The organism is Acinetobacter sp. YH12251, from assembly GCF_013417465.1.
Classification (GTDB): domain Bacteria; phylum Pseudomonadota; class Gammaproteobacteria; order Pseudomonadales; family Moraxellaceae; genus Acinetobacter; species Acinetobacter amyesii.
This window is the reverse complement of record NZ_VPDZ01000019.1, coordinates 1-51,147: the sequence shown is the minus strand read 5'-3', so window position 1 is coordinate 51,147 and position 51,147 is coordinate 1. Positions and strand designations below refer to the sequence as shown.

Below are 51,147 nucleotides of genomic sequence, written 5' to 3'. Positions count from 1 at the left end.
CAACAACTCAACGCTTCGCATTTCGTTCGTTTCCGTCTATCTCGTCGGTATGGGGTGCATTCTAGAGCATTTCAGAATCATTGCAACCCCCAATTCACTATATTTTTCACGTATGTATTTTTTATAAGCGTTTTTGCTAAAAAAATTGCACTTTTACCTATTTTTTAAGCATTTTTTATAAATATTTAGCAAATAGTCGATATTTAATTAAGTAAATTTCTTATATCTAGCAAATCTTTTTCAGCGCTTTTAAGTCTAATAAAAGTGACTTTGATTGCTTATTAATCATTAGTCTACTTTTCTGCCTCAAAGCACATCATTTTTTCTGTCATCACACCGATTCAAGCTTTATAGACTTTTTTTGCGTGCATTTTTATATTTCCCAGCATTCTTTTAACGTTCATATGCTAAATGTTGCATGACTTCCAAGATGACTTGTTGCTTTCCACGGAAATCTTCAGCAGAAAATAGCAGCTTTGCACGTCGAGGGAGTTGTTCTCGTACCAATGCAAATAGTTGGTACTGTGCTGCGATATCCAAATCATGTAATTGTTGCTGCGCCTCACAAAATAATGCTCGCTTATGCTGTGTGGTTTGGTAGTCAAATAAATATCTCAAGATTCGATCGATCTGTTCATCATGATTATCGGTATTGTAATACGCCATGTTGTTGCTCTTTTTTGATTTTTGACCATTGTTCCATAAGGCCTGTTTTTGCAAAAATCATTTTAATTACATGCTTAGTCATTTTTGCTGATAAAAATACAGCCTATTTATTTGAATAATCACTATTAACGATCACAGTCATAAAAAGCCACTATTTTTGGGCTTTAGACGCATAGAGCGCAGGCTGCATTTCACGTACACTCTTTTTATTTTTTAGGTGCAGGATGCCAACACAGTTTTTTCCACGCTTATTCTTACTATTAAGCGGATTAGGATTATTAGCTTTTGGTGTCGTACTCTCTATACATTCAAATTTAGGGACATCCCCTATTTCTTCGGTGCCCTACAGCTTTAGCTATATCTTTCCACTCACCGTCGGCACATTAACAATATTAATGCACATCATCATGATTCTGCTGCAAATGCTGATCTTAAAATCACGCTTTCAGTGGATACAGTGGTTGCAATTACCTGTGGGAATTTTATTTGGTGCATTTATTGACGGTTTAATGTGGCTGACCCAAGGCTGGAGCATAGAAAGTTACCCACTTCAACTCCTGGCTTGCTTGGCAAGTTGCCTGATCACTGCTTTAGGTGTGAGTTTAGTGGTCAAAGCCAGTCTAGTCCTCTTGGCCGCAGAAGGCCTCTATCAAGCTATTGCTGTTCGTTATCGCCTTGATTTTGGCAACTGTAAGACCTATGGCGACATTCTCTTGGTCAGTATTACAGTTATCAGCAGTTGGCTGGTCTTACATCAAGTCATCGGAGTCCGTGAAGGCACCATTATTACCGCACTTTTAGTCGGGACTTTAGTCAAGCGGATTTTACCTAAATTAAGCTTCATTCAATTTGACCCTAAGCCCTAAAATAAAACTCAATGAACATCTATCTGAGTAAAGACATTTTAAAGCTCGATTGAATCGGGCTTTTTTTCTGGCACAATTAAAGTCTTTAATACAGAAATGAATGTGATTTTTGAAAGGAATAGCTCAATTTTACAAATAAAAAAGGGAAAGATCTCTCCCAAAATCTTTCCCTTAGAATTGAATCTTTAGTCGATCCATCGTGTAGTTATTATAGTTATTTGTTAACTCACTAAAAAAAGAGTCCCTTGGGGAAGAGACTTATAAAAAGTGGAGTTATGATTATGTACCCTCTAGATGGTATATATATCTCTCTAGATGAATAAATCTTATACATAAAATTCAAGAAATGCAACACATTTGGCAAAATTTAAGTGTTGTTTTTATAAGGTTTTTTTTGAATTTGCTTATTTATATTATTAATATATTAATTGGTAAAAAAAAGCAGGCCGAAGCCTGCTTTTAATTCAATAACTTAACTAAAAATTCAAGAATTTATTAGTCGGTAAAAGTTACTTTTGCGATCGCTTTTTTGCTCGCTTGGATGATCAAAGTTTTGTTTTCTGACACAGCATAACCTGCATCAACCACTTCCCAATCCACTTTCACCGCGCCACGACCAATTGCATCTTTTGCTTGAGCTGCATTTTTAGTCAAGCCCGCTTCACGCAAAATAGAAGTAATGAAAATCTCACCACCAAATGCGCCACGAGAAATCGTCACTTCTGGTGTACCTTCTGGAAGTTCACCTTCAGTAATCAAGTTACCTGCGCCTTTGTGCGCATTTGCTGCAGCTTCTGCTCCATGGAAACGCTCAACCAATTCAAGTGCAAGAATTTTCTTCACTTCTTGTGGGTTACGACCTTCAGCCACTTCTTTAAGCAACTGTTGAATTTCTTCAATCGATTTAAAGCTCAATAAGTCAAAGTAACGTTCGATCAAATCATCCGGCATTGAAAGCACTTTTTGGTACATCGCACCCGGTGCATCAAATACAGCAATATAGTTACCCAAAGATTTAGACATTTTATTTACGCCGTCTAAACCTTCAAGAATCGGCACAGTAATGCACACTTGAGATTCTTGGTCATAACGGCTTTGTAATGTACGACCCATCAGCAAGTTAAAGGTTTGGTCTGTACCCCCCAACTCTACATCCGCTTCTAGCGCAACTGAGTCATAACCTTGCACCAATGGATATAAAAATTCGTGAATCGCAATCGGTTGATGGCTGTTATAACGTTTAGTGAAGTCATCACGTTCCAACATACGTGCCACAGTTTGCTGTGAAGCTAACTGAATCAAGTCAGCAGCAGTTTTTTGACCAAACCACTCTGAGTTGAACACAACTTTAGTTTTCGCAGGGTCAAGAATCTTAAATACTTGTTCTTGATACGTTTTAGCATTTTCTAAAACTTTTTCACGAGACAACGGTGGACGTGTAGCGCTCTTACCCGTTGGGTCACCGATCATGGCTGTATAGTCACCAATCAGGAAGTAAACTTCATGACCTAAATCTTGGAAAACTTTTAATTTATTAATCAGAACCGTATGACCTAAATGTAAATCAGGTGCAGTCGGGTCAAAACCCGCTTTAATTTTTAATGGGCGATTCTGCTTTAATTTCTTAAGAAGATCTTCTTCAGAAATAATCTCATGTGTGCCTCGTTGGATGAGGGCAAGTTGTTCTTCAGCCGGCAGGAAATTTGACATCACAAAATCCAAATAGATCAGTTATACAATTTGTGCGATATACTAACACTTTTTCAGCACATTGCAGGCTTAAGAATCATCATGACAGCGATCTACATTGGGGTAATGACCGGCACGAGCATGGATGGTGTCGATATTGTTGCTGCTTCTTTTGATCCTTTAGAGATTCATGCGACGCTCACACTTCCCTTTGACCCAGACCTTCGTGATGAACTGATGGCCCTCACCTTGCCTGATGATAACGAAATTGATCGCATGGGTAAGGCAGACGTTGCTTTAGCTCAAATGATCGGTCATGGCATCAATGAGTTGATCGAGAAGAATGAGCTAGATCGTAGTCAAATCAAGGCGATTGGCTCACATGGTCAAACCATCCGCCACCGTCCTGAACATGGTTTTACCCTGCAAATTGGCGACCCCAATATTATTACCGAACTCACTAAAATCCCTGTGATTTCAGACTTCCGCCGCCGTGATATGGCTGCAGGTGGTCAAGGCGCACCTTTAGTTCCTGCGTTTCATCAAGCGCTTTTCCAACATGACACCATTCACCGTGTGATTTTGAACTTGGGCGGAATTGCCAATGTTAGCATGTTGCCTGCAGGTCAACCTGAAGCCGTGTATGGCTTTGATACAGGTCCAGCTAACATTTTAATGGATGCTTGGTGCGAACGTTATACTGGTCAGCCCTATGATGAAAATGGGAACTGGGCAGCTTATGGTCAACCTATTCGCAGTCTGCTCGACCGCTTACAAGCACATGAGTTTTTCTCTAAAGAACCACCTAAAAGCACAGGTCGTGAAGACTTCAATCTTGAATGGTTAGATGAACAGATTCTCGATTGGCGTGGAGATCTCGAATATGACGAACTTGAAGATACGCCAGAAAACATTCAAGCAACCTTAATGAAACTCACCACACGTGCCATTAAAAAAGCCATTTACCGTTCTGATATGGATACTGGTGAAGTCTATGTATGCGGTGGTGGTGCATACAATTCGCACCTATTAGAGCAACTGCGCTGGCGTTTACGTAAACATGAATGGACGGTACAAAGTACCGCAGATTTAGGCTTAAGCCCAACATGGGTGGAAGCCACAGCCTTTGCTTGGTTGGCGATGCGCTTTGTCAATCAGCTTAGTGCAAATTTACCAAGTGTGACTGGTGCTGCTGGCTATCGTATCTTAGGTACAATCACTGCGGTTTAAGAGTCAAAAACATATAAAAAAGGTCTGCAATTGCAGACCTTTTTTTATATAGACAAGCTTTTATATATATTGACTACTATATAAAAAGCATAGCTCAAACTTAATTCATCATTGCCTTGGCATGCTCATTACGAAATGCCCGTAAAATCTGCTGTCCCGCCCGACCTGTTGGACTTAAACCCAGTCGATTTTGCTCTTGTCGAATTGCTTGACGGGTTTTATCTCCAATTAATCCATCCACTTTACCGATATCATAGCCGCGGTTAAGTAAAAATTGTTGAATCTCTCGTCGTTCCGCACGTGAAGTCCCAGGATCATCGGTTGGCCATGTCGTACTAAAGCCACCCTTGCCTTGCAAGCGATCGGATAAATGCGCAATCGCTAATGCATAACTCTCTGCTGCATTGTAGCTATAGATTGCATCGAAATTTTTAAACACCAAGAACACAGGCCCACTTGCCCCAGCCGGTGCCATTAAACCTGCTTGGCTCGATCCAGAAAGGTTACCTTGTATTAACGGTGTACCATCGGCACGCTGCAAACCACGATTCATCCAGCTATCTAATGACTTTTTATTACGGCGACTTTCACCACTGATCGACATTCCTTCGGGAATTTTTACTTCAAAGCCCCACGGCTGACCAGTTTGCCAACCACGCTTTTTCAGGAAGTTGGCTGTAGATGCCAACGCATCCGTGGTACTCGACACTAAATCACGGCGGCCATCACCATCAAAATCCACGGCCAGTTCTTCATAGGTACTCGGCATAAATTGGGTATGACCAAATGCACCTGCCCACGAACCTTTCAATTGTGATTCATTTAAATCACCACGCTGCAAAATCCGCATGGCTGCAAAAAACTCGCCACGGAAATAGCTTTGGCGGCGGCCTTCACAACTTAAAGTGCCCAATGACTGTAATAAAGGATAACTACCCGCAATATCACCAAAATTACTCTCCACACCCCAAACCGCGACCACGGTTTCAGCAGGCACACCATAAGCCGCTGCGACACGGTTTAATACATCACGATGCTGCGCCAATTTCTGCTGACCCAGTTGTACACGCTCTTCATCCACCAGACCTGACAAATAGTCCCAAATCGGTGTTGAAAACTCAGGCTGATAGTTGAGCTTTTCAATCACAGAATAATCAGGTGTTAAATTTTGCGTATAGCGATCATAAGTTGACGCACTCACACCAGCATTCATTGCTTGCGAGCGCAAATTGGCTAAACAACCTTGAAAGTTATTTTGTGATGAAATGCTGCTTGTTGCAGGCATGCTCGACGAATTGACAGACTGCCCATTAATAATCAACTCGGCATTTGCCTGAGTTATTGCCAATAAAGCAGTCCCGAAAACAAATCCTAAGTGATGCTTCATACCCTAGATCTTTTTTGAATTTAAATTGTTGCTTTAACAATAGCAGCTCAAAGCAAAAGTTAAAGGTTCAAAACGTAAATTTAAATTCATATTTTCTACTTATTTAAATTCAGTTTTAAAATTTGAATTTAAAAGTAGTTACCCACAACCCAACTTTAAATTCATTAGAAACCAAACACCGGTTTAAATTTAAATTCAAAACTTTTAAATTTAAAGATAAATTAGGTGCATAAAAAATTATCCACAAATGCAAAATGGGATAAAAATTCATTTTTATTATTAATAATCAAAATATTATAGGTTTTAAAATATACTCCCTATAGATCCAATAAGTCTGAGCAACTTTTAAATTCAAATTTTAAATTTAAACACGGCGAAATGAATTCATTTTTCAAATTTGAATTCATAAACTTTGAATTCATTGTTTTTGGCATAGGATTTTTTGAATTCAAATTCATAGTTTGAATTTAAAAACACAATTTGAATTCAAAACGCATTGGTTATTTTTGATTTTGATTCACACACATCACAGGCTATTGATACACAAAAAATAATACGAAGATTAACGCAGAATATTTATAAACGAACGAACACTTTATGATCAATAGTTTCTTATCGTTTCAGCGATAAACGGTGTGATTTTGCAAAGAGGCGCAATGATGCCCGAACTACAGCAATAAAAAAAGCGGCCATGTGCATGACCGCTTTTTTATCATTCAAACACAGGTTTAAATGGTCATATCTTCGCTAAGTGCCAGTGGATTCGGCAAAATTTTCGCCAAAGCACGGCATAAAGCTGTTAATTCAGCAGTATCGTTCGGCATTAAAGTGATGTGACCGATTTTGCGGCCTTCACGCTCTGTTTTGTTATACAGATGCAAATGCGCGCCATTCAGTGCCAATACATCTTCAGACTTCGGATGTTGGCCAATGATGTTTACCATGACCGTTGGACGAACAACTTCAGTCGAACCTAAAGGTAACCCCGCTACAGCACGAATATGGTTTTCAAACTGTGAACACACTGCACCTTCAATCGACCAATGCCCCGAGTTATGCACACGTGGCGCCATCTCATTGGCATATAAGCCTTTATCTGTCACAAACAGCTCTAGCGTCAAAACACCGACATAATTCAAATGATTGAGCAGGCGAGTAATGTAATCTTGCGCAACTGGTTGTAAGTCTGCACTGTTTGGTGCAGGCACAATCGAATGCGACAAAATGCCGTTGTGGTGGTGGTTTTCCGCCAATGGCCATGTTTTCACATCACCATCTTGACCACGCACCGCAATGATTGAGACTTCACGTGAGAAGGTTACAAAGCTTTCCGCAATCAATTCACCAGCAGGGCCCAGTTCAGCCCATGCTTGATCCATTTGCTCAGCGCTACGTAGCACAAATTGACCTTTACCGTCATAACCGCCACGCGATGTTTTCAGTACGATGGGTAACCCCAACTCAGCAACAGCAGCTTGTAAACCCTCGAAAGATGTCACGGCCTTATAAGGTGCAACTGGGATAGCCAATTCATCAAACAAGGCTTTTTCAGACAAACGATGCTGTGCAATCGCTAAAGCTTGGCGCGGTGGGTGCAATGCTTTGTTCTTGGTCAACACATCAACATCTGCTAACGGAGTATTTTCAAACTCTAAGCTGAAAACATCTGCGCTCTGAATGAAATCTTGCAAACCATTTTCAGCTTGAGTCGAAATCACTGGACCCAGCGCTGCAGAAGGGCACTCAGTACTCGCTTCAAAGAAGGTGCATTGAATGTTTAAAGGCAATGCCGCTTGCGCCATCATGCGACCCAACTGGCCACCACCAAAAATACCAATGGTTTTATCCATGAGAAATGCCCCTTAATTAAGCTTGACCCGGAATATTTTTACTCGCCACTTTATCGGTTTGCGCAGCGCGGAAATCTGCAACATTTTTTGCTATTTCAGGACGCGTTAAACCTAAAATTTGTGCCGCCATGATCGCTGCATTGGTTGCACCCGCTGGGCCAATCGCCAAAGTACCAACTGCAATACCTGCCGGCATTTGTACAATTGAAAGTAGTGAATCTACACCATTTAAAATCGATGATTTTACCGGTACACCAAGTACAGGTAGGTCAGTCTTGGCTGCACACATACCTGGTAAATGCGCTGCACCGCCAGCACCGGCAATAATCACTTGAATACCACGATCACGTGCGGTTTCAGCATATTCGAATAATCGATCTGGAGTTCGGTGTGCAGATACAACTTCCGCTTCAAATGGGACGCCAAGCTGTTTCAGCATATTGGCAGTGTTTTCTAGCGTTGCCCAATCCGATTGAGAACCCATGATAATTCCAACGAGAGGAGTGTCTTGTGAAGCGGCCGCATTCATTGCAATGTTTCCAGAGATTAAAGTAAGAGAGAGTAAATCTCGACTAGAGCCAAGCTTTAATAAGAGCCCCATATTATAGACTGAAAATTCATCTCAATAAAATTTAACGGTTGTCTTTAAAAGAAAACTCCATAATATTTTGATGAAAATATTTTTATTTTTTTCAATTTTATAAAAACTTTTATTAAATCAATATTTATAACAACACTTTAAATATGAAACAGATGTTTATCCTACTTACTCTAGCCCTAAGCTCTCAAAGTTTTGCCCAACTCGTTCAACTCAATACGAACCAATTTGTGAAAGAATTTAACCTTTTACAGCAACAAAAAGACTATAACGGCCAAATTAAGAGTAATGGCTACATCCACGAAAAATTTTTAGTCACCGGAAAATCGATCATTGATGAACGTGAGTCGTTCAAGATGACAGGCTATTACAAAGCAGATGATGGCTGCGATAAAATGTATTCAACTTCAGAATATCGTGTGTATTGCGATGACCAAAGCTATGGTTTTGCTCTCATGAACTTTGAAGCAGACGGTCAAATGACTGTACTGAACAGTGAGAGTGATTATGCCTTTGACTATGAAGATCCCACTCCACGAGACCGTGAGTTTAGTAAAGTCCTCAAAAATACCTGTAAACACGGCTCACTTAAATGATCAGCCCCATGCGGTATTGAATCAATTAAGCACTGCGAAATACAAAATAGACACATCCCAAAAGGCATAAACCTGCCCACAAATAGTCCAACTTAAAGGGTTGTTTAAAAAGGAAAATCATAAATGGAACAAAGACCAAGAGCGTCACGACTTCTTGTGTGATTTTCATTTGGCCCAATGACCACCCATGTTTGGCCAACAGTCGCGTTGCTGGAATCATAAAACTGTATTCGAGTAACGCGATCGCCCATCCAAATAAAATCGCTTGCCAAAGCGGTGCATCATGTAAAAACTTCAAATGCCCATACCAGGCCAAAGTCATAAAACAGTTGGAAATAATCAATAAAAACAGGGCAAGTGACATAAGCAATCAAGATCGCAAAAATTTGCGCATATTGTACGTTTTTCATCACGATTTCGCGCCTATTTTCCGTGTTTTTATCCTCAAGAAAATTGCGCACATTTGATCAGTTGCTAGCTCAATCTTTTTGCACGATCTCATACAAAAAAATCTATCTTTTCGCTAAGACCCTTGCTATGGTTGCTCTCAAATGAAATTAACCTTTTCAACCAAATCTATAATGACAACACCACAATAACAAAGTGATGTGTCGATAAAAGCAGTGGAGTTAGAACGAATGCATCTGCATATCTTGGGTATTTGTGGCACCTTTATGGGTTCATTGGCGCTCTTGGCTCGTGATTTAGGACATAAGGTGACGGGTTCAGACCAAAACGTTTACCCACCAATGTCTACCCAATTGGAAAATGCAGGCATTACCTTAATGCAAGGCTATGACCGTAGCCACCTTCAACCACACCCAGATCTCGTGATTGTCGGCAATGCCATGAAACGTGGCATTGATGCAGTGGAATACATGCTGAACGAAGGCCTGCCTTATATTTCTGGCCCACAGTTCCTTGCAGACCACGTGCTACAAGGTAAACATGTCTTAGGTGTTGCAGGCACACATGGTAAAACCACAACCACAACCATGTTGGCATGGGTGCTCGATCAAGCGGGTTTAAACCCGGGTTTCTTGATTGGCGGCGTACCCTTAGGCTTTAGTGAAAGCGCACGTTTAGGCGGTGGTCAATATTTCTGTGTAGAAGCCGATGAATATGATTCGGCATTCTTCGACAAACGTTCTAAGTTTGTGCATTACCATCCTAAAACAGCGATTTTAAATAACCTTGAATTTGACCATGCCGATATCTTCGAAGACTTGGCTGCGATTCAAAAGCAATTCCATCATCTAGTGCGTACTATTCCAAGTGAAGGCCGTATCATTGCGCCCATTACAGAAACCAATATTGATGAAGTCTTAGAAATGGGCTGCTGGACACCTGTGGTGCGTACATCTTTAGATGCCAATGACAAATCTGAATTGTATGCAGAACAGTTATCTGCTGATGGCTCACATTTCAATGTTTTACAACACGGTGAAGTGAAGGGCTCAGTCAAATGGAACATGACCGGCCAACATAGTGTAGCCAATGCTTTGGCGACGATTGCCGCAGCAGAGCATGTTGGTGTGTCGATTGAAACAGCTTGTGAAGCATTATCTAATTTTGGTGGTGTGAAACGTCGTATGGAACTTCTGGGTACAGTTCGTGGTATTGAGGTTTATGATGACTTTGCTCATCACCCCACTGCCATTGATACCACACTGGAAGGTGCACGTAAGCGTCTCGGTGAGCGTAAATTGTGGGCAGTAATTGAACCGCGTTCGAACACTATGCGTATGGGTAGCCATAAAGATGGGCTTGCACATTCTGCACGCTTAGCAGATGAAGTGATTTGGTATCAACCTGAAGGTTTGGATTGGGATTTACAACCTGTGATTGAAGCTGCTGCGAATAAAGCTGTGGTGGCTCGTTCACTGGATGAGATCATTCAAACCATCGTAAGCGAGGCAGGCGAGGGCGATGCTGTTGTGATTATGTCGAATGGCGGTTTTGGTGGTTTACATCAGAAGTTGATCAGTGCATTAAAAGCCTAAACCCACTAGATAAAATAAAAAAAGCCCGCTGCGCGGGCTTTTTTTTTATTCACACTCAGCTTAAAAATAATGCTGATAGCCTCGATTTTTATAGCCTAAATCCAGCTTAATCGGCTGTTCAACATTCTCTAATCTTAACAATGTCGTTAAAAACGCCTGAATTTGTTCTAGATTGAGCACGTCGGGTTGAAAGCTTGAATGTCCAAAGCGCTGAAACAAACTAGCAATTTCACTATGTCGGTTGACATATTTCATCGACCATTTTGAAAAATCGATTTGATCAATATTTTGATCAGGATAACGCACAATATCCCGATGGCGAGTATCTTTCGCAATATGCTGAAAAAGCTGTTCGAGAGCCGCTTGCTCACCTTGCAAGCATTGGAAGAACCGGCCTTCGGCATAGTACAGCACGCCAAAAATACGCTGTTCGGTATTGAAGCTGCGGGCTCTCACCAAAATATCACTTAAATCTTGTATTAAATCAAATTGTTGTTCTACACGTGTACTGGCATAACAGAGTTGTATCATTGTGTTTATTCTTAAAGTATTTGCACGATTTTAACGTAGAAATTTCTACAGGATGAGTAAATATTTGTATATTTTTTAATCAAATGTGCTTTTTAACTTACAACAGAAAACCAAGATCACGTATACCGATATCACCTTCATTTTTTTAAACTTATACATATTAAAACAATGAAATTATTTCCATTTGAAGATGAATAAAGAGGCCGACCATGCTTAAAAATTTACTCATTTTTTTATCGATCACTTGTGTATATTTTGCTGCTTTGATCATACTGAATAATTTTGGCGTTTCAGATTTTTTTAATGTCGTTATTTGCTCATTTATTTTAGGAATAACACTGCGTACTGCGATTCCTCACTATCTCATTTATTTACTAATGATGATGACTATTGGCAGTATTTATTTTGTACTGAATGACTTTGCATTATTAAATATCATGTGTTTAAGCTTATTTTTAGGGATATCAAGCTGCTCGATCTTATTGCAGTTTTGGCCAAATCTTTTCAAAGCACCTTCAACGCTGTTAAAATTAAAGCTCAATTAAATACAACTTAGCTTTTAAATTTTTTAAAAAATTCATAATGATAGAAAAGCCCGCATGGCGGGCTTTTTTAGGCTTGAACATCGGCAAGGGTTTTATCTCTACGAAACATCACATCAACATAAGAACAAGTTGGAATAATCTTTAAGCGTTTATCACGAGCGAATTCCACCAAATGATCCAATAACACTCGAGCCATACCTTGCCCACGCAATGAATCATCTACCCACGTGTGATTTGCCACAATGGTATGTTCATCACGCCATAGATAACTCATTTCTGCGAGCCGTTCACCCTCAGCATTTAACTGAAAAAATTCACCTTTTTGACCGTTATCTTGATGTTGTATAGTCACTGTTTTTTCTTCCTTTTTATGAAAAAATACACCGTGTAACAAACGAGAAAGTGATTGGTACAGAACTTAAACGACCTATATTCAACTGTAGGTGATAATAAACTTGTACACCTTTCACATTAATTAAAAAACAATTAAATCACAATTGCCGGATATTTTTATTATGGACCTTTATCTCGTCGCCATTTTTGTATTGCTGATTATTGCAACATGTTTGGTTGTATCGCTGTATAAATCACGATATTAATTCAATTTCACAGCTAGATTTCAAATAAAAACAGCCTGATCGCTATACCATCAGGCTGTTTTTATTTATCCAAATGATTAATCTACATCACGCTATACAATTTAGCGTAGAACATCACGAATCGATTCATCTTTATCAAATACGGATTTTGCAAAAGGGCAGAGTGGAATAATTTTCACGTTCTTTTCCCGAGCAAAATTCACTGCTGCATCGAGGAGATGTCGTCCAACACCTTGGCCTCGCAAGCTATCACTGACATCGGTATGATCAATAATAAATTTATCATCGCCTGCCCATGAGTAAGTCATCTCTGCCAAACGCTCTCCATCTTGCTCAACAAAGAAAGCTCCTTTTTTTTGATCATCATCTTGTTGTACAAACATCTTAAATTTCCTCCATTTTTTTATAAATTGGCATGTAATGCAGGTCAACTCTGTTGTTTTTGTATTAATTTAAACCGCATGTACAGGGCTTAAATCGGTTCCTGCTTGTGTATAGAGCATAGTAAAATATGCCACTTTTTTTATTTGAAGACACTCATGTCTGCCTCTCCCTCCGAAACGGCTTCTTCTGGCTCTTGGACGGCTGTGATTGCTTTGGCTTTCGCAGCATTTATTTTTAATACCACTGAATTTGTACCTGTCGCGTTGCTCAGCGATATTGGCAAAACCTTTAGCTTAGCCGCGACCGATGTCGGCATCATGATTACGCTCTATGCATGGGTGGTTGCGCCGATTTCATTGCCGATCATGTTATTGACCAAAAATATTGAACGTCGATCACTCCTGATTTGCTTATTTATGGTGTTTATTATCAGCCATGTTCTGTCGTATTTCGCATGGAGCTTTAATACTTTATTGCTCAGTCGAATTGGCATTGCTTTCTCGCATGCACTTTTTTGGTCAATTACTGCGTCGCTGGCAGTTCGTGTTGCACCGAAAGGCAAAGAGTTTCAAGCCTTGGGGCTTTTGGCCACAGGCACAGCTTTGGCGATGGTTCTCGGTATTCCGTTTGGGCGTATGGTCGGAGAAGCCTATGGTTGGCGAAATACCTTTGCTCTGATTGGCATTGGCGCCAGTATCGTTTGCCTGATTTTAGCCAAAACGCTGCCAATACTGCCGAGTTTGAACTCAGGTTCGCTGAGCAGCCTAAAACAGTTTATTCGTCGTCCAAGCTTAATGATGGTCTTTGCATTAACCATTATCGTCATTAGCGCGCAATTTACCGCATATAGCTATATCGAACCGTTTTCGCTCAACATTGCTGCATTCAGCTCCATGCAAACCACCACGTTGTTATTAATCTTTGGTGCAGCAGGCTTTCTAGGTTCTTATCTCTTTGGAAAATTTGGTGGGAAATATCCCAAAGTTGCGATTCCTTTAAGTACAGCCACACTGACTTTATCCATGCTGCTGTTGCTTCCTGTTTCTTTGAGTTTTGCAGGTGTGAGTGCGGTGTGCTTATTGTGGGGCATGAGTATCATTGGATTTAGTCTCGCATTACAGTCAAAGACACTACATCTCGCATCCGACGCCACCGATGTCGCCATGGCTATCTATTCAGGACTTTATAATGTCGGCATTGGCGGTGGCGCACTCTTGGGCGGCATGGTCAGTGTACATTTCGGTTTGAGTTATATTGGCTTGATCGGAGGAATCATCGCGGTGATCGGCACACTTTTAGCCTTAGCGTTGGTACACCGTGGTGATTTTAATCCTCCCGTGACACATTAAATGAATTCGCAAATTGTCGATTGCACTTTGTCCTAAAAACTGTCATGCTTTGCCGCATATTTGGACAGTGTCCAAAACAAAATTTGAACAAGGGGAGTAGCCTCCTCCAAACGTAAACCTTGTTTTACGTGTCAGAATATCGTCATTACACTTTGCAAAAAGTCGGTATCTGAGCATCGCTGCTGAAAATCATTACAGTACGATGTAGGCAAGACCTTGATCATGTTGTCTCAGGCGTTTTATTTCGTCTGGCAACTGGTCGAGGTTTTTTTATGGCTGGTTGTTAGATGTGGAGAATACACATGGAAACGATTGGCTCTTTATGGCTATATCTGGCATTTTTCGGTTTAGTCACCATCATGCTACTCATCGACTTTTTAGGCTTTAAAAATAACAAAGGCCAAGAAATCAAAGTCAAAACCGCTGCCTATTGGAGTATTGCATGGGTCTCTGTGGCTACCTTATTCGGTGGTGCATTGTGGCTCTACTTACAGCAAACCGCTGGTGTCGCTGTTGCAAACACCAAAGTCATGGAATATTTCGCTGGTTATCTGCTCGAAAAATCACTCGCAATTGATAACGTTTTTGTCTGGCTCATGATCTTTGCTGCCTTTGCCATTCCACCGGCTTTGCAACGTAAACTGTTGCTCTACGGTGTCCTTGGTGCAATTGTACTGCGTACCATCTTTATTTTTATTGGGGCATGGTTCGTTCAAGAATTCTCTTGGGTACTGTACATCTTCGGCGCATTCCTAGTGTATACCGGCTTTAAATTCCTTAAAGGCCAAGACGAAGAAGATAAAGATATCGAAGATATGGCGATTTTGAAGTGGCTACGTAAACACATGCGTATTACTCCTCAAATACATGAAGATAAATTCTTCGTTCGTCAAAATGGTGTCTTGTGGGCAACGCCGCTCTTTTTAGTGTTGATCTTGGTTGAAGCATCGGACGTAATTTTTGCGGTTGACTCAATCCCAGCAATCTTTGCAGTTACCTCTGACCCATTCATTGTACTGACTGCAAACTTAATGGCGATTTTAGGTCTACGTGCTATGTTCTTCCTCTTATCCGGTGCTGCATCGAAAATGCATTACTTACCATATGGTCTGGGCATTATCCTGGTATTTATTGGCGCTAAGATGCTGTTGCTCGATGTGTTCCACATGCCAATTTGGATTTCACTCGGCTTTATTGTGGTGACCTTAACCATCACCGCGTGGTTATCGATCCGACACAGCAAGAAGTACCATGAAACCATGCTTTAAAACACTTAGATGATTAAAAGCCTTCTTTCGAGAAGGCTTTTTTTATTCTGTAGCAAAGCCATGAGCTAAGCTTCAGGCGTCATCAAGAGTTTGAGTTTCGGCCAGCGGTGTAAAAATTGTTTTTGCTGCACACGCTGCAAAAAAGTCGCCTGACTGACTAAACGTGGGTTCCAGCGGACATTTAATTCAAATAAATCATCTAAGCCCAAAGGAGCAATCAGCTGTATTTGTTGTTGATCATCCAATTTAACAGCGATGGCAGTAGCAGTTTCTGGCCACAACGATAGGGCATGCTCAATCGACTTGAGCGCCTGTATCGGCTCACCATTTTCCAAGCGATACCACTGGTGTACTGTCGCTTGGTTGGTAACATCCCAATGAATGTGAGGAAAATTCAACTGCATCTGTTTTTGGATCTTGTGACCCTGTGTTCCATCATCATGTTCCGCATAATAAATCACATCGACTTCTGTGCCTTCCAGTACATAGAGTTGTTGATGTCGCTGTGACCAAATCAAATTACGAACCACGCCTGCGGCCAAATAAGCCTGTGTATCTATGGCATACAGGGCATGTAAAATCTGCATGATGCCTTGATGCTGAAGCAGGTTATGCTTTAATTGGTCTGAATAGCTCATGTTCACTAAAGGGTTCATTATCGTTTTTTAAAGGGCGCTCTTGAGATCAATATAGCAAGCGTTGCGACTCATGGTCTTTATTCATTCATCGATGTAATGTATACAGCTCAATGCTTTTGTATTATTCAAATCAAATACAATGAACAAAAAAACAGAATCACTTATAAACAGGTGTTCTATTTTTTAGAACACATTTTCACAATTACTCTAACGGTATTTTGAACCAAATTGGGCTACAATCAACCGAAAAAATTCTAAACTGCAGGTATGTCATGTCTTCTGTTATCGCATCTACAGCGATCCGTGGTCGCTTTCTAGATATTCAGAATACAGTTGCCCAAGCACGTGAAATTCACGACCAAGTGCGCTATTTCGAAGATGGTTTGCTAATTACGCAAGCCGGAAAAATTCAATGGTTCGGTCCATGGTCTGAGGGCCAACACCATCTCCCAGATCAGGTTGAAGTACAGCATTATCCTGATCAATTGATTGTTCCGGGTTTCATCGATACTCATATTCATTATCCACAAACGGAAATGATGGGGGCTTATGGTGAACAGCTACTGGAATGGCTTGATACTTATACCTTCCCAACCGAAATCCAATTTGAAGATCCGGCTTATGCAGAGCAAATTGCACAGTTCTTTGTAAACGAGTTACTCAAAAACGGAACCACAACAGCTCTTGTTTTTTGTACCGTTCATCCACAATCGGTCGATGCTTTATTTAAAGCTGCAGAACAGCATCAGATGCGCTTAATTGCCGGTAAGGTCATGATGGATCGACATGCCCCTGAAGTATTATGTGACACAGCTGAGAGTGGCTACAACGACTCCAAAGCACTCATCGAAAAGTGGCATGGTAAGGGCCGTAACCTGTATGCCATCACGCCTCGCTTTGCCCCAACCTCAACGCCTGAACAATTGGCACAGGCAGGGGAGCTAAAAGCAGAGTATCCTGATGTTTATGTGCATACGCATTTGAGTGAAAATAAAAATGAAATTGCATGGGTCAAATCATTATTCCCTGAGCAAAACGGCTATTTAGACGTTTATCATCATTATGGTCTGACCGGATCACGTTCCGTGTTTGCGCACTGCGTGCATTTGGAAGATGCCGAATGGGAGTGTATGCATCAGACCAACTCTGCCATTGCGTTTTGTCCAACCTCGAACTTGTTCCTAGGCAGTGGTTTATTTCCATTAAAGAAAACATGGGAAAAACAGGTGAAAGTCGGCTTAGGCACAGACATTGGCGCAGGCACCTCATTTAACCAACTGCAAACCATCAATGAAGCCTACAAAGTTCAACAACTTCAAGGCGATAAACTATCCGCATTTGAAGCGCTGTACCATGCCACTTTAGGTGGAGCAAAAGCCTTAGATCTAGAGGACAAACTTGGAAACTTTGATTTGGGCAAAGAAGCAGATTTTGTGGTGCTCGATTTAAATGCCACGGCTTTACAAGCCCTACGTCAACAACGTGCCAAAAATCTGGAAGATGCTTTATTTGCTCTGATGCTGATGGGTGATGATCGTAATATCCATGCCACCTATGTGTTTGGACAATGTGCTTATGTCAAAGCATAAAATGGATCGACCGAGAGGAAAAACAGCGTTGAAAATTGGACTGATTGCCGTCGCTTGTCTGTGCTTACTCAAGCGTGACAGCACTTCCAAGAAAAACTGATTACATTTTCAACGGCAAAAAAGATGCATCTGCGAGCCAGATGTATTAAAATTGGTTCATCTTTAGAGGTGTTGCAAGTCAACACCTTTTTTATTTTTTGATTTGCTTTTTTAGGTATCTACCCATGTCTGTTCAAATGAGCGTACTGATTTCCACTGAAGAAATTCAAGCTAAAGTGAAAGAGCTTGGCGCAAAAATTGATGCACACTATGCTAACAGCGACAAAGAGTTGGTGTTAATCGGTCTTTTACGCGGTTCTGTTATTTTTATGGCTGACCTTTGCCGCGCAATTTCAAAACCGCATGAACTCGACTTCATGACCGTTTCAAGTTATGGCGGTGGGACCGTATCTACTCGTGATGTAAAAATCTTAAAAGACTTAGACGGCGACATTAAAGATAAAGATGTCTTGGTGGTTGAAGATATTATCGATTCAGGAAATACCTTAAGCAAAGTTTTAGAAATTTTACAGACGCGCAATCCAAATTCAATCGAGCTTTGTACTTTGGTTAGCAAGCCTTCACGTCGTGAGATTGAACTCGAAGTGAAATTTTTAGGTTTTGAAGTCGAAGATAAATTTATCGTAGGTTATGGTCTGGACTATGATCAAAAATATCGTCACATTCCATTTATTGGCGAAATTGGTCTCTAAGCAAGATCAGATACTTAAGAGTGGCCTAAGGCCACTTTTTTTTTACTTTTCTGGCTATTTCAGAACAAAAAAACAACAGTTTTTTGCATGTTTAGGCTGTAGCTCAGCTTAGTTTTGATTAAAGATAAAGATTGAACATGTCGTAAAAAACAAATACATGATAACAAAAGGAGAGTTACTATGTGGTCACTCATTGTTGCGATTATTGTTGGTTTTATTGCTGGTTTAATTGCACGTGCGATCCATCCTGGAGATGACAAAGCCGGTTTCATCATGACCACCATTCTCGGGATAGCAGGTTCCTTACTTGCAACCTATGGCGGACGTTTATTAGGTCTGTATGGAGAAAATTCTGCTGCAGGATTTATCGCTTCCGTCATTGGTGCGATCATCGTGTTGTTTATCTATAACCTTGTAACGAAAAAAACCCGCGTCTAATTTTTATAGCACCATTAAAATACCCGCCTGTAGACGGGTATTTTTTTATTTATATTTTATTCATGACGTACAGCTGAAATTATTTGATCTCTTTTAACATCGATTCTAATTCAGCAGCAGGGTAAGCACCAGTTAAGATCGAACCGTTGGCAAAGACGATTCCCGGTGTACCACCTAGTTTTAAGCTTTTAGCTAATATTAAATTTCGCTCAATCGGGTTTGCACAGCTTTTCGCTGACTTCGGTTGAATTCCCTTATTGATTAAATTATTCCAGGCCATAGCAGGGTTTGACTCACAAAAAATCTGCTTCGATGGCGCCAACGACTGTGGTTTTATCGCTGTGACAAAAGTATAAATGGTCACATCATTGAGTTTTGCCAGTTCTACTTCAAGCTTCTTACAATATGGGCAATTTGGGTCAGAAAAGATCGCGATTTGGCGCTTCCCATTCCCCCTGACTGTTTTAATCGCATCTTGTAATGGAAGTTTATTCCACTCAGTTTTTTGCTGACCGAGGAGCAATTGTTTGGTCAGATTTTTTTGATCTTTTAAACGAATCATAGAACCTGCGATCACATAATCCGCATTTTCACTCAAATACAAAACTTGATCTTCAACAAAGCCACTATATATGCCCGGCATTTCGGTACTTTGAATATTTTCAATTTTTAAACTGGGGTGCTTTTCTGCCAAGAGCTTTTGAACCTGTGCCGCATCTGCTAAAGCAAAAGTCGAAAGGGTGGTACTCAACGCCAACGCACATATTTTTTTCAACATAGACCGAACTTCAACATTTAATTGATTGAGCATTCTAAGCCTTAACGGGTGAAAGTCTTGGGCTTTTTTCAGTTCATTACGCAATAGCTACATGCCGTTTCACGTGGAACATATTACGCTGCATCAAGTGAATTTATTTCAACAGACACATGCACAATTTCTTCATGAATCGACAGCGCTTGGCGCACTTCATCTGCGCTCAATGCCTGACTGGTTTCTAAAGCTACAATACATGAAAACTGACCTTTACCCACTTTCCACACATGTAAATCGGTCACATCGACGTCGACAGGCAATTGCATTAAAACCTCTCGAATCTCATCAACGACAGGGTGATCCATTTCCGCATCCAGTAATGTTTGTCCAGTTTCTTTCATCAAGCCAATGGCCCACTTACCGACCAGCACTGCACCAACAATGCCCAATAGTGCATCTAAAAATCCCCAGCCCATCCATTTTCCAGCAAATAAAGCCACAATGGCCAACACCGAAGTCACCGCATCGGCAACCACATGCATGAAGGCTGCTTTCTGATTGAGATCGTGATGATGATCATGCTGCTCTTCATGGCTATGCTGGTGATGGTGATGGTGATGGTGATGGTGATGGTGATGGTGATGGTGATGGTGATGGTCATCATGCAATAACCAAGCACAGATTAAATTCACCACCAGACCTAAAATCGCAATAGGGATTGCTTCGTTATAATGAATTTGAACCGGGTTGAATAAGCGTTCCACCGAATGAAAGGCCATAAATGCAGCAACGACCATCAATAATATCGCGCTGCTATAGCCCGCTAAAATTTCAATTTTCCAAGTCCCAAAACTAAAACGAGCATCTTGGGCATAGTGGCGTGCCGCACGATAGGCAAAATAGGCCAAGCCTAATGCCAACATATGTGAACTCATATGCCAACCATCAGCCAATAATGCCATCGAATTAAAAATCCATCCGCCAATGACTTCTAACAACATCATGACTGCCGTTAAAATAGTGGCAATTAAGATCCGTTTTTGTGCGAGTGGATTACCTTCATCAAATTGATGATGATGAATTCGGATGGATGGGGAAGTTTTCATTAGGTTCTATGCTTAAATATACTCCCCCATAGTATATTTATTTTCGGGAGAAAGTGTTGAGTCATTTACATCAGGACAAAAAGATTTTAAATCGGGTTAAACGCCTACAAGGTCAGGTCAATGCGGTTGAACTGGCTTTACAGCAACCCGAAGCAGGGTGTATCGAGGTTTTACAACAGGTTGCGGCCATCAAAGGTGCTGTAAATGGATTAATGAATGAATTAATCGAAGCACATTTACGCCATCATGTATTACCTCAAGATGCTGAAATCAATGAAGCAGAACTGGAAGAATTTGTAAAACTGCTTAAACGCTATGGATAAAGTTACAACTGTGATTTGACCATGGAAAAAAATCGGCATTAAACTGAGCCCATATTTCCGTCTTTCTCATACAGCACAATATTGACCCTATTGACTGTACCTCTGCGACTTTAAAATGACCACATCTCCCTCTTGGCGACCGTTTATCATGGTGAGCCTTGCACTCTGTATGGGCACTATTGGTACAGCGCTAGCTAGTCCTCTGTATCCCATTTATCAACAACTTTGGGGACTGCTGCCGAGTCATATCACCTATATCTTTGTTGCCTACATGTTTGGTTGCCTAGCGACCTTGCTGTTTTTAGGTCGTACCAGTAATAGTTTTGGTTTTTTAAGAACCCTGCAAATCGGTATGGCGTGCATCATCTTAGGTTTAAGCTTGTCGGTGTTTGCCAGTAATGCGCTGTGGTTATCTATCGGGCGCTTTATTATCGGGATTGCCTCGGGTTTAATCAGCACCTCAGCCATGCTTGGTTTGGTCTATACCATTCCTGAACCGCATAAAAATAATGCTCCACAGTTGAGTTCAATCATTACCGTGATTGGTTTTGGTCTTGGCCCATTTATTGGTGGAGTGATTGCCCAATTTTCGGAACAGCCTTTAGTCACCCCTTATATCCCTGTGATCTTTGGGGGGTTGGCGTGTTTAATAGGGTTATTTTTTATTCGCACACCGAATTTTGAGCCACAGCCTTTTTCAGTGGCACCACATTTGGAATTGCCTGAAAAGCGTGATCATTCACGATTTTATATCGCTGGACTGACTGCCTTTTGTGCCTTTGGCTCCTTCAGCTTATTTGCATCACTCGCACCCTCTTTCGTCAAAGATGCGATCCCATGGCATGGCCCTTTGGTCAGTGGTAGTGCCATTGCAAGTATCTTGCTGGTTTCCGCTGTCGTGCAATTTATGGCGAAATCGATTCCTTCTGCAAAATGTGTCAATGCCGGCTTAATAGTGTTAATACTGAGCTATGCGCTCCTTGCGCTATGTATGACCCAACACTGGAGTGCATTGTTTTTTATTAGCGATATTTTAGTCGGTGTAGGGCATGGTCTAGGGCTTTTAGGCGCATTTGGCTTAGTTCATCAAATGACCAACAATCAAAACCGTGCTGCGGTGATCTCGACCTATTTGTTTATCGGATATTTAGGAACCATTATTCCAATTATTGCAGCCGGCTATTTATCTGATCATTTCGGCTTGATCGTCGGTGTTTTAGGTTTTTGTATGGGTGTAGGTTTATTGTGTATCGGCTTATTGCTTTGGCACCGTAGTCTGAACACCAATTAACCACTAAACTTATTCAAGAAGCATCTTGTATTGGGTGCTTCTTAAACCCAAAAACAATTAAGAAACCCTATAAAAATCAATCAAATTAAATTAAGATCTTGTCTGATGTGATTCAAAAATTTAAAAAATGCTAAAAATTCAATGTCAAATTAACACTGTAGAAAATCAAATCATTGCTAGCAGCGAATACGGTAATATTCACTATATTTTACCGTTTGAATCCTTACCGCAATTAGAAACCTATGATTTTATTGTTTGGGGCTTTTTACCCATTGCCATGCGCCTTGGCATCCCGCTGCATGTAGAAGGACCTATTTCAATACAAACCCTCCACTCCGCACGGGAGGTTTCAACGGTCTGGGCCGCTTGGTTACCTGATTTATATCAACCAGTCATGCTCAGTGCTGCATCGATTATCCAAACACCACCGGCAAACCAAACCACTCAAAATTTAAGCTTTTTTAGCGGTGGGATTGACTCCACTTATAGTACATACAAAGCTTTTCTTGAAAATGGGCAAGATTCTGATTGTCTCACTGTGCATGGAATGGATTATAAATTTGATGACCATGAAAAATTTCAGGCCTTAATGGATCAGACCCATGACTTTAGAAGCCAAGTTTTTAAGCAAAGTCGTGTGGTAAAAACCGATGCTTACACGCTGTACAGTAAATATGGCTGTAACCCTAAAGGTTCGCATGTCACACATATCTTTTCGCTGTTTTCCTGCGCTTCGATTTTTGAACATTACCAGCAATATCGAATTTCAGCCGATTATCGTTTAGATCAACAATTATTCGTTCATCCCTATGGCTCAAATACGGCATCCAACCGATTGATGAAGAACCGATCTGGGGTCTTAATCACCCTCGACGATGATGTCACGCGATCACAAAAGACCGCATTTTTAAGCCAATCTGGCTTAGATTTACAAACCCTATCGATCTGTGTGGACTATAGGGCTCGACCTAAAAATTGTGGTCAATGCAGCAAATGTATGCGCACCAAAGCCATGTTCTATGCCTCTAGCCCCGAAATTCCCGATATCTTTTTAGATCGTCGCTTTGAAAAACAGTGGTATCAATCCATTCCATTAAGTTCAAAAATCAATCGTGCTTTTTTAATTGATATTTTGTCAGCGGTCGAAAAATCCTCGCAACAGCAACAATTTCCAGACTATGCAACACTCAAAGTCAAAGTTGAAGCCGCATCAAAAAGAGCAGCAAACAATCCTTTTTATGGGATGAAAACGAAAGATGTGCTGAGATCGATCATTAAAATCATTTTTGGCTCAAACCCACGCTAAACGATGTAAAAAAAGCACGATGATTTCCAACATCGTGCTTTGGGTGGATCTATCAATGGATCAAATGAGGAGCTCAATCGTTTTATTACTTGCCGATACAGAATGATCCAAAAATCTTCCCAAGCAAATCATCCGCACTGAAATCGCCCGTAATTTCACCTAAGGCATTTTGCGCCAAACGTAGAGATTCAGCCACCAACTCACCCGCATGATAAACCACCAACTGCTCACGTGCTTCTGCAAGATAGCGCTGAGTGCGCTTCATTGCGTCTAAATGGCGTGTTCGAGCAATAAAGGTATCTTCCTCTGGTTGAAAGCCTGCATGCGCTGTAATCGCATCAATAAGCGCTTGAACGCCAGTTTCTTGTTTAGCCGAAACCCGAATATGTCGAAAACCGTTTAAATCGGTAATTTCCGCGGTAGATCCCGTCAAATCGCATTTATTACCAATTAACATCAACCGCTTCGGTTCAATATGATCGGCAAAGTACGCTTGAGCCAATTGTAGTGGATCTTCGCCCTGACTCAAGTCATAGACCAAAAGTAACAAGTCAGCTTGCTCAATTTCTTTAATTGCGCGGCGAATCCCTTCTTTTTCGACGATATCACCGGTTTCACGTAAACCTGCGGTATCGGTCAAGGTAATCGGCAAACCATTGAGGCTGATTTTTTCATGTAAAACATCTCGTGTCGTACCGGCAATATCCGTCACAATCGCACGTTCAACACCTGCCAAAGCATTAAGTAGAGAAGACTTACCTGCATTGGGTTTACCGGCAATCACCACTTGTAGACCTTCACGCAGTAGCTGACCTTGACGAGCAGATTGCTGCACAGCATGGACCGAGCTTGCCACTTCATCCAATAAGCCCAAAATCTTACCATCCGCCAAAAAGTCGATTTCTTCTTCAGGAAAATCAATCGCTGCTTCCACATGCAAACGCAAATGGATAAGTTTTTCTAACACCGTATTGACCTTGCTCGAAAAGGCACCTTGTAATGAACGTACCGCTGAACGTGCCGCTGCTTGTGAGGTGGCATCAATCAGATCAGCAATCGCCTCGGCTTGCACCAAGTCCATTTTGCCATTTTCAAAGGCGCGCATTGAAAATTCGCCCGCTTTTGCAGCAATAGCGCCCAATTCAAGTAACCGCGCCAATAATGCATTTTGAATAACGGGGCCGCCATGACCTTGAAGCTCCACCACATCTTCACCCGTAAAAGAGTGCGGATTTGGAAAGCAAATCACCAAACCTTCATCCATGATTTCATTCGATGCATCATAAAACTTACGGAAACCAGCAAAACGTGCTTCAGGCAGGGATTGCTGCGTTAATGCTTCTGCAATGGCATAAGATTTGGGACCAGACAGGCGAATCACGCCGACACCACCACGACCCGGCGGTGTGGCAATTGCTGCGATGGTGGTTCGGTTTAACATAAAATTCACCTAAAAATTTTCAAACGACAGATAAAGAAAAATCCGCCTAAGATTACCATCTTAAGCGGATTTATTCAGCCCATCAGCAATGCTTAGTTTGCTGAGTCAGCTGCTTCACGTTTTAAACGTTCTTTTTCAACAGATTTGTTAATCAAACCTTGTTGAAGAATAGTAATACTGTTGTTACAGATCCAGTAAAGCACAAGGCCCGCAGGGAAGAACAGCATAAATACCGTAAAGATCACTGGCATGATTTTGAAGACTTTCGCCTGCATTGGATCAGCCGGTTGTGGGTTCAAACTTTGCTGAATGAACATGGTCAAGCCCATTAATAGCGGCAAAATAAACCATGGATCCATCGCAGATAAATCTTGAATCCAACCTAACCATGGCGCATGACGTAGTTCAACAGACTCCATCAACACCCAGTACAAAGCAAGGAAGATCGGCATTTGGAGCAATAACGGCAAGCAACCTGATAGTGGGTTCACTTGTTCACGTTTATACAATGCCATCATTTCTTGCGAGAAGCGCATACGGTCTTCACCGAACTCTTCTTTCATGCGTTGCATTTCAGGTGCAATCACACGCATTTTCGCCATAGAGCGGTAGCTCTTCGACGACAATGGCCACAAGATCAGTTTCACCAGAATCGTCAATAGAATAATTGACCAACCCCAGTTACCCACTAAACCGTGGAAAAACTCAAGACCGACAAACAATAATTTCGCAATAGGCCATAACCAACCGTAGTCTACAGTTTGGTTTAAACCAACCGCCAATTCTTTTAATTCAGATTGGATTTTTGGACCTGAATAGAACGTTGCATCTACTTCTGCCACAGTTCCTGCAGGAACATTGATTGCAGGCGATGTGAACTGAATGATGTTCATATCATCAGTAGATTTACGTGACTCAAGTTTCGCAGCATAAGGCTGACCATTGGCTTGCGTTAATTTGATCTGTCCAGGAATCCACGCACTCACGAAGTAATGCTGAACCATTGCAACCCAACCGCCAGTTGCTTCAACATTCAATTTTTCTTCATTGAAGTTGGCAAATTTAAGTTTGTTGTAATGTTCTTCAGGCGTACCCCATGCACCACCAAGGAATGTACCTAAAGTGAAAATACCTTGATCAGATTTACCTGGATCTTCAGAGTTGTCGCGTTTAAGCTGACCAAACATCTGACCTTGCCAGTTCTGAGCACTGCGGTTCACGATTTTATGATTCACAACAACAGGGTATTCACCTTCAGTGAAGTTAAAGGTTTTAATAACCTCTACACCATCTGCTGTTTTATAAACCATTGGTACTGACAAAACTTTTGCTGTTTGGCCATCTTTACCCTTCACAGCTTTTGCGTCATTTAACGTATATGAAGATTTTTCAATTTCATAGGTTGGACGTCCTTTCGGATTGCTGTCAGGGCCATTAAGACCAATTAAGCCAGACTGAGCAACATAAGTACGTTTTGCATCGCTTTCAAGCATTACAAACGGTTCGTCGCTGTCTTTATTTTTGTCATGATTGAGTAATTCAATACGAACAATATCGCCACCCTTTGGATTAATCCAAAGATGGTAAAGGTCAGTTTGTACTGAAATTAACTGTTGACTAACAGGTGCAGTGGCATCTGTTGTTTGTTGTGTAGCAGCATTATTTGCTTGCGGCACATCAGTAGCAGCCGTAGCTGTCTGGCCATTTGGCAAATCGGCAGATACTTCATGCGTTACCACCGCAGCATTTTGCTGAGATTTTTGTTCCGCATGTCCATAATCTTTCTGCCAAGCCAAAATGAGCAAATATGCGACAACAAACATGGCCCCTAGAATTGCAATCCTGGCCCATTGTTGCATAGGTATTACCCCAAGTGGTTAGAGTGATTTTGGTTCAATAAACGTTCACGAAAGGGTACAGCAACGTGAAGCGTTTGAGAATCTATTTGCTGAAATGAAATAAAACGAATTGCTTTTGATGGAACAGGATCATAGCCTGAACCGCCCCAAGGATGACAACGGCAAATACGCTGAACAGCTAGACACACTCCACGTACAGCACCATGTTGATGGACTGCTTCCAAAGAATATTGAGAACATGTTGGAATATAACGACAGCGTGGTCCCAATAAAGGACTAATCGCAATCTGATAGAAACGAATGAGCCAATGCAGTAAACGAACCATTGGTCATCTCTACGCTTGTGAGGAGGTAGCTATTTTTTTATGCTTATTTGCAAGGCGCTGCAATTTTTGCCAAGCAAATTGTAATTGCTGATGCAACTCTGCATTCGGTACCGCCTCTATGCCCATTTTTGGCATAACGACAATATCTAATACATTAGACTGCTGTTGATGCAGGCGAAAACTTTCGCGTGCAAGTCGTTTTACTCGATTTCTTTCATGTGCGCGGCGCACTTTTTTCTTAGCAACAACAATACCCAAACGGCTATTCGGCTGTTCGGAGATTTTTGCTAGAAATAAGAAATGGGGTTGATGCACTTTAAAAAGCGCACCATCGAACACACTTTTATAATCGGCAGCACAGTGTATTCGCACATCTGTGCTAAAGCCGTAAAGTGTTGTCATAACACCCAAGTCTTGACAGTCTTAACTGAAATTAAACAGTTAAGCTGTGACGACCTTTTGCACGACGACGCGCTAATACTTGACGGCCAGCTTTAGTAGCCATGCGAGCACGGAAACCATGAACGCGTTTACGTTTCAACTCAGAAGGTTGGAAAGTACGTTTCATATCGAAACTCCAAAAATGATCTTTCAGTAAAGGTTCGCGATTTTAGTGCTCATTGCTTGAGCTGTCAATGAAAAACACGCTTTCTTTCAAAATCTAGGCTGTGATATATCAAGATAGTATAAGGATTAGAAATCAGTCAGAAAGTTTTAAATTAAAATACCCACAAACTAAATCATTGTATATATTAATTATTTAAGTTATCTTCAAGTTTACTCACAAATTTATCCACAATCTCAAATTTGTCAATTGGTTTTTATGAATTTAAATTTGAATTTAAACTAACCATCAAGTTATCCCCAGAATGGGTCGATCTTATAAATAAATTCAAATTTTAAAATTTAAATTTATTACTATTAGTGTTGATATTTTCTGTGGAAAACGCATTTTTAGATTTAAAAAACAAATAATTACATTGTGGATAACGATGTTTTTATAATTTTGATAGTTTGTGGATAACTTTGTGCTACAATTTATCCACAGCTTGCGGATAAACTTATCCACACGTGATTTAAATTTAAATTTAAACTCAATTTGCGTTTTTTTGATCGATTTCGACTGATTTGTTCATGACAGATGTGGATAAGATGGTTAGAATGGCTGCCCGCTTAGGCGGGGTTGAATTATTTTTTTCGTACAATGGACTGAAATAGGGGTTTCACATGCTTTGGACAGACTGCTTAACTCGCTTGCGACAAGAGCTTTCAGGAAATGTCTATACAATGTGGATACGCCCACTAGTGGCAGAAGATGCAGGTGATAGTCTAAAACTCTATGCACCGAATCCGTATTGGACACGCTATATTCAAGAGCACCATTTAGAACTGATCTCTATTTTAGCGGAACAGTTGTCTGAAGGTCGGGTACGTAAAGTCGAGATTTTGGTTGATTCACGGCCTGGTGCAATTTTATCTGCAGCTGAGCAACCTGCAACAACCACCGCAGCATTAGAGTCAACGCCGCATGTTTCTGCACCGAATCGTCCTAAAAAAGAAAAAGAAGAGACGTCTTCAAAAAATAACCGTAAGCGTCAGCTTAACCCATTATTTACCTTTTCCTTGTTTGTTGAAGGCCGTTCCAATCAGATGGCGGCAGAAACCTGTCGTAAAGTACTTACACAACCCGGTGCTTCACAGCATAACCCATTATTTTTATATGGACCGACTGGTTTAGGTAAAACCCATTTGATGCAAGCCGTAGGTAATGCATTATTACAAGCGAAGCCGAATGCACGTGTGATGTACATGACGGCTGAAAGTTTTGTACAAGACTTTGTGAGCTCTCTACAGAAAGGTAAGGTCGAAGAATTTAAGAAAAATTGTCGTTCATTAGATTTGTTATTGGTGGATGATATTCATTTGTTGGCGGGTAAAGAGGCCAGCTTGGTTGAGTTTTTCTATACCTTCAACGCGTTATTAGATGAATCTAAGCAAATCATTTTAACCTCAGATCGTTATCCAAAAGAACTGACTGAACTTGATCCACGTTTGGTTTCACGTTTTTCGTGGGGCTTATCGGTGGGTGTGGAACCACCAGATATCGAAACCCGCATTGAAATTTTACTGAAAAAAGCGGAAAGCAATGGGGTGGAACTTCCACGTAATTGTGCGCTGTTTATTGCTCAACAAGTGGTTGCCAATGTTCGTGAACTAGAAGGTGCGCTGAATAAAGTTGTAGCCATTTCTCGTTTTAAAGGTACCCCAATCGATCTAGATGTGGTGCGTGAATCATTAAAAGATGTGTTGGCGATTCGTGCACGTACTATTAGTACTGAAAATATTCAGCGTGTGGTGAGTGAATATTTCCGTATTCCACTCAAAGAATTGGTTGGCCCAAAACGTACGCGGATTTATGCACGTCCACGTCAGTTGGCTATGGGGCTAGCACGTGAGCTGACAGGGGATAGTTTCCCTGAAATTGGTATGGCTTTTGGTAATCGTGACCACAGTACTGTGATGCATGCCTGTGAAAAAGTACAAAGCCTGCGTGAAGAAGATCCAATCTTCAATGAGGACTATAAAAACTTGCAACGTCTGCTACAAAGTTAAGTCTTTTCGTTCAAATTCTGTTCTTGCAATGCGGTATATTCTGCCGCATAGTACACTGCTAAAAAATTAATTTATTTTGTCTGTCTTCAGTTTTTAGAGGAATGTATCGTGCGTTTAAAAATCGCGAAAGAAAGCTTACTGAATGTTCTATCACATGTCGTAGGAGCGGTTGAACGTCGCCATACCTTAAATATTTTATCCAATGTAAAAGTACAGGTAACAGAGCAAGCTTTGACCATTACCGGTTCAGATCTTGAAGTGGAACTGGTTGCAAGTACACCACTTACTGAAGGTGCATGTTTACAAGCAGGGGTGACGACTGTTCCTGCACGTAAATTGATGGATATCTGTAAATCATTACCGTCAGCGGCATTGATTGATTTGCAAATTACTGAAGATCAACGTTGTATTTTAAAATCTGGAAACAGTCGTTTTGTATTGGGTACTTTGCCTGCAGAAGACTATCCATTATTAACCACTGAAAATACTCAAGGCACTCAAGTTGGTGTGACTCAGCGTGAGTTAAAGCGTTTATTCGAGAAAACATCTTTTGCCATGGCGGTTCAAGATGTACGTTTCTATTTGACAGGTACTTTGCTTGAAATTGATGAAAATCAATTGCGTGCAGTAACGACCGATGGTCACCGTTTGGCGATGTGTGAAACAGCGGCAAGCTCGAATGCGACACAAGCAATGCAAGCGATTGTTCCACGTAAAGCCGTAGGTGAATTGCAGCGTCTATTGAGTGTTGAAGACGAGCAATTATCGTTGTTAATTGGTCGTGAATTATTAAATGTAACGATTACCATTGCCAGCCGTGATAAAGAGCAGGGTGATATTACCGTACGTTTCACCACAAAATTGATCGATGGTAAATTCCCTGACTACCGCCGAGTGATTCCACGTGGTGGCGATAAAAACGTGCGCATTGCACATGATGTATTTAAACAATCACTACAACGTGTGGCGATTTTAAGTAATGAAAAATTGCGCGGCGTATTCTTGAAGTTTGATGCGGACACTTTACAACTTCGTGCCAATAACCCTGAGCAGGATGAAGCTATCGAAGATCTCGCGATTCAATATGCTGATGCACCGATGGAAATGTCATTCAATGCACAGTACTTATTGGAAGTTCTGAATGTATTGGATGGTGATGATGTTGCAATGACCATGACAGAAGCGAACCAGTCGGTATTGGTACAAGATCCACAACAACAAGATCAAACCTATGTTGTGATGCCAATGCGTGTTTAATTTGGACTGACGTCTCAATTATTATGCATATCACGCGTTTACATGTAGAACGTGTTCGAAATTTAAAGACGGTTGCACTCTCTGGGTTGCAGCCGTTTAATGTCTTTTATGGGCAAAATGGTTCAGGTAAAACGTCTGTATTAGAAGCAGTACATTTGCTGGCAACTGGACGTTCTTTTCGAACCCATATTCCAAAAAACTATATTCAAAATAATAGCCCTGACGCTGTCGTCTTTGCGCAGTCTGCAACAGACCGTATTGGCATGCAAAAAATGCAGTCGGGCGAGCAAGTGATTAAAGTCAATGGCGACCTTGTGGGGACACAAGGGCAGTTGGCTAAGATTTTACCACTACAACTCATCGACCCACAAAGTACCGATATTATTGATCATGGTGCGAAGCCACGACGTCAACTTTTAGATTGGTTGATGTTCCACGTGGAACCGGAGTTTTACCATGCATGGCAATATTATGCGCGGGCATTAAAACAGCGGAATAGTTTGCTGAAATCACGACGTCATTTGAGTTTGTCTGACCTAGAACCGTGGAACAAAATGCTCAGTGATTATGGTGAGATCTTGCATAGTCTACGGAGTAATGTGGTGGAACAGTGGACGCGATATTTCCAACAAGATCTCCAAGCATTATTGCCGCATTTAACAGTGACATTGGAATATAGTGCAGGCTTTCATGCTGAAACAGGACTGCTGAATGATCTGACCAATCAGCACTTTAAAGACTGCGAACGTGGCTATACTGAGTATGGTCCGCACCGTGCAGATTTAAGGTTGAAAACCGCTATGGGTGATGCAGATGTTGTGCTCTCTCGTGGGCAAAAAAAGTTATTGATCATGGCGTTAAAACTGTCACAGATTGCAATGCTACATGCTTGTAATAAGGAAACTGTGGTATTATTAGATGATCTGACAGCAGAATTAGATTTAACCGCACAACAGCGTTTAATTGAGCGTTTAAGCCATCTTGGTAGTCAAGTTTTTATTACCACTTTAGACCATGATTCAGTGCAAAAACACTTACATGATTTATCTATTTCTTATCAATTATTCAAAGTTGAAAATGGTACGGTGCAGGCTGTTGTGCAATGAAATACCACCTTTGGATAGACCTATTTTTCACTAGGGAGAAACCATGAGTTCAGAAGATCAAGCTGCTTCTCAAACAGAACAAACCATAGAAAAAGCTTATGATTCCTCTAGCATCAAAGTATTACGTGGTCTAGACGCTGTACGTAAGCGTCCGGGCATGTATATTGGTGATACTGACGATGGTACTGGCCTACACCACATGGTGTTTGAAGTTGTCGATAACTCAATTGATGAAGCGTTGGCAGGTCATTGTGACGAAATTCAAGTCACCATCCATGAAGATGAATCTGTGAGCGTATCGGATAACGGCCGTGGTATTCCTACCGACATTCACCCAGAAGAAGGTGTTTCTGCAGCAGAAGTGATTTTAACGATTCTGCATGCGGGCGGTAAATTTGATGATAACAGCTATAAAGTTTCAGGCGGTCTACATGGTGTAGGCGTATCCGTGGTGAATGCGCTTTCAAGCAAGCTCGAATTAACTATTCATCGTGCGGGTCAAATCCACCAGCAAGAATATAAACACGGTGATTCCGTGTATCCATTAAAGGTGGTGGGTGAGACAGATCGTACAGGTACACGTATACGTTTCTGGCCAAGTGCTGAAACCTTCAGTCAAACGATTTTTAATGTCGATATTTTGGCGCGTCGTTTACGTGAATTATCTTTCTTGAATGCAGGTGTGAGAATTGTGCTACGTGACGAACGTATCAATTTAGAGCACGTTTATGACTATGAAGGTGGTTTGTCTGAGTTTGTAAAATATATTAACCAAGGCAAAACCCATCTGAATGATATCTTCCATTTTACTACTCAAGCGGATAATGGCATTGGTGTAGAAGTTGCATTGCAGTGGAATGATTCTTATCAGGAAAATGTTCGTTGCTTTACCAACAACATTCCACAAAAAGATGGTGGCACGCATTTAGCGGGTTTCCGTGCTGCATTAACTCGTGGCTTAAACAGCTACATGGAAAGCGAAAACTTACTCAAAAAAGAGAAAGTAGCAGTTTCTGGTGATGATGCGCGTGAAGGTTTAACTGCGATTGTTTCGGTGAAAGTGCCTGATCCAAAATTTTCTTCGCAAACCAAAGAAAAATTGGTGTCGAGCGAAGTGAAAACTGCGGTTGAGCAAGCCATGAATAAATCGTTCTCTGAATATCTTTTAGAGAACCCCCAAGCCGCTAAATCGATTGCAGGCAAAATTATTGATGCAGCCCGTGCGCGTGATGCAGCGCGTAAAGCACGTGAAATGACTCGTCGTAAGAGTGCGCTTGATATTGCAGGCCTGCCAGGTAAATTGGCCGATTGTCAGGAAAAAGATCCTGCGTTGTCTGAACTTTACTTAGTCGAAGGTGACTCTGCGGGTGGTTCTGCAAAACAGGGCCGTAACCGTAAGATGCAAGCGATTTTGCCGCTGAAAGGTAAAATCCTCAACGTGGAACGTGCACGTTTTGACAAGATGATTTCTTCTCAAGAAGTGGGAACACTGATTACCGCTTTAGGTTGTGGTATTGGTCGTGAGGAATATAACCCAGATAAACTGCGTTATCACAAAATCATCATCATGACCGATGCCGACGTCGATGGTTCGCACATTCGTACGCTACTATTGACCTTCTTCTTCCGTCAAATGCCAGAACTTGTGGAACGTGGATATATTTATATTGCACAGCCACCGTTGTATAAGCTGAAAAAAGGCAAGCAAGAACAGTACATCAAAGATAATGATGCGCTTGAGACTTACCTGATTTCAAATGCAATTGATGAGCTTGAATTACACATCAGTGCAGAAGCACCAGCCATTCGTGGTGAGGCTTTAGCGGGTGTGATTGCGGATTATCAAACCTCTCAAAAGAGTTTGCATCGTCTGACTGTACGTTATCCTGCAAGTGTGTTGGATGGTTTATTGGCAGTAGAAGGCTTTAAGTTAGATCAAGCAAATAACCAAGACTATGTACAGACTTGGGGTGAGCAACTACGTGCCAATATTGAGAAAACTCAACCAAGCTTACGTCCTGAATTAAGCTTAGAAACTTTTGAGCATGAAGATACTGAAGGCAATAAGTCAGCGACCTATTTCCCACGTATTACCATCTATGTTCATAATTTACCGCACCAATACTTGTTAGATTCAGGTCTATTGGGTTCAGGTGAATATGCGCGTTTACTCAAAAATTCGAAGAGTTGGTTCACCTTATTGGAAGAAGGTGCTTACCTACAAAAAGGCGAGCGCAAAATTCCAGTGAGCAGCTTCCATCAGGTTTGGCAAAACATCCTACAAGACTCACGCCGTGGCATGATGATTCAGCGCTATAAAGGTTTGGGTGAGATGAATGCTGAGCAGCTTTGGGAAACCACGATGGATCCTGAGAACCGTAACATGCTGCAAGTAACGGTACAGGACGCGATTGAAGCTGATCGTATGTTCTCTTGCTTGATGGGTGATGATGTGGAACCACGTCGTGCTTTCATTGAAGAAAATGCGTTAAATGCGGATATTGATGCCTAAATTCTGATTACAGAATCATTCAAAAAAGCACTCTTCGGAGTGCTTTTTTTTGTGCTATCTTAAATGAAATTGAATATTAAATCGCCAATTTGTGTTTTATTAAATTGACTTATTCTGATGCTAAGCTCAAATCTATTTGAACTTAGCAGCTAAAAATAAGAGGTCTATATATGATGGACAATCAACTTGAACACATTCGTGACATCTGGGTAAATGCATTTTTTACCGGAAATTATACTGTTTTAGCCGAATACGAAGATGAGCACTTTAAGGTGGTTTATGAGCAAGACGGGCGTGTCGAAAGTAATTATGTCCGCTATGAACGTATTGCACATGCAGTGAAAAATGGGGTTTGGAAACCACAAAAACCAGACGTAGAATTTGAAGATTATGAGTTTAATCGTGACCAAACTGAGTGCAAAATTTTAATTGGTTTAGCCGAAACACAGCAGCAAATACAGGAAATCTGGCATTTTGATCAGACCTGGAAAATACAAGAATTACGTTTTTTAAAGGCAAAAAAAGCCCATCCTTCTGCCTTATCTTAAACAATAAAAAGTTTAAATTGATGTAGTCAGTAGAGATAAAATGCATCCATCTTGCAAATATGGATAAGTTTTGTGAATTTTCACATTTAATAGTGTTCAACATCAAAGTTATTTATAATTGTGGATAATATTATTTAAAAATATTTATCCACAAAAAGGTGGTTCGATATTTTGAATTTAAAAAATAAAAATGAATTTAAAACTAAGATTTGAATTTAAAAATGGCTTTTGTGGATAACTACGGCAATGAGTTTGATGTGAAGTATATTTTTTGAATTCATTTACAAAATTAGGGTAAAAGCTATCGCTGAATTTTTAAATTCTTTACGAATAGAAATGCCTTAACGATGCAATAACCAGTTGGATATGAACATTCGATTTTTTAAATATTTTTTAGATTTATAGTGTGATTATTATTGTGAAGTATAAATAAAAAATCGCCGTGGAACTTTTAAATTTCACGGCGATTGATTTTTTGAGCTTAAGTTAGGTTTTCTTAATAATGCAAATCTAGGGTTTTGCTTTTTAAATTAAGCCTCAAAACTACTTTCCATTTCTTCTAATTCCATCATTAATTCAAGCATTTGCTCTTCGACAGATTCAAGTTTGGCTTTTAATTCTGTTTGCTCATTCATTAGTTTGAGTAAGTCATCTTTACGACTGGCTTCATATAAAGCACTGTCTGCTAATAATTCCTCGATTTCGTTTAAGCGTGGCTGAATTTTGCTGATTTGCGCTTCATTTTTTTCAATGTTTTTACGAATCGGGCGGGTCAATTCACGCTGACGTGCAGCTTCTTTACGCTGCGCTTCTTTATCGACTTTAGAAATCGTCTGTTTAGTTTCAACTTGAGATTTGATGGGAGTAGGGGCTTGTTGGCTATTTTTCATCATGTCGATTCGCGCTTGACGCAGCCAATCGGCATAAGCCACGAGGTCACCATCAAATTCGCGACATTTACCATGATGTACCAACAATAATTCGTCACAAACGCTGGCAATCAATTGACGTTCATGCGAAACCAAAACCACAGCGCCTTCAAAATCTTGTAATGCCATAGTTAGGGCATGACGCATATCAAGGTCTAAATGGTTGGTCGGTTCATCTAGAATTAAAACATTGGGACGTTGCCAAACAATCAAAGCCAAAGCTAATCGTGCTCGTTCACCGCCTGAAAAGCCTTCACTTGGTGTATCCATGCGTTCGCCACTAAAACCAAAGCTGCCTAAAAATGAACGTAATGCAGCTTCACTGATTTTTTTGTCAGCAATTCGAGATAGTTGCAACATCGGGCTGGCATTGCCATCTAGAGCATCCATTTGATGCTGAGCAAAATAGCCAATATTCAACAGTTCAGAGGCTTTGCGTGTCCCTTGTAATAAAGGAAGGTCACCAACTAACGATTTAATTAAGGTTGATTTACCCGCACCATTCATCCCGAGTAAACCAATTCGGCTGGTTGGGGTAATTTGCAGGTTTACATTGGTCACGATCAGTTTGTCGCCATAGCCAATATCTGCGTGTTCCATTTGCAGCAGTGGTGAACTCATTTTGGTCGGTTCACGGAAACTAAAGGTAAATGGTGTATCGACATGCGCCGCAGAAAGTTCCTGCATGCGTTCTAATTGTTTAATACGGCTTTGAGCCTGCTTAGCTTTAGTCGCTTTGGCTTTAAAACGGTCAATAAATTTTTGGAGATGCGCACGGGTTTCAAGCTGCTTTTCATAGGCTTGTTGTTGTTGTGCCAAGCGCTCAGAGCGGGTGCGTTCAAAGGTCGAATAGTTGCCGGTGTAAAGTGTCAGCTCTTGATTTTCGATATGTAAAATATGATCAGTCACCGCATCTAAGAAATCACGGTCATGTGAAATCAAGATTAGTGTACCTTCGTAAGCTTTTAACCAATCTTCTAACCACAAAATCGCATCTAAGTCTAAGTGGTTGGTTGGTTCATCGAGTAATAAGAGGTCGGAACGGCTCATCAGGGTACGCGCAAGGTTTAAACGCATACGCCAACCACCTGAAAAGCTTGAAACATTGAGCTGGGACTGATGTTCAAAGAAACCCAGGCCGGCCATCAGTTGTGAGGCTTTGGATGGAGCTGTATAGCCATGGATTTCATCAAATCGGCCATATAAGTGTGCCAACGCTTCATTGTCTAATTGTTCTGGATGTTCAAGTTTATGTTGTATATCCCAATATTCCTCATCGCCTGATAGAACGAAATCAATCGCTTTCATATCAAGTGCTTTGATTTCTTGTGCCATATGCGCGACGGTCCATACCGCAGGACGAGTTAATGAACCACCATCAGACTCCATTCCACCTAAAAGCGCAGAAAAAAGAGTCGATTTACCCGCACCATTTACACCGGTTAAGCCGATTTTCCAGCCTGGATGCAATTGCATAGATGCTTTTTGAAATAAAACACGCCCACCGCGACGAATGGAAAGTTGGTCTAACTGAATCATGGAACTAACTAAACAAGAAGAATGTGTGGCTATTCTAATGGATGGCTTTGCAAAAGAAAAAACAAAGCATCGCAACCATCTGAAAAAATGTGACAGATTCCACGTATTTAGGTATATTGAACGGGCTTTAGTATTAAAAAAATATTTCAAGTTGTTGTTTTAAATGGATTAATAAAACATATTGGGAATATAAGAAATGAGAAAAGGAATTTTAATTTTATCGCTTCTTTCAGGTGTGATGTCTGCACAAAGCTATGCCAATCAGAAGGTTTGTGTGTTCGATTTACTTGGAAAAGCAGGGGAATCTTATAAGCTGATGGAAGAGTGGTCTCTGGCTAGTAAGGCATGGGGAGCACAAGTTCAACTGATTTCATATCAAGATGAATCCAAAGTCGATAAAGATTTTAAAGAAGGGAAATGTGACGCATTTTATATGACCTCGATGCGGGCACGTGCGTATAACAAATTTGCCGGTTCGATTGATGCCATTGGCGGTGTACCGAATAATACTATCGCACAAAAAGCCATTACCTATGTCTTAGATAAACGGAACAGTAAACGACTGATTAGCAATCTAGGCAAAGATAGTTATGAAGTGGCAGGGATCGGGCAAATTGGTTCAGCCTACATTTTTGTCCGTGATCGCAATATCAATAATTTAGAAAAAGCTGAAGGTAAAAAATTTGCCATTTTGCATTATGATTATGCGCAAAAAGTGATGGTCGACCGTGTTGGCGCTGTGCCAGTGATGTCAGAAATTTCTAATTTTATTCGCAAGTTTAATCAGGCCGAAGTTGAAATTGTGGCTGCGCCAGCTTATGCCTTTAAGCCACTCGAAATTTCAAAAGGCTTAGGCACTACCGGGGCGATGGTGAATTTTCCTGTGGTGAATGTCACGGCAGACCTGATTATTCGTAATAATAAATTCCCAGAAGGTTTTGCTGAACTTTCTCGGCAATGGTTTGTTAAGCAATTACCAAAAAGTTTTGCCATGGTGAAACGTATGGAAGCTGAAATTCCTGCCAAATATAAGATGAATCTCAGCAAAGATGATCAGTTAAAGTATCAGAAAATATTGCGTGAAGGACGGATGGATTTAACCAAACAAGGGATCTATGACTCCACCATGATGACGGTACTAAAAAAAGCCCGTTGTACGATTGAGCGAACCAATTTTGAGTGTTCAGTGGCGGGTGAATAAGCTTTTTTCTGTATTTCTTTGTAAATTTTGATGCAATCGCTGTAAATGTAAAAAGCCATTTTTGCAAATATAAGATGATGATTATATTTATAATTTCACTTTGAATAAAAAGTGATATGCATCACAGAAAAACAGAATATGCCAAAATGACATATATAAATGGAGTAAATGCTCTATTTTTTTTAATTTAACTTGCTTAATATCGGGCTTGTGTAAGGACACCTCTGAACCATAAAAAGATTTGAAAGGAAAATAGAATGAAAAAAACGCTCCTATCATTGGCTACGTTTGCTGCAATTGGCTTTGCTGGTTCAGCTCAGGCAGCAAAAGTAGATATCTGTGTATTTGACTTACTGGGTAAGTCAGGCGAGTCATATCAAATGGCTCAAGAATGGGCGCTTGCAGCAAAAAGCTGGGGTGCTGAAATTAACTTAATTCCGCGTCAAGACGAAGCAGTAGCCGACAATGACTTTAAAGCAGGTAAATGTGACGGCGTATTTATGACGGCGATGCGTGCCCGTCAGTACAATAAATTTGCAGGCTCTATTGATGCGCTGGGTGGCGCACCGAGCAATGCGATTGCGCAACGTGCGATTACCTTTGCATTAGACCAACGTAATGCTGCAAAAATGGTTAGTAACCTAGGTGGTAAAAAATACGAAGTGGCGGGTATTGCCCCACTGGGTTCAGCATTCATCTTTGTCAAAGACAAGAAAATTGACTCAATTGAAAAAGCAGCAGGTAAAAAGTTTGCAGTATTAGGCTATGACGAAGCACAAAAAATTATGGTGCAACGTGTCGGCGCTCAAGCTGTGATTTCAGATGTATCTAACTTTGTGGCGAAGTTTAATAATGGTCAGGTGGATATGGTGGGTGCGCCTGCATATGCCTACAAACCATTAGAGATCTATAAAGGTTTAGGTACCAATGGTGCGATGTTTAACTTCCCAGTTCTACAAGTGACTGCGGACTTTATTATTCGTCCTGATCAGTTCCCAGCTGGCTTTGGTCAAAAATCACGTGATTGGTTTGTGAAACACTTACCGAAGAGTATCGCGATGATTAACCGTCTAGAAGCGGGTATTCCTGCGAAATATAAACTTAACCTAAGTGCAGAAGATAAAACCAAATATCAAAAATTACTGCGTGAAGGTCGTATGGATATGACGAAACGTGGAATTTACGATGCAGGCATGATGTCAGTATTGAAAAAGGCACGTTGCTCTGTCGATAAAGCCAATTTTGAATGTTCACTTGGCGGCGAATAAGCTGATATTTAAAGAAAAAAGTCTGGATTTATCCAGGCTTTTTTTTGCAAATTTACAGGTCATTCTCGCCATTGAGTGAGCAAAATATTCAGGTAATCTAAATTCAAATCGAGGGCTGTGAGTCAATTGAATCGAACTCAGCATGACCCAAAATTCAAAAAATGGTTAAAAAACAAAAACAGTAAAAAAACAAGGAAAGTCAGTATGAAACAATGGACAAAGGCATTGAGTGTTGCTGCTGCATTAATAGCGGTAAATGGCGTAGCTCAAGCGAAGCAAGTGGTATGCGTATTTGATTTGGTCGGTAAAAATGGTGATGTTTTTACCCTGATGAAAGATTATCAATTGGCGGCAAAAAACTGGGGCGCAGACATTGAGCTCCGCGTCGGTCAAAATGAAGCGGTGATTGCAGAAGATTTTAAAGCTGGTAAATGTGATGGGATCAGTGTTACTGGTATGCGTGGTCGCCAATTCAATAATTTTACCGGTTCTTTAGATGCCATTGGTGCGATTCCAGATTTGAAATTGGCCGTAAAAGTTATGCAAGGTCTTGCAAGTCCAACATTTGCTAAGAGCATGGTCAATAGTAAATATGAAGTGGCAGGTGTGATACCTGTTGGTGATGCCTATCTGTTAGTGAATGACCGAAGTATTAATACTGTCGCTAAAGCAGCAGGTAAAAAAATTGCGGTGCTTGACTACGATGAAGCACAGAAAATTATGGTGCAGCAGGTCGGAGCTCAAGCAGTCAGTGCTGATGTAACCAATTTTGGCGCCAAATTTAACAATGGTCAGGTGGATATTATTGGTGCTCCTGCAGCTGTGTTCAAACCATTAGAATTACATAAAGGTTTAGGCAGCAAAGGCGCAATTGTCAATTATCCAATTTTACAAGTGACGGGAAATATTATTATTCGCCCAGATAAATTCCCAGCGGGGTATGGGCAAAAATCACGTGATTGGGTCAAAACACAATTACCTCGTGCATTCACGATATTAGGCAAAATGAAGTCAGAAATTCCAGCCAAATATTGGATGGATGTTCCAACAGCAGACAAAGCTGGTTATCAAAAAATGATGCGTGAAGCGCGTATCGATTTGACTAAACGTGGTATCTACGACAAGCGAATGATGAAACTATTATGGCAATTCCGCTGTAAACAAGACCCTAAAAACTTCGAATGCGCATTACAGGAAGAAAACTATAAATAAGTTTTAAATGAATCTTGAGAAAAATACTCTGATTTAACTTTAAACTGTGAAGACTGACCATATATTGAGTATGTTATACTTGAAATATGGTCTTTTCTTTTTAAAGACACCCCAATGACTCAGAGGAATCCATCATGAATGCTCAAGCACTTGTGCTGACTGACAATGCTGCCAATAAAGTACGCCAATTGCGTGAGAGTGAAGGTAATCAAGACCTTATGTTACGTGTATATGTGACTGGTGGTGGTTGTTCAGGTTTCTCATATGGATTTAATTTTGCTGAAAGCCAAAACGAAGATGATGCTGAATTTATCAATGGTGATGTGAAGATGTTGGTTGATTCACTGAGCTATCAATATTTAGTTGGTTCAACAGTCGACTATATTGAAGGTCTTGAAGGTTCTCGATTTGTGGTTCAAAACCCGAATGCGACAACCACGTGTGGATGTGGATCTTCATTCTCGATCTAATCGTGATGATGAATTGAGCCATAAAAAAGCCCTCATTTAGAGGGCTTTTTTAATGTTTAAAATCGATATTAGGCTTCAAATTTTAGTGCTTCTAATAGATCTAAAATTACGGTAGTCACGTCTTGAGTCAATTGATAATTATTAAAAATTTCATATGCCGTAATGGTGACATCGGTATCACTCGGAAGCAGGCGTTGTTCTTCTTCGATGAGGTCACGGATCGGCAATAGGGTTTGTTTGACCTGTAAATGCAAGACATCTTTAAACTCAAGATTTTCGTCTTCGAGCTCAATTAATTGCTCATTAAAAAAGGGTAAAAGTACCGCATGGAGATAAGGTTGAATATCTGTAATATCAAAAATCTCAATATCACGGGTTTGTTCAATCGTGCTGATGTGGTCATTCACTTCAATTAAGATATGGTAGTAACTCACATTGCTCTCCACGTAAGATGTCATTGATATAAGGGAATTATTGCAAATCAACAATAACATGAAATGCTAATTATTGTTGGTGAATCCTATAATATCCTTATAGATTGTATGGTTTTTTTGCTCAGCGTATTCTAACGATAATATAGTAAGCCTTGGTCTGCTGGCATCAGTTTAAAGTTTTCTAATTGTTGCGCGCCTAAGATTGGGTACATTAATGCAGCAGGGTCATTATGGTGAGATAAGCCGAGAGCGTGTCCGAGTTCGTGGGCAAGGGTAAGGCGTAAATCATCTTCGGCATCAAATTGATAAATCTGAATCTGATCGCCCATAAAGACACCTTTATGAAACTCTCGAGCAGGAAAGCGCTGACTGGCTTGTATCACGCCTGCATTATATTGATCAATTTGCTGGTTATAGCTTAAGACTTGTTGGTTAAATTGATCATTTTGCTGATTAAATCGATCTATTTCTTGGTCTAATTGCATCGCTTGTGCTTTAACTTGCTCAAGTTCTCTTTCAACGCGTTGCATATTGGGGCCTTGTGCATGCTCTATTCGGCTCCAATTCATACGTTCTTGCGACAGCTGTGCGATTTCCGCACGAATCATGGCTTGTTTTGATCGGAGCTGTTGCTCATTCATCTCCAGACCTTTTCTCGAATTTGCTAAGTTCTCGGCATATAAATCATTACGGGCTTTATCTGCGGCTAAGGTCTTTTGGACTTGCTTATAGGCATTGTATTGTTCTTGGCGATCATCATAAATTAGATGGATCGCCAGTTGTGCATTTGGGTCATAGATAAATAACGGTTTGAGTGTCCCTTTATGCCATATCTCTGCGGCTTCTTGGCTAAGTTGAATGACTTGTTGCTGGCTTAATCCAAAACGCGGATCGACATCAGCAACCCGATAACGCAGTCGGGTATCGAGAGGGTGTAAAAGTCGATCTGAAATTGAATTAAATTTCAGTTGAGGATGCTGCTTGGTTTGATAGATCCACCAAGTACTCAAAACGATGACAACAATAATTAAAATCAAACGCATAGCGTCGCAAAACTTGTTTATTTTGCATTAATTTAACTGAAATTTAGCGCTATGCAAATCTAAGTTTAGCCAGATTGGCAGTCGAGAAGAATGTGGCTGTTTGAACGTTTGCGTGTTATTTGAATATAGTCTGATGCAGATGAAATCATCTACAAAAAAAACCGCGCTTTCGCGCGGTTTTTTTTAAGCTTTGAAAAACTCAGTTAAAGCGACAAATTATTTTTTGTCATCTTTCACTTCAGTGAACTCAGCATCTACAACGCCGTCATCTGCTTTTTGAGCTTGACCTTCAGCACCTTGGAAAGCGTTAGGATCAAAACCTTCAGCACCGCCTTGACCTTGTGCAGCTTCATAAGCACGTTGAGTGATCGGCATAATGATGTTTTGAAGTGCTTCAGTTTTCGCTTTGATTGCATCTACATCGTTTTCTTTAGTCGCTGCTTCGAGCTCAGCTACAGCAGCATCGATTGCAGATTTCTCATCAGCAGTTACCTGTTCACCAAGATCTTTTACTGCTTTTTGAGCAGAAGAAACAAGTGCATCAGCTTCGTTACGTGCTTTCGCTAATTCTTCAAATTTACGATCTTCTTCAGCATTTGCTTCAGCATCTTTGATCATCGCTTCAATTTCAGCATCGCTCAAACCAGAGTTAGCTTTAATTTGAATTGATTGCTCTTTACCTGTGCTCTTATCTTTTGCAGATACTTTCAAGATACCATCAGCGTTGATGTCAAATGATACTTCAATTTGTGGTACACCACGTGGAGCAGGTGGAATATCGCCCAATTGGAAGTTACCCAACAATTTGTTTTGTTGAGCCATTTTACGTTCACCTTGGTAAACTGAAATGTCTACAGCTGGTTGGTTGTCTGCAGCAGTTGAGAACACTTGAGATTTCTTCGCAGGAATCGTCGTGTTTTTCTCAATGATCGCTGTTAACACGCCACCCATTGTTTCAATACCAAGTGTAAGCGGAGTTACGTCAAGAAGAAGTACGTCAGTTTTATCACCTGAAAGTACTGCACCTTGAATCGCAGCACCCATCGCTACAGCTTCATCTGGGTTCACGTCTTTACGTGGCTCACGGCCGAAGAACTCTTGTACTTTTTGTTGTACAAGTGGCATACGAGACTGACCACCCACCAAGATTACGTCAGAGATGTCAGAGGTTGAAAGACCTGCATCTTTAAGTGCAATCTTACATGGTTCAATTGTACGAGCAACCAATTCAGCAACTAAACCTTCAAGTTTAGAGCGAGTCACGTTGATCACTAAGTGTTTAGGACCAGTCGCATCTGCTGTGATGTATGGAAGGTTGATTTCTGTTGCATTCGAAGAGGAAAGCTCGATTTTTGCTTTTTCAGCAGCTTCTTTTAAACGTTGAAGTGCAAGCGGATCTTGTTTCAAGTTTACGCTTTGTTCTTTCTTGAACTCTTCAACCAAGTATTCAATTAACGCATTATCGAAGTCTTCACCACCAAGGAATGTATCACCGTTTGTAGACAACACTTCGATTTGTTGGTCGCCATCAAGGTCAGCGATTTCAATGATTGATACGTCGAAAGTACCACCACCTAAGTCGTAAACCGCAACTTTACGGTCGCCTTCTTTTTTGTCCATACCGAACGCAAGTGCAGCAGCTGTTGGTTCGTTGATGATACGTTTAACATCTAAACCAGCAATTTTACCTGCATCTTTAGTCGCTTGACGTTGAGCATCGTTAAAGTACGCAGGAACAGTAATTACCGCTTCAGTTACTGTTTCACCAAGGTAGTCTTCAGCTGTTTTTTTCATCTTTTTCAAGATTTCAGCAGAGATTTGTTGTGGTGCAAGTTTCTTGTCGTTTACATCAACCCAAGCATCGCCATTGTCAGCTTTGATGATTTTGTAAGGTACAAGGCCGATATCTTTTTGCACAGCTTGGTCTTGGTACTTACGACCGATCAAACGTTTGATTGCAAATAATGTGTTTTTAGGGTTAGTCACTGCTTGACGCTTAGCAGATTGACCGACAAGGATCTCGCCATCTTTATACGCAATAATAGATGGGGTTGTACGAGCGCCTTCAGCGTTGTCGATTACTTTTACTTTGTCGCCTTCAAGTACTGCTACGCAAGAGTTTGTAGTACCTAAGTCAATACCAATGATTTTCGCCATTTGGATGTTTCCTCTAAAATTCTTTTACGATGTTTTCGCTTGTTATCCGATATGAGAGCCAATCAAAAATTTTCAAGTAATATTGGTTAAAATTTTTAATTCGTCTCAGAAAATTTGTCTTTATGCACCAACCATAACCATAGCAGGGCGTAATAGGCGACCGTTTAAACTATAGCCTTTTTGCAATACTGTTCCGATTTCATTCGATTTGGCATTTGGATCGATGCCCACAGCCTGATGAAGATCTGCATTGAAACCATTTGCAGTATCCACAGCAACCACACCAAATTTTTCTAAAGTGCTGAGCAATGATTTCAGTGTAAGTTCTACACCTTCAGATAAACCTGATTTTTCATCACCTGCCGCAGCAATCGCGCGTTCAAGGTTATCAACTGACTCAAGCAATTGTTTTGCAAATTTTTCCAGCACAGTATCTTTATGCTTTTCAGATTCGCGTTGAATGCGCTCTACACTTTTTTGCGCTTCATATACGGCATTTGCAGTACGTGCTTTTTCAAGTTTTAAGCTTTCTTCTAAATTGGTGATTTGTGCTTGTAAATCTTCAACTGAAACTTCAGCTTGCTCGTTTTCAGCTTGAGTTTGCTGTTCTGCTTGCTCTTGTTGAAGATCTTGAGCGTCTTGGTTTTGCTCAGTCGCCATTGATTTACTCCGTTTAAATGGGTTCTTAAACATGTTCAGTCCTTATAGCTGTGCGTTCAAACGACATCGATGCGTAACTGCCATGCGTTTTGAATTCATGATTAATAAAAGAAATCGGGGCAGGGTATAAAAATTCAAGCGAAGTCAGCGATTAAATGCAATTTTTTATTCAAATAAATGGTTTTTCAGCCAAATATCGACTGCAAAATTAAATTCTATGAAAATATAAATTATTGATTTGAATGTATAATCATATTTTGATCGGATTTATAGATTTTCATCATAAATTTTAACGGTTTCTCTTTGTGCCTGAAAATTTGCATAATTTATCTATCGGAAGTGACCATATCCACTGGAGAGAGGGATATGGTGACTACCTCTAGATTTTAGAAACACTTTTCCATGCTGATTTCCCAAGAATCAGCATTTTTTTTTGCCTCAAAAAATAGTGGTTAATATTTATACATAAAAACTCTTAGTATCAGTTTTATTAAATATTTCACAAAAAATGATCAGCACAGTATTCTTTGTTTCAGATTCTATCGCTGTAGTTTCTTAATTTATTTCAAATGTGTTTTTCATGGCCTGCTTCTCTCATAAGCAGGCTTTTTTTTTGCATGAAATTTATAAAACAGCCACTTAAGTAACTGAGTTGCAAGTTTTGTTGAACTTTGTTGTATTCAAAAGCTGTGATCACGCTTTATTCAAAATCATTTATATTTATTTTTTTAATAAAAAACAAAGCACTTGAGTTAAATAAATGATGTAAAGCCTCAATATAAAAGAAAACTGCCTGATTAATAAAACATTTCATAAGCTGTACCGTGCCTCGTACAAAGTACAACTCAGAAGGTGGGAACTTCACAGAATTATTTTCCATTATGACTCAGGCAAAGTTGAGCTTTGCTTTTAATGATTCAATGAAGGAAATAATGAAGATGAAAAAAATTGGTTTATTCGCTGTCGCAGTTTTAGGTTTTGGTTTAGCTGCGGTAGGTTGTACTTCTCAAGAAACTGTAGAATCTCCAGAAACCGCACAAGTAACGTCTGCAACTGAAGCATCTGTAACGACAGAGCAATCGGGTGCTGTGGTTCAAGCAGATCCATCAGCTCAAGGTGCTGAAGTTCAATCTGCGCCTGCACCGCAACCTACAGTTCAGCAATAAGATTGTTTAATACTCTCTGACCTGTAACAACAGGCAGTCAAGAATAGACAGAAGATAGGATGCCTCTTCTGTCTATTTTTTTTCTATTGCTTTTTTTTACCTTTTCTATTTTTAGTGAACGAAAAAAAGCCCATCATGTAGATGAGCTTTTTACTTTTAACCGATCTGCAAAAACAACAATTAACGGCGATTTTCCCACGCGCGACGACGTTCTTCAGCCGCTTTACGTTGTTGATCTGATGCCTTTCTTAAATCTTGAAAATTTTTTTTGCGCTCTTGCTCAATTTGTTTTCTACGATCTTGACTGGCTTTACGGTGCTGTTCTTCTAAGCGCTGACGCTCTTTGCTGACTTTTTGACGATCTTGTTCAGCACGTTTACGACGTTCAGCTTCAGAGTATTTACGCTGTTGTTCTAGACGTTGACGTTCGAGTTCGTTTTTACGACGATCCCACTCTTGTTGATTTTTACGATTTTGTTCCCAGTTACGCTGGTCAAGTTGCTGCTTTCTACGTTCGAGCTCTAAACGATTACGTTGTTGTTGCTGACGTTCCCATGTACGGCGGTCTTGTTCATAACGACTGTCATAACGGCGATCATAACGATTATCATAGCGTCGATCATTATGATCATAACGGCGGTCATAACGTTGATCATAACGTCCATCGTAGTAACCATCTTCAGGGAATGCTACGCAGCCTACAGCCAAAAAAGCAGTCGCAAAAGACAGAAGGATGATCTTTTTAGCCATGGTGAGTATCCTTTATCGAGAATGGGTTAGCATAATCAACCCATAAAACTTGGGTAAATTGTCAATGACAACTCTATAAAAGAAGATTAGCTTAACTAGGTCTGTACTATGTATGTCGATGTTGAGACTTATATGTGAATATGGTCACATTTGACCTAGATCATGTAGAAAGTATGAAGAGCATAATTCGAAGGATAGAGCATGTTTGCATTGAATGAATCACTTAAAAATATGAAAGATAAAGGCCAAGGTACGGCTGCTCGGTTACTTGATCGTCTTCCTAACTTTGCCAAAGAAAGCCTCGCAAAACGTCTCGATTATCCGTTTATTTTTCCAGAATTAGATCCGCTGGTGAAATGCATGATGGCGGCTCAACTCAAGCAAGGTAAGTCAGGCTTTGTGACTGAAGACTATGTAAAGTCTCGTAAATTATTTGATTTACAGATGGAGTCGATCAAGACCAAGCCGACCTTTGTGAAACAAGTGCAAGATATACGTCTACCTTTACAAAGTGCTACGCTGTTTGCGCGTCATTATCATCCTGCTCCAAATAAAAAATTACCGATGATCGTGTTCTATCACGGTGGTGGTTTTGTGGTGGGGGGGGTAGACACGCATGATGAAGTTTGTCGTTTATTGGCCGTGCATGCTAAAGCACAAGTTTTAAGTATTGATTATCCACTCACGCCAGAGGCCAGCCCAGCTCAATTAATGCAAAGTTGTGAAGATGCCTTGGCTTGGACTTATCAAAATAGTCGTCAGTTTAAAATTCTAAAAAATCGAATTGCGGTGGCAGGGGATAGTGCAGGCGGCAATATTGCTACCGCAGTTGCGCAGCGCAGTGCTCAGAAAGTTTTTGCCCCGCAAGCTCAGCTATTAATTTATCCTGTGGTGGATTTCAAAAGTCGCCATCCATCTTTCTATGCGTATAAAGATGGTCTAGTTCTGACTGAAAAAGATATTGATGTCGTAACGGCTTTATATGCAGAACAACATGCAGTGGCCTTGGATGATCCATTAATTTCACCAACCTATGGAAAATTGGCAGGTATCGCACCCGCGTATATCGTGACAGCAGGGCATGACGTTTTACATGACGAAGGTGAAATTTATTCGCATAAACTCCGTCAGCAAGGGGTGAAAGTGTTTTATCAAGAATATACCGATCAAACCCATGGCTTTATTAACTTAACCCCGGTTTCGCACCGAGCTAAAAAATACGTGATCGAGATCAGTACGAAGTTCCGTAAATTTTGGGATAAACGTAGCTAATCATTCCTTTATATAAAGTAAACCCAGTGTTTCACGTGAAACACTGGGTTTTTATTTATTGGGTTATTTATCTTGGATTTTTGCAGCAGGAAAAACGAGGCTAAATTCTGGGACATAAAAGCTTTGCAATAATCGTGCTTCGGCAAAATTAGGAAAAATCTCCTGCGTATTGTGCCATTCTACCTGTTTCAGTTTAGAGAGCCGTCCACGAAACTTCGGTGAAAATTGATAGCGCTTACCTTCCCACGCTTGTCTGATTTGCAACATCGCTGCTGGGATATGATGACTATTAATATAGAAAGAACGCTGTAAACGTGATTTTTTTAAACGGATCTGCATCTTTTGTTGTTCAACTTCTATAGTACAGACTACTTCATTGTCATGTTGTTGCCATTCAAACTTTGCCAACTCTTTAGGAATACCCCAGAGTTTTTGGCCATGAATGACAGAGATATCTGTCGAAACATAAATCTTAGGTATCGAACTTAACCTTTTCTTACTCCATAAAGGGTGATCTAAAATCAGCAATTCGTCATAAGGACCCACAGGCGAATCATGGTATCGGACCAATAACACCTGAACCACACGACCCAAAGCTGATGTCGCTAAACGGAACATCTGCGCTTGTTGGATAAAACTCGGAGAGATCCAATAATTCAAAATAAAAGCATCGCCACGCAGTTGCCAAGGCGGTAAATGTGTCAATGGAGTGTCCGATGGTATTATTTGCGTCATCATTGTTCTCGTTTTAATAATGGCAGAATAATTACTTTTTAATCATCAAAGACTAATATACAGTCAATAACAAGTACGAGATCAATCAGAAGAGTTAGCAAATGTTAAAACAGATTTTATTTACTGTAGCACTTGGCTGTGTGAGCTTAAGCAGTTTTGCTGCCAATACTATTGTCGAAATGAAAACCTCTCAAGGCAATATTGAAATTGAACTATTCAATGACAAGGCACCTATCTCAGCAAAAAACTTTGAAAGCTATGCAAAAGAAAAATTTTATAACGGTACAATCTTTCATCGCGTGATTCCTGGATTTATGGTTCAGGGTGGGGGCATGGATGTCAAAATGCAGGAGAAGCCAACGAAAGCGGCTATTAAGAATGAATCAAGTAATGGCTTGAGCAATAAACGCGGCACATTGGCAATGGCACGGATGAATCATCCTGATTCAGCAAGTAGTCAGTTCTTTATTAATGTTGCAGACAATGACTTTCTCAATAAAAGTGCAATGAATGCGGGATATGCTGTTTTTGGTAAGGTTATTAAAGGTATGGATATCGTCGATAAAATCGTAAAAGTTCCAACTGCGAACTATGGAATGCATCAGAATGTCCCTGTAAACCCAGTAGTTATACAGAGTGTGGTGATTAAAGCAGCACCTGTAAAAAACTAAGCACACAAAATAGGAAAAATATTTTACATGATATTTGTAATAAATATCATGTATTTATGTGAGTAAAGTGTGTTTTTTGAACCATAATGGTGCATAAAAATAAAACACTCGTGTTCTTTGTGAGTGAAAAGCACTTGCACGTGTAAGAAATTGCCCTATAATGAGCCCCATACCGACGAGATAGACGGAAACGAACGAAACGCGAAGCGTTGAGTTGTTA

The 51,147-nt window shown here is 40.5% G+C and carries 48 protein-coding genes; 24 read left to right on the top strand and 24 right to left on the bottom strand.

Annotated features, from left to right (window positions below; translation table 11 throughout):
- Positions 1-393 precede the first annotated feature (393 nt).
- Positions 394-666 (bottom strand): hypothetical protein, encoded by a 273-nt coding sequence (locus FTV27_RS15355; protein WP_078194471.1) that lies wholly within the window; start codon positions 664-666, stop codon positions 394-396.
- Between the two features lie 224 nt (positions 667-890).
- Between FTV27_RS15355 and FTV27_RS15350 the strand changes: the two genes are divergently transcribed.
- Complete coding sequence (locus tag FTV27_RS15350) at positions 891-1,532, top strand: YitT family protein (protein WP_180079212.1); 642 nt, start codon at positions 891-893, stop codon at positions 1,530-1,532.
- Between the two features lie 495 nt (positions 1,533-2,027).
- Here FTV27_RS15350 and tyrS read toward each other — a convergent pair whose 3' ends face one another.
- Positions 2,028-3,260, bottom strand: coding sequence for a tyrosine--tRNA ligase (gene tyrS, locus FTV27_RS15345; protein ID WP_171262600.1), 1,233 nt, complete (start codon positions 3,258-3,260; stop codon positions 2,028-2,030).
- A 63-nt stretch (positions 3,261-3,323) separates the two neighbouring features.
- Between tyrS and FTV27_RS15340 the strand changes: the two genes are divergently transcribed.
- On the top strand, positions 3,324-4,451 hold the full coding sequence (locus tag FTV27_RS15340; protein WP_180079211.1) for an anhydro-N-acetylmuramic acid kinase: 1,128 nt from the start codon (positions 3,324-3,326) through the stop codon (positions 4,449-4,451).
- A 100-nt stretch (positions 4,452-4,551) separates the two neighbouring features.
- Here FTV27_RS15340 and FTV27_RS15335 read toward each other — a convergent pair whose 3' ends face one another.
- From FTV27_RS15335 to purE, 3 genes are all read right to left on the bottom strand, one after another.
- Complete coding sequence (locus tag FTV27_RS15335; protein WP_180079210.1) at positions 4,552-5,838, bottom strand: lytic murein transglycosylase; 1,287 nt, start codon at positions 5,836-5,838, stop codon at positions 4,552-4,554.
- A gap of 728 nt (positions 5,839-6,566) precedes the next feature.
- Positions 6,567-7,688, bottom strand: a complete 1,122-nt coding sequence (locus tag FTV27_RS15330) for a 5-(carboxyamino)imidazole ribonucleotide synthase (protein ID WP_078194467.1) — start codon at positions 7,686-7,688, stop codon at positions 6,567-6,569.
- A 16-nt stretch (positions 7,689-7,704) separates the two neighbouring features.
- Positions 7,705-8,217: a 5-(carboxyamino)imidazole ribonucleotide mutase gene (gene purE, locus FTV27_RS15325; RefSeq protein ID WP_078189531.1), complete on the bottom strand. Its 513-nt coding sequence runs from the start codon at positions 8,215-8,217 to the stop codon at positions 7,705-7,707.
- 215 nt (positions 8,218-8,432) lie between these two features.
- Between purE and FTV27_RS15320 the strand changes: the two genes are divergently transcribed.
- The gene (locus FTV27_RS15320; RefSeq protein WP_180079209.1) at positions 8,433-8,882 is read left to right on the top strand and encodes a hypothetical protein; all 450 of its coding nucleotides are present in this window, start codon (positions 8,433-8,435) and stop codon (positions 8,880-8,882) included.
- Positions 8,883-8,907: 25 nt separating this feature from the next.
- Here the strand turns inward: FTV27_RS15320 and FTV27_RS15315 are convergent, their stop codons facing one another.
- A complete protein-coding gene (locus tag FTV27_RS15315) occupies positions 8,908-9,246 on the bottom strand; it encodes a DMT family protein (RefSeq protein WP_180079208.1) in 339 nt (112 codons plus the stop codon).
- A gap of 274 nt (positions 9,247-9,520) precedes the next feature.
- Between FTV27_RS15315 and mpl the strand changes: the two genes are divergently transcribed.
- Complete coding sequence (gene mpl, locus FTV27_RS15310; protein ID WP_180024975.1) at positions 9,521-10,885, top strand: UDP-N-acetylmuramate:L-alanyl-gamma-D-glutamyl-meso-diaminopimelate ligase; 1,365 nt, start codon at positions 9,521-9,523, stop codon at positions 10,883-10,885.
- 60 nt (positions 10,886-10,945) lie between these two features.
- Here the strand turns inward: mpl and FTV27_RS15305 are convergent, their stop codons facing one another.
- The 3 genes from FTV27_RS15305 to FTV27_RS15295 form a co-directional block, all read right to left on the bottom strand.
- Positions 10,946-11,416 carry a BLUF domain-containing protein gene (locus FTV27_RS15305; protein ID WP_180024974.1) on the bottom strand — a complete coding sequence of 157 codons (471 nt, stop codon included), beginning with the start codon at positions 11,414-11,416 and terminating at the stop codon, positions 10,946-10,948.
- A gap of 612 nt (positions 11,417-12,028) precedes the next feature.
- Entirely contained in the window at positions 12,029-12,355 is a 327-nt protein-coding gene (locus FTV27_RS15300) for a GNAT family N-acetyltransferase (protein WP_180024973.1), read from the bottom strand.
- Between the two features lie 306 nt (positions 12,356-12,661).
- Entirely contained in the window at positions 12,662-12,967 is a 306-nt protein-coding gene (locus FTV27_RS15295) for a GNAT family N-acetyltransferase (RefSeq protein WP_347269446.1), read from the bottom strand.
- Positions 12,968-13,099: 132 nt separating this feature from the next.
- Here FTV27_RS15295 and FTV27_RS15290 point away from each other — a divergent pair, with 132 nt between their 5' ends.
- On the top strand, positions 13,100-14,293 hold the full coding sequence (locus FTV27_RS15290; RefSeq protein WP_180079207.1) for a sugar transporter: 1,194 nt from the start codon (positions 13,100-13,102) through the stop codon (positions 14,291-14,293).
- Between the two features lie 302 nt (positions 14,294-14,595).
- Positions 14,596-15,561, top strand: a complete 966-nt coding sequence (locus FTV27_RS15285; protein ID WP_180024971.1) for a TerC family protein — start codon at positions 14,596-14,598, stop codon at positions 15,559-15,561.
- Positions 15,562-15,626: 65 nt separating this feature from the next.
- On the opposite strand, the gene FTV27_RS15280 is transcribed toward FTV27_RS15285, so the two are convergent.
- Positions 15,627-16,217 (bottom strand): nucleotidyltransferase family protein, encoded by a 591-nt coding sequence (locus FTV27_RS15280; RefSeq protein WP_180024970.1) that lies wholly within the window; start codon positions 16,215-16,217, stop codon positions 15,627-15,629.
- A 254-nt stretch (positions 16,218-16,471) separates the two neighbouring features.
- On the opposite strand from FTV27_RS15280, the gene guaD reads away from it, so the two are divergent.
- From guaD to FTV27_RS15265, 3 genes are all read left to right on the top strand, one after another.
- Entirely contained in the window at positions 16,472-17,788 is a 1,317-nt protein-coding gene (gene guaD / locus FTV27_RS15275; RefSeq protein WP_180079206.1) for a guanine deaminase, read from the top strand.
- A 224-nt stretch (positions 17,789-18,012) separates the two neighbouring features.
- Positions 18,013-18,540, top strand: a complete 528-nt coding sequence (gene hpt, locus FTV27_RS15270) for a hypoxanthine phosphoribosyltransferase (RefSeq protein ID WP_078194457.1) — start codon at positions 18,013-18,015, stop codon at positions 18,538-18,540.
- A gap of 180 nt (positions 18,541-18,720) precedes the next feature.
- Positions 18,721-18,978, top strand: coding sequence for a GlsB/YeaQ/YmgE family stress response membrane protein (locus tag FTV27_RS15265; protein ID WP_180079205.1), 258 nt, complete (start codon positions 18,721-18,723; stop codon positions 18,976-18,978).
- Positions 18,979-19,057: 79 nt separating this feature from the next.
- On the opposite strand, the gene FTV27_RS15260 is transcribed toward FTV27_RS15265, so the two are convergent.
- Together FTV27_RS15260 and dmeF are read right to left on the bottom strand one after the other, a co-directional pair.
- Entirely contained in the window at positions 19,058-19,756 is a 699-nt protein-coding gene (locus FTV27_RS15260) for a DsbC family protein (RefSeq protein ID WP_180079204.1), read from the bottom strand.
- 113 nt (positions 19,757-19,869) lie between these two features.
- A complete protein-coding gene (gene dmeF / locus FTV27_RS15255) occupies positions 19,870-20,838 on the bottom strand; it encodes a CDF family Co(II)/Ni(II) efflux transporter DmeF (RefSeq protein WP_180079203.1) in 969 nt (322 codons plus the stop codon).
- 56 nt (positions 20,839-20,894) lie between these two features.
- Between dmeF and FTV27_RS15250 the strand changes: the two genes are divergently transcribed.
- From FTV27_RS15250 to FTV27_RS15240, 3 genes are all read left to right on the top strand, one after another.
- Entirely contained in the window at positions 20,895-21,161 is a 267-nt protein-coding gene (locus FTV27_RS15250; protein WP_078194474.1) for a metal/formaldehyde-sensitive transcriptional repressor, read from the top strand.
- A 115-nt stretch (positions 21,162-21,276) separates the two neighbouring features.
- Positions 21,277-22,452, top strand: coding sequence for an MFS transporter (locus tag FTV27_RS15245; RefSeq protein ID WP_228144801.1), 1,176 nt, complete (start codon positions 21,277-21,279; stop codon positions 22,450-22,452).
- Positions 22,453-22,579: 127 nt separating this feature from the next.
- Complete coding sequence (locus FTV27_RS15240; protein ID WP_180079202.1) at positions 22,580-23,758, top strand: hypothetical protein; 1,179 nt, start codon at positions 22,580-22,582, stop codon at positions 23,756-23,758.
- 85 nt (positions 23,759-23,843) lie between these two features.
- Here the strand turns inward: FTV27_RS15240 and mnmE are convergent, their stop codons facing one another.
- The 5 genes from mnmE to rpmH all read right to left on the bottom strand — a co-directional run bounded on the left by mnmE (position 23,844) and on the right by rpmH (position 27,952).
- On the bottom strand, positions 23,844-25,199 hold the full coding sequence (gene mnmE / locus FTV27_RS15235; RefSeq protein WP_180036053.1) for a tRNA uridine-5-carboxymethylaminomethyl(34) synthesis GTPase MnmE: 1,356 nt from the start codon (positions 25,197-25,199) through the stop codon (positions 23,844-23,846).
- A gap of 92 nt (positions 25,200-25,291) precedes the next feature.
- Positions 25,292-27,058: a membrane protein insertase YidC gene (yidC, locus tag FTV27_RS15230; protein WP_180079201.1), complete on the bottom strand. Its 1,767-nt coding sequence runs from the start codon at positions 27,056-27,058 to the stop codon at positions 25,292-25,294.
- A gap of 5 nt (positions 27,059-27,063) precedes the next feature.
- Positions 27,064-27,384, bottom strand: coding sequence for a membrane protein insertion efficiency factor YidD (gene yidD, locus FTV27_RS15225; RefSeq protein ID WP_078189510.1), 321 nt, complete (start codon positions 27,382-27,384; stop codon positions 27,064-27,066).
- Between the two features lie 9 nt (positions 27,385-27,393).
- A complete protein-coding gene (gene rnpA, locus FTV27_RS15220; protein ID WP_078194450.1) occupies positions 27,394-27,786 on the bottom strand; it encodes a ribonuclease P protein component in 393 nt (130 codons plus the stop codon).
- 31 nt (positions 27,787-27,817) lie between these two features.
- Positions 27,818-27,952 carry a 50S ribosomal protein L34 gene (gene rpmH, locus FTV27_RS15215; protein WP_000831329.1) on the bottom strand — a complete coding sequence of 45 codons (135 nt, stop codon included), beginning with the start codon at positions 27,950-27,952 and terminating at the stop codon, positions 27,818-27,820.
- 659 nt (positions 27,953-28,611) lie between these two features.
- On the opposite strand from rpmH, the gene dnaA reads away from it, so the two are divergent.
- The 5 genes from dnaA (at position 28,612) to FTV27_RS15190 (ending at position 35,420) form a co-directional block, all read left to right on the top strand.
- Entirely contained in the window at positions 28,612-29,997 is a 1,386-nt protein-coding gene (gene dnaA / locus FTV27_RS15210; RefSeq protein ID WP_180079200.1) for a chromosomal replication initiator protein DnaA, read from the top strand.
- Between the two features lie 108 nt (positions 29,998-30,105).
- A complete protein-coding gene (gene dnaN, locus FTV27_RS15205; RefSeq protein ID WP_078189507.1) occupies positions 30,106-31,254 on the top strand; it encodes a DNA polymerase III subunit beta in 1,149 nt (382 codons plus the stop codon).
- 23 nt (positions 31,255-31,277) lie between these two features.
- A complete protein-coding gene (gene recF / locus FTV27_RS15200) occupies positions 31,278-32,360 on the top strand; it encodes a DNA replication/repair protein RecF (protein WP_180009130.1) in 1,083 nt (360 codons plus the stop codon).
- A gap of 43 nt (positions 32,361-32,403) precedes the next feature.
- Entirely contained in the window at positions 32,404-34,872 is a 2,469-nt protein-coding gene (gene gyrB, locus FTV27_RS15195) for a DNA topoisomerase (ATP-hydrolyzing) subunit B (RefSeq protein ID WP_078194446.1), read from the top strand.
- Positions 34,873-35,042: 170 nt separating this feature from the next.
- Positions 35,043-35,420: a hypothetical protein gene (locus FTV27_RS15190; RefSeq protein ID WP_078194445.1), complete on the top strand. Its 378-nt coding sequence runs from the start codon at positions 35,043-35,045 to the stop codon at positions 35,418-35,420.
- A gap of 530 nt (positions 35,421-35,950) precedes the next feature.
- Here the strand turns inward: FTV27_RS15190 and FTV27_RS15185 are convergent.
- Entirely contained in the window at positions 35,951-37,888 is a 1,938-nt protein-coding gene (locus FTV27_RS15185) for an ATP-binding cassette domain-containing protein (RefSeq protein WP_180024960.1), read from the bottom strand.
- Between the two features lie 196 nt (positions 37,889-38,084).
- Here FTV27_RS15185 and FTV27_RS15180 point away from each other — a divergent pair, with 196 nt between their 5' ends.
- The 4 genes from FTV27_RS15180 to erpA all read left to right on the top strand — a co-directional run bounded on the left by FTV27_RS15180 (position 38,085) and on the right by erpA (position 42,039).
- Positions 38,085-39,089 (top strand): putative solute-binding protein, encoded by a 1,005-nt coding sequence (locus FTV27_RS15180; RefSeq protein ID WP_180079199.1) that lies wholly within the window; start codon positions 38,085-38,087, stop codon positions 39,087-39,089.
- Positions 39,090-39,346: 257 nt separating this feature from the next.
- Positions 39,347-40,357 carry a putative solute-binding protein gene (locus FTV27_RS15175; RefSeq protein WP_180079198.1) on the top strand — a complete coding sequence of 337 codons (1,011 nt, stop codon included), beginning with the start codon at positions 39,347-39,349 and terminating at the stop codon, positions 40,355-40,357.
- 204 nt (positions 40,358-40,561) lie between these two features.
- Positions 40,562-41,569 (top strand): putative solute-binding protein, encoded by a 1,008-nt coding sequence (locus FTV27_RS15170; RefSeq protein WP_180024958.1) that lies wholly within the window; start codon positions 40,562-40,564, stop codon positions 41,567-41,569.
- 134 nt (positions 41,570-41,703) lie between these two features.
- A complete protein-coding gene (gene erpA, locus FTV27_RS15165; protein WP_078194440.1) occupies positions 41,704-42,039 on the top strand; it encodes an iron-sulfur cluster insertion protein ErpA in 336 nt (111 codons plus the stop codon).
- Between the two features lie 68 nt (positions 42,040-42,107).
- Here erpA and FTV27_RS15160 read toward each other — a convergent pair whose 3' ends face one another.
- From FTV27_RS15160 to grpE, 4 genes are all read right to left on the bottom strand, one after another.
- A complete protein-coding gene (locus FTV27_RS15160; protein WP_171263823.1) occupies positions 42,108-42,485 on the bottom strand; it encodes a hypothetical protein in 378 nt (125 codons plus the stop codon).
- Positions 42,486-42,604: 119 nt separating this feature from the next.
- Positions 42,605-43,516 carry a matrixin family metalloprotease gene (locus tag FTV27_RS15155; RefSeq protein ID WP_180079197.1) on the bottom strand — a complete coding sequence of 304 codons (912 nt, stop codon included), beginning with the start codon at positions 43,514-43,516 and terminating at the stop codon, positions 42,605-42,607.
- Positions 43,517-43,732: 216 nt separating this feature from the next.
- Positions 43,733-45,673 (bottom strand): molecular chaperone DnaK, encoded by a 1,941-nt coding sequence (gene dnaK / locus FTV27_RS15150; protein WP_078194438.1) that lies wholly within the window; start codon positions 45,671-45,673, stop codon positions 43,733-43,735.
- A gap of 120 nt (positions 45,674-45,793) precedes the next feature.
- The gene (gene grpE / locus FTV27_RS15145) at positions 45,794-46,333 is read right to left on the bottom strand and encodes a nucleotide exchange factor GrpE (protein WP_111885723.1); all 540 of its coding nucleotides are present in this window, start codon (positions 46,331-46,333) and stop codon (positions 45,794-45,796) included.
- 938 nt (positions 46,334-47,271) lie between these two features.
- Here grpE and FTV27_RS15140 point away from each other — a divergent pair.
- Complete coding sequence (locus tag FTV27_RS15140; protein WP_228144800.1) at positions 47,272-47,499, top strand: hypothetical protein; 228 nt, start codon at positions 47,272-47,274, stop codon at positions 47,497-47,499.
- A 180-nt stretch (positions 47,500-47,679) separates the two neighbouring features.
- Here FTV27_RS15140 and FTV27_RS15135 read toward each other — a convergent pair whose 3' ends face one another.
- Entirely contained in the window at positions 47,680-48,249 is a 570-nt protein-coding gene (locus FTV27_RS15135; RefSeq protein ID WP_180079196.1) for a hypothetical protein, read from the bottom strand.
- Between the two features lie 201 nt (positions 48,250-48,450).
- Here FTV27_RS15135 and FTV27_RS15130 point away from each other — a divergent pair, with 201 nt between their 5' ends.
- Positions 48,451-49,521 carry an alpha/beta hydrolase gene (locus FTV27_RS15130; RefSeq protein WP_180079195.1) on the top strand — a complete coding sequence of 357 codons (1,071 nt, stop codon included), beginning with the start codon at positions 48,451-48,453 and terminating at the stop codon, positions 49,519-49,521.
- A 63-nt stretch (positions 49,522-49,584) separates the two neighbouring features.
- On the opposite strand, the gene FTV27_RS15125 is transcribed toward FTV27_RS15130, so the two are convergent.
- Positions 49,585-50,256, bottom strand: a complete 672-nt coding sequence (locus tag FTV27_RS15125) for an acetoacetate decarboxylase family protein (protein WP_180079194.1) — start codon at positions 50,254-50,256, stop codon at positions 49,585-49,587.
- 101 nt (positions 50,257-50,357) lie between these two features.
- Here FTV27_RS15125 and FTV27_RS15120 point away from each other — a divergent pair, with 101 nt between their 5' ends.
- Entirely contained in the window at positions 50,358-50,927 is a 570-nt protein-coding gene (locus tag FTV27_RS15120) for a peptidylprolyl isomerase (protein WP_180079193.1), read from the top strand.
- Positions 50,928-51,147: the final 220 nt, after the last annotated feature.

What these genes read in the sequence shown, in the direction of transcription:
- FTV27_RS15355 (WP_078194471.1), bottom strand. Translation starts at nt 666, where the DNA reads ATGGCGTATTACAATACCGATAATCATGATGAACAGATCGATCGAATC.
- FTV27_RS15350 (WP_180079212.1), top strand. Translation starts at nt 891, where the DNA reads ATGCCAACACAGTTTTTTCCACGCTTATTCTTACTATTAAGCGGATTA.
- FTV27_RS15340 (WP_180079211.1), top strand. Translation starts at nt 3,324, where the DNA reads ATGACAGCGATCTACATTGGGGTAATGACCGGCACGAGCATGGATGGT.
- FTV27_RS15335 (WP_180079210.1), bottom strand. Translation starts at nt 5,838, where the DNA reads ATGAAGCATCACTTAGGATTTGTTTTCGGGACTGCTTTATTGGCAATA.
- FTV27_RS15330 (WP_078194467.1), bottom strand. Translation starts at nt 7,688, where the DNA reads ATGGATAAAACCATTGGTATTTTTGGTGGTGGCCAGTTGGGTCGCATG.
- purE (WP_078189531.1), bottom strand. Translation starts at nt 8,217, where the DNA reads ATGAATGCGGCCGCTTCACAAGACACTCCTCTCGTTGGAATTATCATG.
- FTV27_RS15320 (WP_180079209.1), top strand. Translation starts at nt 8,433, where the DNA reads ATGAAACAGATGTTTATCCTACTTACTCTAGCCCTAAGCTCTCAAAGT.
- FTV27_RS15315 (WP_180079208.1), bottom strand. Translation starts at nt 9,246, where the DNA reads ATGTCACTTGCCCTGTTTTTATTGATTATTTCCAACTGTTTTATGACT.
- mpl (WP_180024975.1), top strand. Translation starts at nt 9,521, where the DNA reads ATGCATCTGCATATCTTGGGTATTTGTGGCACCTTTATGGGTTCATTG.
- FTV27_RS15305 (WP_180024974.1), bottom strand. Translation starts at nt 11,416, where the DNA reads ATGATACAACTCTGTTATGCCAGTACACGTGTAGAACAACAATTTGAT.
- FTV27_RS15290 (WP_180079207.1), top strand. Translation starts at nt 13,100, where the DNA reads ATGTCTGCCTCTCCCTCCGAAACGGCTTCTTCTGGCTCTTGGACGGCT.
- FTV27_RS15285 (WP_180024971.1), top strand. Translation starts at nt 14,596, where the DNA reads ATGGAAACGATTGGCTCTTTATGGCTATATCTGGCATTTTTCGGTTTA.
- FTV27_RS15280 (WP_180024970.1), bottom strand. Translation starts at nt 16,217, where the DNA reads ATGAACCCTTTAGTGAACATGAGCTATTCAGACCAATTAAAGCATAAC.
- guaD (WP_180079206.1), top strand. Translation starts at nt 16,472, where the DNA reads ATGTCTTCTGTTATCGCATCTACAGCGATCCGTGGTCGCTTTCTAGAT.
- hpt (WP_078194457.1), top strand. Translation starts at nt 18,013, where the DNA reads ATGTCTGTTCAAATGAGCGTACTGATTTCCACTGAAGAAATTCAAGCT.
- FTV27_RS15265 (WP_180079205.1), top strand. Translation starts at nt 18,721, where the DNA reads ATGTGGTCACTCATTGTTGCGATTATTGTTGGTTTTATTGCTGGTTTA.
- FTV27_RS15260 (WP_180079204.1), bottom strand. Translation starts at nt 19,756, where the DNA reads ATGTTGAAAAAAATATGTGCGTTGGCGTTGAGTACCACCCTTTCGACT.
- dmeF (WP_180079203.1), bottom strand. Translation starts at nt 20,838, where the DNA reads ATGAAAACTTCCCCATCCATCCGAATTCATCATCATCAATTTGATGAA.
- FTV27_RS15245 (WP_228144801.1), top strand. Translation starts at nt 21,277, where the DNA reads ATGACCACATCTCCCTCTTGGCGACCGTTTATCATGGTGAGCCTTGCA.
- FTV27_RS15240 (WP_180079202.1), top strand. Translation starts at nt 22,580, where the DNA reads ATGCTAAAAATTCAATGTCAAATTAACACTGTAGAAAATCAAATCATT.
- mnmE (WP_180036053.1), bottom strand. Translation starts at nt 25,199, where the DNA reads ATGTTAAACCGAACCACCATCGCAGCAATTGCCACACCGCCGGGTCGT.
- yidC (WP_180079201.1), bottom strand. Translation starts at nt 27,058, where the DNA reads ATGCAACAATGGGCCAGGATTGCAATTCTAGGGGCCATGTTTGTTGTC.
- yidD (WP_078189510.1), bottom strand. Translation starts at nt 27,384, where the DNA reads ATGGTTCGTTTACTGCATTGGCTCATTCGTTTCTATCAGATTGCGATT.
- rnpA (WP_078194450.1), bottom strand. Translation starts at nt 27,786, where the DNA reads ATGACAACACTTTACGGCTTTAGCACAGATGTGCGAATACACTGTGCT.
- rpmH (WP_000831329.1), bottom strand. Translation starts at nt 27,952, where the DNA reads ATGAAACGTACTTTCCAACCTTCTGAGTTGAAACGTAAACGCGTTCAT.
- dnaA (WP_180079200.1), top strand. Translation starts at nt 28,612, where the DNA reads ATGCTTTGGACAGACTGCTTAACTCGCTTGCGACAAGAGCTTTCAGGA.
- recF (WP_180009130.1), top strand. Translation starts at nt 31,278, where the DNA reads ATGCATATCACGCGTTTACATGTAGAACGTGTTCGAAATTTAAAGACG.
- gyrB (WP_078194446.1), top strand. Translation starts at nt 32,404, where the DNA reads ATGAGTTCAGAAGATCAAGCTGCTTCTCAAACAGAACAAACCATAGAA.
- FTV27_RS15190 (WP_078194445.1), top strand. Translation starts at nt 35,043, where the DNA reads ATGATGGACAATCAACTTGAACACATTCGTGACATCTGGGTAAATGCA.
- FTV27_RS15185 (WP_180024960.1), bottom strand. Translation starts at nt 37,888, where the DNA reads ATGATTCAGTTAGACCAACTTTCCATTCGTCGCGGTGGGCGTGTTTTA.
- FTV27_RS15180 (WP_180079199.1), top strand. Translation starts at nt 38,085, where the DNA reads ATGAGAAAAGGAATTTTAATTTTATCGCTTCTTTCAGGTGTGATGTCT.
- FTV27_RS15175 (WP_180079198.1), top strand. Translation starts at nt 39,347, where the DNA reads ATGAAAAAAACGCTCCTATCATTGGCTACGTTTGCTGCAATTGGCTTT.
- FTV27_RS15170 (WP_180024958.1), top strand. Translation starts at nt 40,562, where the DNA reads ATGAAACAATGGACAAAGGCATTGAGTGTTGCTGCTGCATTAATAGCG.
- erpA (WP_078194440.1), top strand. Translation starts at nt 41,704, where the DNA reads ATGAATGCTCAAGCACTTGTGCTGACTGACAATGCTGCCAATAAAGTA.
- FTV27_RS15155 (WP_180079197.1), bottom strand. Translation starts at nt 43,516, where the DNA reads ATGCGTTTGATTTTAATTATTGTTGTCATCGTTTTGAGTACTTGGTGG.
- dnaK (WP_078194438.1), bottom strand. Translation starts at nt 45,673, where the DNA reads ATGGCGAAAATCATTGGTATTGACTTAGGTACTACAAACTCTTGCGTA.
- grpE (WP_111885723.1), bottom strand. Translation starts at nt 46,333, where the DNA reads ATGGCGACTGAGCAAAACCAAGACGCTCAAGATCTTCAACAAGAGCAA.
- FTV27_RS15140 (WP_228144800.1), top strand. Translation starts at nt 47,272, where the DNA reads ATGAAAAAAATTGGTTTATTCGCTGTCGCAGTTTTAGGTTTTGGTTTA.
- FTV27_RS15135 (WP_180079196.1), bottom strand. Translation starts at nt 48,249, where the DNA reads ATGGCTAAAAAGATCATCCTTCTGTCTTTTGCGACTGCTTTTTTGGCT.
- FTV27_RS15130 (WP_180079195.1), top strand. Translation starts at nt 48,451, where the DNA reads ATGTTTGCATTGAATGAATCACTTAAAAATATGAAAGATAAAGGCCAA.
- FTV27_RS15125 (WP_180079194.1), bottom strand. Translation starts at nt 50,256, where the DNA reads ATGACGCAAATAATACCATCGGACACTCCATTGACACATTTACCGCCT.
- FTV27_RS15120 (WP_180079193.1), top strand. Translation starts at nt 50,358, where the DNA reads ATGTTAAAACAGATTTTATTTACTGTAGCACTTGGCTGTGTGAGCTTA.